This window comes from Flavobacterium sp. EDS (assembly GCF_020991525.1).
GTDB lineage: Bacteria > Bacteroidota > Bacteroidia > Flavobacteriales > Flavobacteriaceae > Flavobacterium.
The window spans coordinates 1-57,671 of sequence record NZ_JAJMOZ010000019.1 but is presented as its reverse complement, the minus strand read 5'-3'; the positions used below and the strand labels follow the sequence as shown (position 1 = coordinate 57,671).

Annotated in this window: 48 protein-coding genes (1 of these 48 running past the window's edge); 16 read left to right on the top strand and 32 right to left on the bottom strand. The window is 33.1% G+C overall.

Going from position 1 to position 57,671, the window contains the following annotated elements; all coding sequences use genetic code 11:
- A protein-coding gene (locus LPB87_RS18920; RefSeq protein WP_230728922.1) for a T9SS sorting signal type C domain-containing protein crosses the window boundary here: on the bottom strand, positions 1-4,982 show its 5' portion. It extends 22 nt beyond the left edge of the window; only the first 4,982 of its 5,004 coding nucleotides appear in the window; it begins with the start codon at positions 4,980-4,982; its stop codon lies beyond the left edge, outside the window.
- A 445-nt stretch (positions 4,983-5,427) separates the two neighbouring features.
- Here LPB87_RS18920 and LPB87_RS18915 point away from each other — a divergent pair, with 445 nt between their 5' ends.
- Positions 5,428-5,904, top strand: a complete 477-nt coding sequence (locus LPB87_RS18915; RefSeq protein ID WP_230728921.1) for a RecX family transcriptional regulator — start codon at positions 5,428-5,430, stop codon at positions 5,902-5,904.
- Positions 5,905-6,005: 101 nt separating this feature from the next.
- On the opposite strand, the gene LPB87_RS18910 is transcribed toward LPB87_RS18915, so the two are convergent.
- From LPB87_RS18910 to LPB87_RS18845, 14 genes are all read right to left on the bottom strand, one after another.
- A complete protein-coding gene (locus LPB87_RS18910) occupies positions 6,006-7,175 on the bottom strand; it encodes a beta-ketoacyl synthase N-terminal-like domain-containing protein (RefSeq protein ID WP_230728920.1) in 1,170 nt (389 codons plus the stop codon).
- 60 nt (positions 7,176-7,235) lie between these two features.
- Positions 7,236-8,507 carry an adenosylmethionine--8-amino-7-oxononanoate transaminase gene (gene bioA, locus LPB87_RS18905; protein WP_230728919.1) on the bottom strand — a complete coding sequence of 424 codons (1,272 nt, stop codon included), beginning with the start codon at positions 8,505-8,507 and terminating at the stop codon, positions 7,236-7,238.
- A gap of 94 nt (positions 8,508-8,601) precedes the next feature.
- Complete coding sequence (gene bioD, locus LPB87_RS18900; RefSeq protein ID WP_230728918.1) at positions 8,602-9,219, bottom strand: dethiobiotin synthase; 618 nt, start codon at positions 9,217-9,219, stop codon at positions 8,602-8,604.
- 69 nt (positions 9,220-9,288) lie between these two features.
- Positions 9,289-9,903, bottom strand: coding sequence for a hypothetical protein (locus tag LPB87_RS18895; protein ID WP_129540491.1), 615 nt, complete (start codon positions 9,901-9,903; stop codon positions 9,289-9,291).
- Positions 9,893-10,396: an RNA polymerase sigma factor gene (locus LPB87_RS18890; RefSeq protein WP_230728917.1), complete on the bottom strand. Its 504-nt coding sequence runs from the start codon at positions 10,394-10,396 to the stop codon at positions 9,893-9,895. The genes LPB87_RS18895 and LPB87_RS18890 overlap by 11 nt, the downstream gene beginning before the upstream one ends.
- A 96-nt stretch (positions 10,397-10,492) precedes the next feature.
- Entirely contained in the window at positions 10,493-10,690 is a 198-nt protein-coding gene (locus LPB87_RS18885; protein ID WP_230728916.1) for a hypothetical protein, read from the bottom strand.
- A gap of 311 nt (positions 10,691-11,001) precedes the next feature.
- Positions 11,002-12,138, bottom strand: a complete 1,137-nt coding sequence (locus LPB87_RS18880; protein WP_230728915.1) for a pyridoxal phosphate-dependent aminotransferase family protein — start codon at positions 12,136-12,138, stop codon at positions 11,002-11,004.
- Between the two features lie 216 nt (positions 12,139-12,354).
- A complete protein-coding gene (locus LPB87_RS18875) occupies positions 12,355-12,636 on the bottom strand; it encodes a F0F1 ATP synthase subunit epsilon (protein WP_230728914.1) in 282 nt (93 codons plus the stop codon).
- A 70-nt stretch (positions 12,637-12,706) separates the two neighbouring features.
- Positions 12,707-14,218 (bottom strand): F0F1 ATP synthase subunit beta, encoded by a 1,512-nt coding sequence (atpD, locus tag LPB87_RS18870; RefSeq protein ID WP_129540487.1) that lies wholly within the window; start codon positions 14,216-14,218, stop codon positions 12,707-12,709.
- Between the two features lie 234 nt (positions 14,219-14,452).
- Complete coding sequence (locus LPB87_RS18865; protein ID WP_129540486.1) at positions 14,453-15,922, bottom strand: G-D-S-L family lipolytic protein; 1,470 nt, start codon at positions 15,920-15,922, stop codon at positions 14,453-14,455.
- 85 nt (positions 15,923-16,007) lie between these two features.
- Positions 16,008-18,815, bottom strand: coding sequence for a TonB-dependent receptor (locus tag LPB87_RS18860; RefSeq protein WP_230728913.1), 2,808 nt, complete (start codon positions 18,813-18,815; stop codon positions 16,008-16,010).
- 295 nt (positions 18,816-19,110) lie between these two features.
- Entirely contained in the window at positions 19,111-20,958 is a 1,848-nt protein-coding gene (gene glmS / locus LPB87_RS18855) for a glutamine--fructose-6-phosphate transaminase (isomerizing) (protein WP_230728912.1), read from the bottom strand.
- Positions 20,959-20,968: 10 nt separating this feature from the next.
- Positions 20,969-22,621 (bottom strand): DUF4270 domain-containing protein, encoded by a 1,653-nt coding sequence (locus LPB87_RS18850; RefSeq protein ID WP_230728911.1) that lies wholly within the window; start codon positions 22,619-22,621, stop codon positions 20,969-20,971.
- 21 nt (positions 22,622-22,642) lie between these two features.
- The gene (locus LPB87_RS18845; protein WP_230728910.1) at positions 22,643-23,449 is read right to left on the bottom strand and encodes a glycogen/starch synthase; all 807 of its coding nucleotides are present in this window, start codon (positions 23,447-23,449) and stop codon (positions 22,643-22,645) included.
- 78 nt (positions 23,450-23,527) lie between these two features.
- Between LPB87_RS18845 and panC the strand changes: the two genes are divergently transcribed.
- The 5 genes from panC to LPB87_RS18820 all read left to right on the top strand — a co-directional run bounded on the left by panC (position 23,528) and on the right by LPB87_RS18820 (position 29,456).
- Entirely contained in the window at positions 23,528-24,406 is an 879-nt protein-coding gene (gene panC, locus LPB87_RS18840; protein WP_230728909.1) for a pantoate--beta-alanine ligase, read from the top strand.
- A 14-nt stretch (positions 24,407-24,420) separates the two neighbouring features.
- Positions 24,421-24,771 (top strand): aspartate 1-decarboxylase, encoded by a 351-nt coding sequence (gene panD, locus LPB87_RS18835; RefSeq protein ID WP_129540483.1) that lies wholly within the window; start codon positions 24,421-24,423, stop codon positions 24,769-24,771.
- Positions 24,772-24,954: 183 nt separating this feature from the next.
- The gene (locus LPB87_RS18830) at positions 24,955-26,106 is read left to right on the top strand and encodes an alpha/beta hydrolase-fold protein (RefSeq protein WP_129540482.1); all 1,152 of its coding nucleotides are present in this window, start codon (positions 24,955-24,957) and stop codon (positions 26,104-26,106) included.
- Positions 26,106-27,467 (top strand): DNA repair protein RadA, encoded by a 1,362-nt coding sequence (gene radA, locus LPB87_RS18825; protein ID WP_195738188.1) that lies wholly within the window; start codon positions 26,106-26,108, stop codon positions 27,465-27,467. The genes LPB87_RS18830 and radA overlap by 1 nt, the downstream gene beginning before the upstream one ends.
- A 24-nt stretch (positions 27,468-27,491) precedes the next feature.
- Entirely contained in the window at positions 27,492-29,456 is a 1,965-nt protein-coding gene (locus LPB87_RS18820) for a biosynthetic peptidoglycan transglycosylase (RefSeq protein WP_129540481.1), read from the top strand.
- Between the two features lie 181 nt (positions 29,457-29,637).
- Here the strand turns inward: LPB87_RS18820 and LPB87_RS18815 are convergent, their stop codons facing one another.
- Together LPB87_RS18815 and LPB87_RS18810 are read right to left on the bottom strand one after the other, a co-directional pair.
- A complete protein-coding gene (locus tag LPB87_RS18815; RefSeq protein WP_129540480.1) occupies positions 29,638-30,387 on the bottom strand; it encodes a LytTR family DNA-binding domain-containing protein in 750 nt (249 codons plus the stop codon).
- Positions 30,384-32,198 carry a histidine kinase gene (locus tag LPB87_RS18810; RefSeq protein ID WP_230728908.1) on the bottom strand — a complete coding sequence of 605 codons (1,815 nt, stop codon included), beginning with the start codon at positions 32,196-32,198 and terminating at the stop codon, positions 30,384-30,386. The genes LPB87_RS18815 and LPB87_RS18810 overlap by 4 nt, the downstream gene beginning before the upstream one ends.
- A 203-nt stretch (positions 32,199-32,401) precedes the next feature.
- Here LPB87_RS18810 and LPB87_RS18805 point away from each other — a divergent pair, with 203 nt between their 5' ends.
- The 3 genes from LPB87_RS18805 (at position 32,402) to LPB87_RS18795 (ending at position 35,919) form a co-directional block, all read left to right on the top strand.
- Complete coding sequence (locus LPB87_RS18805) at positions 32,402-33,562, top strand: vWA domain-containing protein (protein ID WP_230728907.1); 1,161 nt, start codon at positions 32,402-32,404, stop codon at positions 33,560-33,562.
- A 32-nt stretch (positions 33,563-33,594) separates the two neighbouring features.
- On the top strand, positions 33,595-34,209 hold the full coding sequence (locus LPB87_RS18800) for a murein L,D-transpeptidase catalytic domain-containing protein (protein WP_230728906.1): 615 nt from the start codon (positions 33,595-33,597) through the stop codon (positions 34,207-34,209).
- Positions 34,210-34,278: 69 nt separating this feature from the next.
- Positions 34,279-35,919, top strand: a complete 1,641-nt coding sequence (locus LPB87_RS18795; protein ID WP_230728905.1) for a DUF4139 domain-containing protein — start codon at positions 34,279-34,281, stop codon at positions 35,917-35,919.
- Between the two features lie 143 nt (positions 35,920-36,062).
- Here the strand turns inward: LPB87_RS18795 and LPB87_RS18790 are convergent, their stop codons facing one another.
- The 3 genes from LPB87_RS18790 to LPB87_RS18780 form a co-directional block, all read right to left on the bottom strand.
- A complete protein-coding gene (locus LPB87_RS18790) occupies positions 36,063-37,100 on the bottom strand; it encodes an NADP(H)-dependent aldo-keto reductase (RefSeq protein WP_230728904.1) in 1,038 nt (345 codons plus the stop codon).
- Positions 37,101-37,602: 502 nt separating this feature from the next.
- Positions 37,603-38,544 (bottom strand): OmpA family protein, encoded by a 942-nt coding sequence (locus LPB87_RS18785; protein WP_230728903.1) that lies wholly within the window; start codon positions 38,542-38,544, stop codon positions 37,603-37,605.
- 204 nt (positions 38,545-38,748) lie between these two features.
- Positions 38,749-39,513 (bottom strand): exodeoxyribonuclease III, encoded by a 765-nt coding sequence (locus LPB87_RS18780; protein ID WP_230728902.1) that lies wholly within the window; start codon positions 39,511-39,513, stop codon positions 38,749-38,751.
- 117 nt (positions 39,514-39,630) lie between these two features.
- Here LPB87_RS18780 and LPB87_RS18775 point away from each other — a divergent pair, with 117 nt between their 5' ends.
- The gene (locus tag LPB87_RS18775; RefSeq protein ID WP_129540473.1) at positions 39,631-41,433 is read left to right on the top strand and encodes a lysophospholipid acyltransferase family protein; all 1,803 of its coding nucleotides are present in this window, start codon (positions 39,631-39,633) and stop codon (positions 41,431-41,433) included.
- 64 nt (positions 41,434-41,497) lie between these two features.
- Here the strand turns inward: LPB87_RS18775 and LPB87_RS18770 are convergent, their stop codons facing one another.
- The 3 genes from LPB87_RS18770 to LPB87_RS18760 form a co-directional block, all read right to left on the bottom strand.
- Positions 41,498-41,809, bottom strand: a complete 312-nt coding sequence (locus LPB87_RS18770) for a DUF2752 domain-containing protein (RefSeq protein WP_230728929.1) — start codon at positions 41,807-41,809, stop codon at positions 41,498-41,500.
- Between the two features lie 127 nt (positions 41,810-41,936).
- Positions 41,937-42,314, bottom strand: coding sequence for a DUF4234 domain-containing protein (locus LPB87_RS18765; RefSeq protein ID WP_129540471.1), 378 nt, complete (start codon positions 42,312-42,314; stop codon positions 41,937-41,939).
- Positions 42,315-42,530: 216 nt separating this feature from the next.
- A complete protein-coding gene (locus tag LPB87_RS18760) occupies positions 42,531-43,475 on the bottom strand; it encodes a 2-hydroxyacid dehydrogenase (RefSeq protein ID WP_230728901.1) in 945 nt (314 codons plus the stop codon).
- A gap of 170 nt (positions 43,476-43,645) precedes the next feature.
- On the opposite strand from LPB87_RS18760, the gene nhaA reads away from it, so the two are divergent.
- Entirely contained in the window at positions 43,646-44,797 is a 1,152-nt protein-coding gene (nhaA, locus tag LPB87_RS18755; RefSeq protein ID WP_129540469.1) for a Na+/H+ antiporter NhaA, read from the top strand.
- A 61-nt stretch (positions 44,798-44,858) separates the two neighbouring features.
- On the opposite strand, the gene proC is transcribed toward nhaA, so the two are convergent.
- From proC to LPB87_RS18710, 9 genes are all read right to left on the bottom strand, one after another.
- Positions 44,859-45,635, bottom strand: a complete 777-nt coding sequence (proC, locus tag LPB87_RS18750) for a pyrroline-5-carboxylate reductase (RefSeq protein ID WP_129540468.1) — start codon at positions 45,633-45,635, stop codon at positions 44,859-44,861.
- 104 nt (positions 45,636-45,739) lie between these two features.
- On the bottom strand, positions 45,740-47,146 hold the full coding sequence (gene mgtE, locus LPB87_RS18745) for a magnesium transporter (protein WP_129540467.1): 1,407 nt from the start codon (positions 47,144-47,146) through the stop codon (positions 45,740-45,742).
- The gene (gene rsmA / locus LPB87_RS18740; RefSeq protein WP_129540466.1) at positions 47,136-47,915 is read right to left on the bottom strand and encodes a 16S rRNA (adenine(1518)-N(6)/adenine(1519)-N(6))-dimethyltransferase RsmA; all 780 of its coding nucleotides are present in this window, start codon (positions 47,913-47,915) and stop codon (positions 47,136-47,138) included. Before rsmA ends, mgtE begins: the two co-directional genes overlap by 11 nt.
- Before the next feature lie 449 nt (positions 47,916-48,364).
- The gene (locus LPB87_RS18735; RefSeq protein WP_230728900.1) at positions 48,365-48,676 is read right to left on the bottom strand and encodes a DUF4286 family protein; all 312 of its coding nucleotides are present in this window, start codon (positions 48,674-48,676) and stop codon (positions 48,365-48,367) included.
- Positions 48,677-48,757: 81 nt separating this feature from the next.
- On the bottom strand, positions 48,758-50,536 hold the full coding sequence (locus LPB87_RS18730; RefSeq protein ID WP_230728899.1) for a tetratricopeptide repeat protein: 1,779 nt from the start codon (positions 50,534-50,536) through the stop codon (positions 48,758-48,760).
- Positions 50,537-50,608: 72 nt separating this feature from the next.
- Positions 50,609-51,880: a serine--tRNA ligase gene (serS, locus tag LPB87_RS18725; RefSeq protein ID WP_129540464.1), complete on the bottom strand. Its 1,272-nt coding sequence runs from the start codon at positions 51,878-51,880 to the stop codon at positions 50,609-50,611.
- Positions 51,881-52,235: 355 nt separating this feature from the next.
- Positions 52,236-52,775: a DMP19 family protein gene (locus tag LPB87_RS18720; protein ID WP_230728898.1), complete on the bottom strand. Its 540-nt coding sequence runs from the start codon at positions 52,773-52,775 to the stop codon at positions 52,236-52,238.
- 166 nt (positions 52,776-52,941) lie between these two features.
- The gene (locus LPB87_RS18715) at positions 52,942-53,424 is read right to left on the bottom strand and encodes a DUF6252 family protein (RefSeq protein WP_230728897.1); all 483 of its coding nucleotides are present in this window, start codon (positions 53,422-53,424) and stop codon (positions 52,942-52,944) included.
- Between the two features lie 165 nt (positions 53,425-53,589).
- A complete protein-coding gene (locus LPB87_RS18710; RefSeq protein WP_164998734.1) occupies positions 53,590-53,760 on the bottom strand; it encodes a hypothetical protein in 171 nt (56 codons plus the stop codon).
- A 302-nt stretch (positions 53,761-54,062) separates the two neighbouring features.
- Here LPB87_RS18710 and LPB87_RS18705 point away from each other — a divergent pair, with 302 nt between their 5' ends.
- Genes LPB87_RS18705 through LPB87_RS18685 form a run of 5 tightly spaced genes read left to right on the top strand, consistent with a single transcriptional unit; the run spans position 54,063 to position 57,594 of the window.
- Entirely contained in the window at positions 54,063-54,824 is a 762-nt protein-coding gene (locus LPB87_RS18705) for an MBL fold metallo-hydrolase (RefSeq protein ID WP_230728896.1), read from the top strand.
- A 28-nt stretch (positions 54,825-54,852) separates the two neighbouring features.
- Entirely contained in the window at positions 54,853-55,383 is a 531-nt protein-coding gene (locus LPB87_RS18700) for a hypothetical protein (RefSeq protein WP_230728895.1), read from the top strand.
- Positions 55,376-55,873 carry a hypothetical protein gene (locus tag LPB87_RS18695; RefSeq protein ID WP_230728894.1) on the top strand — a complete coding sequence of 166 codons (498 nt, stop codon included), beginning with the start codon at positions 55,376-55,378 and terminating at the stop codon, positions 55,871-55,873. Before LPB87_RS18700 ends, LPB87_RS18695 begins: the two co-directional genes overlap by 8 nt.
- Positions 55,874-55,906: 33 nt before the next feature.
- Positions 55,907-56,809, top strand: a complete 903-nt coding sequence (locus tag LPB87_RS18690) for a PhzF family phenazine biosynthesis protein (protein WP_230728893.1) — start codon at positions 55,907-55,909, stop codon at positions 56,807-56,809.
- A gap of 41 nt (positions 56,810-56,850) precedes the next feature.
- Positions 56,851-57,594, top strand: coding sequence for a hypothetical protein (locus LPB87_RS18685; protein ID WP_230728892.1), 744 nt, complete (start codon positions 56,851-56,853; stop codon positions 57,592-57,594).
- Positions 57,595-57,671 lie beyond the last annotated feature (77 nt).

The window sequence follows — 57,671 nt, the reverse complement described above, 5'->3', positions numbered from 1 at the left end:
TCTGTACGATTGTCATCAAGAACAACTTTTACTAACAAAATCTGATTACTCGATTTTAAATTTTCTATAATCAATTTAGAGTTTTCTACTTTTTCTTTCTTATAAATTAATTTACCTGATATATCATAAACAAAAATCTTATCTATAATTTGATCAAATCCATTTACTCTAATTTCTTGATTATCTACAACCACCGAAATTGATTTTTTTGAACTATCAAATCCATCTGTACCCAATGTTTTATTTGAATAAAATAATGTAAATCTCTCATCAAAAGTCCCTATTTCCGTTGCAAAAGTATAACCTGTCTCTGTCAAATTATGTATTATACCTAATGTCTTGTCCTCTAAGTAAACGTCTTGATTTGCTAACAATCCATCAGAATGATCAATTGCAATAGTATAATTGCCTATTATTTCCGAACTATATCCCAACACGACTTTATCAGTTACGTCAAAAGGCAACGCACGTCCTTGAATTGTTAATTTTCTATCTGAAATTATACTATACAAGTCTGCCATTTGTTCTACATCAAATTTAGTTCCGTCAAATTTATTCTCAAATTCATTGGTTGCTCCATCAATATACCCAATAAGAACTTGTTTAAAAAAACCATTCGCGTTTTTTAAATTCAACCACAAGCGAACTTCTTTAACAGCTGTTTCTTTGGTTTCTTTAGAAGATCTAAAAAACTGAGCATTATTTCCCACGACCCTCATATCATTATTAAAAACAATAGCACCACTTGAAGCTACACTATAAGCAAAAAAAGACTGCCCAGAAGCTATTAAACCTAACGGAACAGCGTTATTAACTCCCGGATTCAATGCCGCTGATGTTGCTGTTCCTCCTGTAAAATTGTAAACAGCATAATCATTTGCAGTATAAATTTTTTCAAAAGCTCCATCATAAGCAATAGGAGTATTATGTGTCCAAAAATATAGCGTTCCTTCTAAAACAAGTTCGTTTGCTGTTAGAAAAGCTTTCGCATCAATTGCCGAAGGGTATGGATTTCCAATTAAATAAGAGTCGTCTAATACTGTAATTGCTTCTCCTGTAATATTTCCATTATTTGGAGTACCTACAAACGAAACTGATTGTGAATAGGGATAACTAACCACCTCACCATTTGGCCATGTACCAACTCTTGGTACTCGAATAATGTACCCTTTACCTATTTTCATCGTATTGGTAGGCGCCTCAGATATCCAACCACTATTATATGAATACAACTTCTGAGGATCTGAATTTGGCGATAGTAAATTAAATTTTTGTCCAGATACTGGAGAGGACCAATAGCTATAATCAAGCGCATTCATTGCAGTCGATGTACGGTTATAAATAATATCACCAGAATTAGAAACATTGTCCGTTTGAAGCAAACTTGCATTATTCATAAAAGTTAAACGAGTACCTACTGCTGTACTAACATCAACTGCTTTTACGATAGACAATGTCGCTCCTGAATTGAAGGTAACCTTAACACCCGAATTTACCTGGCATGAACATCCATTTAAATCACCTGCACTTCCTGCTTGAGAATCATAATTTCCTCCAAAAACAATATTCTGATTTATATTAGGGGTACTATTTGTCCAATCCGAACCATCCCAATAATTAGTCACTAAATCTCCAACTGTAGCAGTAACTGAAGCCATAGATGTACAACCTGTAACTGAATTACTTACTGTAAAAGTATATGTATTGGGCGCAAGATTTGTAATAACAGTACTTGATCCAGAGCCAGTTGTGGTAACTGTGACTGGATTAGTTACTATTGACCAGCTACCTGAAGGCAGACTACTTAAAGCAACACTTCCAAAAGGAACTGTACAGGTTAAAGATGTAACCAATCCGATTACAGGAGGTGTTGTTGAATTAATCGTTATAGACACGGCTTGCACGCTATTACAATTACCATTCGTAATTGTCATTATCCCCGAGTAAGTCCCTCCAATAGTATTCGCAGGGATTACTATTGTATTTATATTTCCTCCCGTTGGTGAAAAAGCAAAAGATGTATTAAGTTGATCTGCTAATAAATTTGCATTCGCAGTAGCATCCCAATCAATGCTATACCCTGTAGGAGTTCCTGCTGTTGCAGTGTATGCTAATGTTGTATTTTGCGAACTTAAAGTTGAACAAATTCCTTCTAAAACTCCTGTTGTAGTAATCGTAGGTGAAGAATTTACTGTAATAGTAAAAGATGTACCGGAACTAATACATCCATTTGCATTGGTAACTGTTAATGTTCCTGTATAAGTACCAACTGCGGTATTAGCAGGAACTGCAATTGTTATGGGAGAAGCTGGTAATGATACGTTTGTAACTGCTACAAAGCTATTTGAAGGAGATGCATTCCAAACAATACTATATGTAGTTGGTACACCTGTAGTAGCACTATAGCTTAAACTTGTATTTTGAGCACTGGTATTAAAACAAACATTTGTAGCTGATGCTGATGCCGTTATTGTTGGTAAAGGATTTACCGTTACCGTAAAAGGTATACCGGAACTAATACATCCATTTGCATTGGTAACTGTTAATGTTCCTGTATAAGTACCAACTGCGGTATTAGCAGGAACTGCAATTGTTATGGGAGAAGCTGGTAATGATGCGCTTGTAACTGCTACAAAGCTATTTGAAGGAGATGCATTCCAAACAATACTATATGTAGTTGGTACACCTGTAGTAGCACTATAGCTTAAACTCGTATTTTGGGCACTCGTATTAAAACAAACATTTGTAGCCGATGCTGATACCGTTATTGTTGGCAAAGGATTTACCGTAATAGTAAAAGGTGTACCTGAACTAATACAACCATTTGCATTGGTAACTATTAATGTTCCTGTATAAGTACCAACTGCGGTGTTGGCGGGAACTGCAATTGTTATGGGAGAAGCTGGTAATAATGCGTTTGTAACTGCTACAAAACTATTTGAAGGAGATGTATTCCAAACAATACTATATGTAGTTGGTACACCTGTAGTAACACTATAGCTTAAACTCGTATTTTGAGCACTCGTATTAAAACAAACATTTGTAGCTGAGGCTGATGCTGTTATTGTTGGTAAAGGATTTACCGTAATAGTAAAAGGTGTACCTGAACTAATACATCCATTTGCATTGGTAACTATTAATGTTCCTGTATAAGTACCAACTGCGGTGTTGGCGGGAACTGCAATTGTTATGGGAGAAGCTGGTAATGATGCGTTTGTAACTGCTACAAAACTATTTGAAGGAGATGTATTCCAAACAATACTATATGTAGTTGGTACACCTGTAGTAGCACTATAGCTTAAACTCGTATTTTGAGCACTGGTATTAAAACAAACATTTGTAGCCGATGCTGATGCTGTTATTGTTGGTAAAGGATTTACCGTAATAGTAAAAGGTGTACCTGAACTAATACAACCATTTGCATTGGTTACAGTCAATGTACCTGTATACGTGCCCGCTGCTGTACCTGCAGGAACTGCAATTGTGATAGGACTTGCTATTAATGAAGCGTTGGTAACTGCCGTAAAACTATTACTCGGAGAAGCATTCCAAACGATACTATACGTAGTTGGAGTTCCTGTTGTAGCACTATATGTTAATGTTGTATTTTGAGCACTTGCATTCAAACAAACACTCGCAGCAGCTACCGATAAGGTTATCGTTGGTAAAGGATTTACAGTGACGGTAAAACTAGATCCAGAACTAACACAACCCCCGACATTTTTAACTGTCAATGTGCCAGTATATGTTCCTGCTGCCGTACCAGCAGGAATCGCTATTGTTATGGGACTTGCTGGTAATGACGCATTAGTAACTGCTACAAAACTATTGCTCGGGGAAGCATTCCAAACTATACTATACGTAGTGGGTGTGCCTGTTGTAGCACTATAAGTTAATGTTGTATTTTGGGCACTTGTGTTCAAACAAACACTTGCTGCAGTTGCTGATAAGCTTATCGTTGGTAAAGTACTTACTGTTATAGACGCAGTATTATTAGTACTTATAGTAGAAGAACAAGCACCTGAAGAAAGATTAGTAATTGTTATAGTACTAGAACCTAAAGCAGTCAATCCTATTGCTGTAAAAGTTCCTGTACCTGCGGTTCCAACTGTCATATTTGCAGTTAATCCTGTAGCACTCGGATTACTTCTATTATAAGTCACTACATAATTACCTATAGGCAATTGTGTAATAATACTTGAACTCAATGTTACTGTAGAGGTAGAGCCAACTGAGGTACATACATCTGTTGCTCCCGTAGCAGTAATATTATATGTTGGACATGTATATGTAATCAATACTTCTCCTGCGCCTCCTGTACCTCCAATTTGAGGCTCCCCTAATGCTGAATTTATCGCTCCACTTCCAGCTCCTCCTGGTGCAGTTCCTATTTTCCCTGGTGCAGTTGCCAAAATTACACTTGAATTAGCACCTCCTCCGGCACCTCCCGAATTTCCGCCAGCTCCTCCAGCTCCTGAGGAAAGACCTAATGACAATAATGCTGAATTACCTGCACCTCCTGCAACACCAGCTATCTTCGTTGTTCCTGCTGATGCTGCAACTGTACCACCTGCTGTCGCACCTGGTGCAGTTCCTGTATTATTAGCACCTCCTCCTGATCCTCCGACTGCCAAAAATGAAGCTTCAAAACCTGTAATTGTAGAATTCCCTCCAGCAGTACCATTAGCTCCTAAGGCTCCAGCAGTTGAAGTCGCAACAACTACACTCAAAGTCGCCCCAGGAACAACAGTAAGTAAAGTACTTACATATGCACCTCCACCTCCACCAGCCGCTCCTCTTCCTGCAAGTAAGCCTGCCCCACTAGCTCCTCCTCCAGACCCACCCCCTCCCCAAGCTTGGGCAGTTATACTGGTAATACCTGCTGGAACTGTAAATGGACCACTTGTTGTAAAAGTGTTAGTAGTTTGGGACCATGAATAAATACAAATAAAAATGAAAAAAAAAGATAATTTTAGTCTCATAATAGTAGGTTTTAATAATAAAAAGACAACTAATTCTTTGCAATATTTATGAGTGGTATTGAAAAAGCAACAGTACTAATTGAGAATTAATTAGTATTATAACCTTTTCCCTTAAGAAGATCAAAATCACATTAAGTTAAAGATAATTACAAAATGCCTTACTAAATTTAATAAAAAAAAAACGAAAACGGCTCTAATTTTATTCATATTAATATGCTCTACAACGACTAAAAACACATTCTCAATAAATATTTAACAAACTAATTACTAATACCTTACAATTAAACTCATTTACCATTACAGTATATATCTTACAAGATTGTATTTCAGCACCATTATTAAGAAGATTAATTCCAAAATAGGCTTAATAACCACAACGAGCTTCAGAAAAAAATTAAAGCTTTACATTTGTTCTTTATTCAACACTAAAATTACAAAAGGCTATATGAAATCGGACTGTACCCCTAAAGAAGCACTACAAAAATTAGAACATTTTTGTGCTTATCAAGAGCGCTGTCATGATGAAGTAATTTCAAAATTGTATAGTCTAAAAATGACCTCCGACGAAATAGACGCTATTCTTGTACAGCTTATAACAGACAACTTCCTTAATGAAACTCGCTTTGCTTGTAGTTTTGCTCAGGGAAAACATCGTATAAAACAATGGGGAAAAATCCGAATTGTAAATGAACTCAAAGCCCGTCATATAACCTCTACCAATATCAATCTTGCTCTTGCAGGAATTAGTAATGAAGAATATCTAGAAACATTTGAGAATCTAACCCAAAAATATTGGAATAGTATACAAGAGAATAATCAGCTTAAAAAACGTAAAAAATTTTGTGATTACATACTACGTCGTGGCTATGAAAGTAATATGGTATATGAAAAAGTAAAAAATCTAGAAACTGAAACAAAATAATTCTCTAGTCTATAAAAACAAAATTACTTGTAATGTATCACTATTTCGAGACAGGACACATTATAAAAACAAAGGGACTATCTAACGATAACCCCTTTTTATTATGCTTTTTCTATTAGAATACTAACGGCATTTCCTCCAAAACCTACCGCATTAATCAAAACCTTATTTATGGGTTTTGTTTGTTGTTGGTCTTCGGTAAAAGGAACTCCAATAAATGTATTATGTTGCATCATTAAAATTGCCATTTCTACACTCAAGATTCCTGAAGCGCCAAAAGTATGCCCAATCTTCCATTTATTAGTAGTCAGCAAAGGAAGTTTAGAATCGAAGATTTTTTGGATTGCTTTATATTCTGTTAAATCGCCTTTTATAGTTCCTGGCGCATGCATTACAATTACATCTACATCTTCAGGGTTTATTCCTTTTAAAGCCATTTTCATTGATTTTTGAAAACAAGTCGCTTCTGCCGAAATAGATATATTATGCTCCAAAACTTCTGTAGCGTATCCTACTCCTGTAATATAGGCAATCGCATTTTCTTTTTCTCCAGCTTCAAGGCAACAAACTGCTGCTCCCTCACCCAAAACCATCGTATTTTGAGTTTTATCCAAATCGAATGCTAGGTTTGGCCACTTATCAGTATTTAAATCCGCTCGAGAGTAAATTTTTAAAGCGCGCATTTGTGCAATCGTAAAATCAGTCAACGGAGCTTCACTACCGCCTACCAAAAACTTATCGACCATTCCTGCTCGTAACCATGCAACGCCATTTAACAAAGCATGCAATGCTGTAGAGCAAGTAATAGAATGTGATATTTCTGGTCCTGAACTCTGTAAATCATGTGCTATCCAAGACGATATATTCCCTAATGTAGTGGTTGGCGAAGCCAATGTCTGAGCTTTCCCTGTTTCTAAATATTCCTGAAAATGCTTTTCGAATAAATCGGTTGCTCCACGCGAAGAACCAATATTAATTCCGAAAACATCCTCCGAATTCCATCCAGAATTTTTTATTGCCTGTCGTGATGCTGCTAAAGCAAACAAAACACTGTTGTCTAAAAATTTATATTTAATATCCGAATTACGAACCTGATCTACAATTTGTTTAGAATCAGCATCAAGTACAGCAACTGGAGTTTCTTGTTTGTCCAATTCCTGCAAAGTAAAACAATGTTTATTACTCAAATAATTCTCCCAAACGTCTTTTGGATTGTTCCCTAAAGGCGAGATAGAAGAAAAGGCAGTAATCGCAATTTTGTTTATGTTCAAAATAATTAATTTAACTGTAATGAATAAAATGAGTGAAGAAATAGATTTAAAAATCTACACTTATACCATCTCTATAGCTTCTTCTATAATTGAATATACTTTTTCAAGTTGCTCATCACTAATAATATATGGTGGCAAAATGTAAACTATATTCCCAACAGGTCTTAGAATAACTCCTTTATCAATAAAGAAATTATAAAGTTTGGTTCTCATCGATCCATAATAACTTTCTTCTGAATCGGATTTTATTTCTAATGCAAAAATAACTCCTAACACTCTGGTAGTAATAACTTTTGAATGATTTTTTATTTTATTCTGAAAATTAAGATGGCTTTTATTTACACGCTCGATATTGTTTTGCATTTCCTGAGTTTGCAACAAATCGATACTTGCCAAAGCTGCTGCGCATCCTGTAGGATTAGCTGTAAAAGTATGTCCATGAAACAATGCTTTATTAATATCATCATCATAAAAAGCATCAAAAACTTCTTGAGTAAAAGTAGTAATTGCCATCGGAATTGTTCCTCCAGTTAGTGCTTTGGAAAGACACATCATATCTGGTTTTTCATTCAGATAATCCATCGCAAATGTTTTACCAGTTTTACCAAAACCTGTCATAACTTCATCGGCAATTGTAAGAACATTATTTGCTGCACAAATCTGAATTAAAGTTTCTAGTGCTTCTGGATCATACATAACCATTCCAGCTGCTCCCTGCACCAATGGTTCAAAAATAAACCCTGCACAATTCTTCTCCTCTATTACTCTTTTTAATGCAGCAAAACTCTCTTGCTCTTGCCCTTTTACAGGAACTGGAATTCGAACTACATCTATGAACATTCCTTGAAAAGCCTGTGTATAAAATGAAATTCCACTTGCAGCCATTGCTGCAAATGTATCTCCATGAAAAGCATTTTCAAAAGCAATAATCGTAGTACGTTTTTCTCCTTTATTAAAGAAGTATTGCAAAGCAACTTTTATTGCTACTTCTACCGCTGTAGAACCATTATCTGAAAAGAAGATTTTCTGTTGGTTTTTGGGTAAGATTTCAATTAATCTTTCCGCAAGAACAATTGCTGGTTCATGCGTAAATCCACCAAACAGAACGTGTTCCAGCGTAGTTAACTGTTTGTAGATTGCATCTGCAATAAAACGATTACTATGCCCAAAAGGATTAACCCACCAAGAAGCAATCGCATCTATATATTCTTTATTATTTTCATCCCAAAGTAATGCTCCTTCTCCACGAGAAATAGCAATTGGAACTGCAGCTGTTTTATGTTGTGTATAAGGATGCCAAAGATATTGGCTGTCTTTTTCTGATAATGTCATTTTGTGAAATGTTTATTTATAAAAAGTAAAATGTGTTTTTTGTAAAATGTATACTGCAAGATGTGGAATGCATTTTACTTTCCACAAAAACATTTTACAATTCTAAAAGGTTCTCTCGAAATAAATCGGCATATTCTCGAATTACATTTTGATCAAAATAAGGTTCTTCATCAATTCGCCCAATACATTTTACTCCTGTACTATTTAAAATAATAGCTTCGGAAGATTTGTTTTCGCTTCCGCTAAAAATAATTCCTGCAATATTTAATTTTCGGCTCTTCAAAGCTTCAATTGTTAGCACTGTATGATTGATGCTTCCTAAATAATGCCTAGAAACCACTATAACTTTATAATTTGATTGAATTAAATCTATTACAAATTCTTTATTATTTAATGGTACAAAAACTCCTCCTGCTCCTTCAATAACCAAATGGTTATCAGTTTGTGGCTCCTTTACCTCATTCAAATCAATAGTAACTCCATCAATCTCTGCGGCCAAATGAGGGCTTGCTGGTGTATTTAATGCGTATGAATTTTCATGAAATTGAGATTTTTTATTCGAAATTTTTGACTGAACTTTTCCTGTATCTGAGTTATCTAAATCTCCCGCCTGAATAGGCTTCCAATAATCAGCCTCTAATGCTTCTACGATTATAGCCGAAGCAATTGTTTTTCCAACATCAGTAGAAATACCTGTAATAAATAGTTTCATTCCCTTATTTTTATTGCGTACAAAAATACCAATAAAAACACAAAGCCCATCATAAGATGGGCTTTGTGTTTATTCTTCTTTCAATTCTTCTAAAATCTTTTTTATCTGTCTAGCATATTTTCCATAAAAGAAATATACCCAGATTTCTGTAAGTATCCCCATGATTAAAATCGTGAACATCAGAATTCCCACGATAAGAATCAATTTACTCTGCTCGATTTCTCCATTAAAATTCTGAACCGCACTTGGTGTTTTATACACGATATAACCTATCAAAAATAATATCATAAATGGAACTAGAGAAAAAGTAAATGTTTTATAAAGCTGCATATTAAGTCTAATATCATAATAGGTTTCATACAAACTATCTTTAGTACTCAACGCTACACCATTTAATCTTTTGTAGAATAAAAACAATTTCGCTAAATAATAAATACTTATTGCAAGCATTATTCCAAACAATAAATAATAAGGCAATTCCATTTTTATCGGAAAACCACTAATTGAAGGTACAAACCCCATAAATAATAAAGCCAAAATCTGAGCGAGAAAATCCAATCGTAAGTTCTTTCTAATTTTGTCTAATGGCATGTGAACCGATTTTAATTTTTCTATCGTATTTGGAAGGACAACATCTTTAGGTTTGTCTTCATTCCACGCGTTTTGTATGTCGTTAAAATCCATATCCTTGATTCTTAATTATTTCTTTTAATTTTTCTTTTGCTCTATTTAATTTCACTCTAGCGTTACCCTCCGAAATACCTAAGTTTTCTCCTATTTCTTTATGCGAAAAACCTTCAAGTTGGTAAAAGATAATAGCTTTATCAATTTTTTCTAATTTTTGAACTGCCTTATAAAAATGCTCTATCTGACTTTCTTTTATATGTGAATCCGTTTCTTCTTCTTTTATATTTTCTGAAGCAATTGCATATTTATCAACCTTCTTTTTATCTTTCTTTAAAAAAACAATTGCCGTATTTACTGCCACACGATACATCCAGGTAGAAAATTGGCTTTCATTTCTAAAACTATCATACGCTTTCCAAAACTGACAAATAATCTCCTGAAACAAATCTTGCTGATCATCATAATTATCCATGTACATTTTAGAAACTTTGTATAGGATTCCTTTATGATTCTCTATCCGGCTTAAAAACTGTTGCTCTTTCTCTTTCAAAATATTTCTATTTCATTACCGATTTAACCTTATACCCTGCCTTTTTCAATAAATTAATCACTCCTTGTTCTCCAGCCAAATGCGCGGCTCCAACTGCTATAAACGTAGATTTATTTTCATTAATTCAGGTATTTGATTTACCCAATTACTATTTCTTTTATCCAACATTGCATTCTTCGTTTTTTCATTCATAAACTTTTCGCCCGTAATTCTGTTGTAAATAGCTTCAATGTTCTCTGCTTTATAATCATCTATTAAAGGAATAGACCCATCCTTTACAGATTCTGTCAACATCGAAATCATTTCATCATTTGTATAAGCATAGTCAAGAATTTCAAACTGAGCTTTAATAGTTTCTAATCCACCAACTTCAAGATTTCGCTTTTTGAAATTGATGTGGTTTTCTTAATTGCATTTTTTTGATTACGACTCGTAAGTAATTTAATTATCAAAACGTTACAAAATTTTAAATCTTTTTTAAGAAAGCGAGCAAACACAATAGTTTAGGAAGCCATGTTTTTTTAAAAAAATTCTTAATTTAAAAAAAACATGAAAAAAAAGTAGAGATTCACAAAATCAACTTTGCTGTTCTTTGTAGAAGGCTATTAAAACACATAGTCCCTTAACAATTCTAAAGCCTGATTTATTTCCTCTTCGGAATTATAGCTATGAATGCAAAAACGCAATCGTTCCTGCCCTTCTGGAACTGTTGGAGACAGAATTGCTTTTACATCGAATCCTTTCTCTTGTAATTTTTGAGCAACTGTCTTTACGTTTTTATTACCTGGAATAATTGCCGATTGAATTGTTGATTTACTTCTAACAAACATAGGTTGTAATCCAAGAAGTTTTTTTTGCTGATTGAAGTAAACAATATTCTGGCGTAGTATTTCGATAGTTTCTTTCTCAATATCCAACTGCTGATAAGCTATAAAAATAGTAGCAACTGAATGTGGAGACAATCCAGTTGTATAAATAAAGCTTCTAGCAAAATTAACGAGGTATTCTTTTAATTCTTTAGTCCCAAGAACCGCGGCCCCATGACACCCTAAACCTTTACCAAAAGTCATTATTCTAGCAAAAACTCTATTGTGTAGTCCTAAAAACTGCAATAAACCTTCGCCTTTCGCTCCAAAAACCCCTAATGCATGAGCTTCGTCAACTACAAGATAGCAATTGTATTTTTCGGATAAGAGCACTAATTCCTCTAGATTTGGACAATCTCCATCCATTGAAAAAACACTTTCTGTAACAATATAAATTATTGAGTTTTGGTATTTTACTATAAGCCGTTCTAAATCTTCAAAATCATTATGATTAAATTTATACGTTTTAGCATTCGACATTAAAATTCCGTCGCGAATAGAAGCATGACTTAACTCATCATACAAAATAACATCATTACGCTGTGGAATAGCGCTAAAAAAGCCAACATTGGCATCGTAACCCGAATTAAAAATTAAAGCCGATTCTGACTCATGAAACTGCGCTACAAAGGTTTCTGCAATTTTATACAGAGAATGGTTCCCTGAGATTAATCTTGAACCCGTTGCTCCATTTTGCACATTATTAGTATCGAGTAAATAATGATGTGTTTTATTAAAAATTACTCCAGATTTTGAAAACCCAATATAATCATTAGAAGTAAAATCAATTGATGCATTAACATCTGGCAATTGTCTAAGTGCATTATTTTGCTTTCTTACGACTAACTTTTGAAGAAGGTTTTCTGGTAATTTCATAAATACAAAGTTATTAAATTAAGCCTGATTTTATAATCTATCATCTTTTTTAGCCCTGATGGAAACGACATCCTTTTTTTGTTGGCCACTGCAAACAAAAAAAGATATAGTGAACAACAGGAGATTGCTCCTAAAATTTCATCTTATAAAAACTAGTGCAATAAAAAAAAGCCATTCACGATTGTGAATGGCTTTTCAACTTTATTTTAAATTGTCTTAGTCAGCTAAAACAATTATCTTATTGTCTTTCATCTCGATAGTACCTGACACAATATCCAAAGTATAAGTTTGGTCATTTACTTTCGTGAATTTATCCGCTACTTCTTTAGAAAAATTAAAGCTTGGCGCTACAATTTTAATAGTTCCTTTTTCTAAAATAGAAACAATAGGAGCGTGATGATTCAATATTTGAAAGCTTCCATCAACCCCTGGTAAAGTAACCGAAGTTACATTTCCTGAGAATAATTTTGCTTCTGGTGATACTATTTCTAAAGTCATTTTCTTTTAGTTTACAGTTTCAGTTAATAGTCTCAATATAAAATACCGCGACCCAATACTGAAAACTAGATTAAGCTTCTGCTAACATTTTCTCTCCAGCCTCGATTGCATCTTGAATAGATCCTTTCAAGTTGAAAGCTGCTTCTGGAAGGTGATCTAACTCACCATCAATAATCATGTTAAATCCTTTGATAGTATCTTTAATATCAACCAATACTCCAGGAATACCTGTAAATTGCTCCGCTACGTGGAATGGTTGAGATAAGAAACGTTGTACACGACGTGCTCTTGATACAGATAATTTATCTTCTTCAGATAATTCTTCCATACCTAGAATCGCGATGATATCTTGTAATTGTTTGTATTTTTGAAGAATTTCTTTTACTCTTTGTGCACAATCATAGTGCTCATCACCTAAGATTTGAGGAGTCAAGATTCTTGAAGTTGAATCCAATGGATCAACTGCAGGATAAATACCTAACTCAGCAATTTTACGAGACAATACTGTTGTTGCATCTAAGTGAGCAAAAGTTGTTGCTGGCGCCGGGTCAGTTAAATCATCCGCAGGTACGTAAACCGCTTGTACAGATGTAATCGAACCTTTGTTTGTAGATGTAATACGTTCCTGCATCGCACCCATTTCTGTTGCTAATGTTGGTTGGTATCCTACCGCAGATGGCATACGACCTAAAAGAGCCGAAACCTCAGAACCTGCTTGTGTAAAACGGAAGATGTTATCTACGAAAAACAATACGTCTTTACCTTGATCAGTTCCTGCTCCATCACGGAAATACTCAGCGATAGATAATCCTGAAAGTGCTACACGTGCACGAGCTCCAGGAGGCTCATTCATTTGTCCGAAAACGAAAGTAGCTTTAGACTCTCTCATTCCTGGCATATCTACTTTAGATAAATCCCATCCTCCATTTTCCATAGAGTGCATGAAATCATCACCGTATTTTATAATTCCTGACTCTAACATCTCACGAAGTAAGTCATTTCCTTCACGTGTTCTTTCTCCTACTCCTGCGAATACAGAAAGTCCACCGTGACCTTTTGCGATATTGTTAATCAACTCCTGAATCAATACTGTTTTTCCAACACCAGCACCACCGAACAATCCAATTTTACCCCCTTTTGAGTAAGGCTCGATCAAATCGATTACTTTAATACCTGTGAACAATACTTCAGATGAAGTTGACAAATCTTCGAATCTTGGAGCTTGTCTGTGAATAGACAATCCATTTTCTCCTGTTTTTGGCAAGTCCCCTAAACCATCAATTGCATCTCCAATTACATTAAATAATCGACCATATACATCTGGACCGATTGGCATTTGGATTGGGTTTCCAGTTCCAACTACTTCATATCCACGGCTCAAACCATCTGTCGAGTCCATTGATATTGTACGAACTGTATTTTCTCCGATGTGAGATTGTACTTCAAGAACTAATAACGTTCCGTCTTTTTTAGTGATTTCTAATGAATCATAAATTTTTGGAAGTTCAACATCTTTACCGTTGAAAACGACATCAACTACTGGTCCAATGATTTGGGCAACTTTTCCTATTACTTTTGACATTACTGTATGTGTTTATTAAATAGCTATTTAGGTTTAACGAAAATACCTCTTTTTTCAGTGCGCAAAGATAATTTTTAAAATATAAAATCAATAACTTTTTTTTATAAAAATACTATATTTTTTACAGTTAATAAAAATAAGCCCATTGATTGTATAAAAGACCATCCTTTCAGCCTAATAAAAAAAACCACCACATTAAAAAAACGGGTGGCTTTCTTACTAAAAAAATTGGCTTTATTTTATTATTGCTGGATATTGAATTGGATAATTTCCCAAATCAACATGTCGCAATGTAGAATTATATTTTGCATTAATAGCATCTACAAAAATATTTGCTATTAAACCATATCCTCTAGCACTTGGATGAATACCATCAAGAGAGAAAGCTCCTCCTGTTACAAAAGCAGAAGTCATATTAAAATTTCCAAAATTAATACCTCCATTAGACAATTGCGCCATAACTGCCCTTGTATCTACTAATGCTAATCCTTTTGAATCTGCAACCGCCTTGATAGCATCATTATAAGCATTAGTTGCTAAAACAACCTCTGCAACTTCATCTTTTGATAAAACCCAACTATCTGCCAAAGGAACCGAAAGACCATTTACTTTTGTCGGATCCCCACCAACAGCGGTACCTATAAAATTTCGAGCAATAAGCACCATAAAATCTCCTTTTGTCGCTTGTCTATATGACGGAATTCCATACCCTGTAAGATTAGTAAGATAACTATCATCAATAACCACAGCATTATTTCCTTCCACAAATTTTATTGTTCTGCGAACAGCCTCTTCTTCCGTTAATAATTTATTAGCAACCATAGCTTTCAATCCTCCATTATAAGTTGCATATCCTGCATTTAATTGCGCTGCTAAATCTTTCGTTAATGGTACCGGATTGTAAGGCACCGTTGTAAAATACGGCAACGCACTTACATTTGGTAAGTTTGCCACAACCCCTTTAGCTCCACTTAACATTAAACCATCTATCAAAGAAGCATAAACACTTGCAAACACAGTCGGATCTGTAATATCATTACTACCATATGTTGCTGGATTCATATTTCCTTTTTGATTTTTCCCCACTCCTCCAGATATTGCATAGCTCAAAACATCGTTTCCTCCAATAAACAAAGAGAAAAAAGTTGGTTTTTGCGCTACAGCGTCTCCTAAAATAGTAGCTGTAGACGAGCTTGCAAAGCGAGCAAAATACGGATTTGCTGCTCCCGAAGGCACACCTGCTACATTGCCATACCCAGCAGCTAGCAAATGAAAACTTTTTGCCCCTGGTACTCCCATATTATTAAACGCGCCTGTTAAATGAGTAGTTACCTCAGTTGTTGGCTTACCACTTACAGGAACTGGCCCAACCCCATTAAAATATAGTCGAGGTCCTAAAATCACATTACCTCCAAACAATAAACCTCCAATATTATCCTGCATTAATGGCGTAGTAAAAGCCCCACCCCCAGCTGGCGCAAACTGTTGCGACAATACATTAGCATACGAGCCTTGCTGTCCTTTTGCAAACAAAGCGCCATCACTATATCCTGCCGCAAATGAATCTCCCAAAGCAATATATTTCGTAAACACTGCCGAACCAGGTGTGATTGGAACTTCAGCAGGTGTTGTATCTTCATCATCATTATTACATGCTACAAAGGCCAATGAAACCAATAATAGCCATTTAAAATTTTTTATCATGATTTGTTATTTTTACATTAATATTCATTTTCCCAACTTCTTAAATTCATCAAGAAGCACATAAATTACATATTCAATAATTTATTTATGGGTTAATTGTCCACGAAGCAAACCATTGTTGCCCTATTAAACCTGCTCCTATAACCTGAAGATAATCTTTTCCAAAAAGATTTGTAGCACCAACCTTTATAACCGATTTCAACTTAGGAAATGCGTAATTTATTTGTGCATCGAAAACCGTGTTCTCAGGAATCATTCCATCAGCAAAAGAGGCCTCCCATAAATACTCAGTATTCCACCTTACATTCATATTAAATCCAAAATTTTTAAACAATTTAGCATTTCCTAATGAACCTTTAATTCTATGTTTTGGAGTATTAAAGCCTGCCACAAAACCTGGGTCTTTTGACTGATCAAAATCTAATTGCGAGTAATTATAGTTTACTCCTACTTCAAAATCTTTGTATACTTTTTTAGACAAACCAACTCCTACTCCAAAAGAAGTAACTTGAGCAGTTGTATTAGTATAAACCTGATAAACTCTTCTATCTCCAAACGCTAACGCTTGAACACTTTTTGCTACTTCTGCATCTGCAAAATTTGTACCTACAGTTCCGTAATACGGACTAATTACTCGAGCCGTATTCATGAAATTATCATAAATATTGTAATACGCATTAACATCAATCGAGAAATCTCTTACCACAGAACGATATCCTATCTCAAAAGCCTGTACTTCTTCTGGTTTTACCAATCCAATATTAGCTACTTGAAGATCTGCAGGATTTCCAGATGCCCCAAATGCTTGCACAGAAGCCACTGTATATGCATTTTCGTAAGCTTTGTGGCCATTCATTATTACCGTAGCTGGATTATTTGCCGCTTGACCTGCTAAACTCACTTCTCTAACCTCTGTAAAACGATCTAAATTTTCTGCTGCAGAACCAATTAATGCAAATGGACCTAAATCCAAACCAATGTATTGATCTTGAGTTGTAGGATTTCTAAATCCTGTTTGATATGAAAGTCTAAAATTATGCACTTTGCTTGCTCCAGCAGAATAAACAAAAGCAACTCTTGGCGATACATTTCCCTTAAAGTTTTGACTTTTATCATAACGAATAGACCCTGTAAATTTTAATCTATCATCCATCCATTTTTTAGCAACCTGTGTATAAGCTCCGTATTCTTTATAATTTAACGGGCCATCATAATCTGTAAAGATTGTTCCTTCAGAATTCATTACATATTGTCTCCAAGACCCTCCTACTTGAATTTCAGCAAACTTAACAAGGTCTTTAAAATTGTAATTCACATCAGAATGATATAATTTAGAATGATCTATAAACTTAGCTCCTTCTTTTAGATTTGGATTATTAATAACATCTGTAAAAGCACTTACAAATTGTGGCGAACCAGGTTCAAATCTGGCAGATCTAGGGGCAGTAGGATTGGCTGGATCGATATTTGGTGCTAATCCCAAACCTGGCGAAACATTGTAGTCAGCAAAAGTTCTGGCATAGTTTGCTGCATCATTTGCATTTAGCCCCAATACTGCCGAAGACAATTGAAATGACTTAGCATAATCTGTAAACCAGTTGGTATCTGATTTAGCTGCTCTATTTACATTCCAACCAGCAAAACGCATATCATATGAATCTCCAGCATTCTCATTAGTCATATAAACTCTAGCAAAAAAATTCTTTCCTTTTACTTCAAATTTAGTTTGTCCCATAAAAAAGTTCTTCAAAGAATATCTGTTTGCTCCTTGATAAATAGTACTACCTATACCTAATTTGTATTGAAAGATAAACTCAGTTTCGTTATCCCAAGGCTTAAGATGCATTGCAAAATCTGCCTTTACGCTTTCTGATTTATTATTATTCAAATCTTTTTCATGATACCCTGTTCTACTTACCTGTCCTACGTTTGGAAGGAAAGTTGTAACCTCGTCACCATAAATATTTAGTCCATCATAATTCTGATTATTAGCATGCCCGATAGAACCTCCAGTTAAACTTCTTAAATCGTCGGCAATCCACTCGGTTGCTCTTACAAAGTTAAAATTTGCTTTAATTGCAAAATGCTTAGTAAATGCGGTAGCTGCTCTAAAACCAAGATCTACATAATCATTTGTTCCCGCTACATCTTGTGTAGTTTGACCATATTTAAAATAAGTACTAACCCCTTGATACGTAAATGGACTTTTACTATTCATAAAAAGAATACCATTAAAAGCATTGGCTCCATAAAGCGCAGATGACGCTCCAGGCAAAAGTTCAACACTAGCAACATCTAAATCATTCAGACCAATTAAATTCCCTAATACAAAATTTAGTGCCGGAGATGAATTATCCATACCATCTACCAATTGCATAAAACGAGTATTCGCAACTGTAGCAAAGCCTCTTGTATTTACTGATTTAAAAGAAATACTACTCGTATTAAAGACAACCTCTTTTAGATTCTCTAAACCCTCATAAAAAGACGGAGCGGTAGTACTTTTTACATCTTGAATACCCATTCTCTCAATTGTAACAGGTGACTCAATTACTCTTTCTGGAGTTCTCGAAGCCGATACCACAATTTCATTCAACATTGTTTGCTCCTCAACTAATAACACAGTAATTTTTTGTGTAGCAGAAGTAATATTGACAGTCTTAGTTTCATGCCCAACTGCCGTAATTCTGATAGTTAATGGTAAATTTTTAGATGATTTTAAAACAAATGAACCGTCGAAATCAGTAGACGTACTACTAGCCTCTCCAACAACATTAATATTAGCTCCAGGAATTGCTTCTTTTTTATTATCAATAACGGAACCTGAAATTGTGCTCTGCGCAAAGGATACCCCGCAGAATAACAATGATAAAATAAGTAAATACATTCTCATTTGGTTAGTTTTAGATGGTTTATGTTACCAAAGTACAAATATTTTTGATATTACTAAAAAATTGTTAAGAAATATTAATATTCCTTAACTTTTTAGTAACAAAAATACATAATTCGTATTTATGTTTTTTGAACTTTTGACAACATTTAACCCATAACTCACTGAAATATACTATGCATACATATTATTTTGGAGGTAAAATTGAATATTCTATAAAAATGAATTCTTAATTTTTTGTTATAAAAAAAGCGAGATGTAAATCTCGCTTTTTCAAATACTTATAATATTATATGTTTTATTCTACAGTAACCGACTTAGCCAAGTTTCTTGGTTGATCAACATTACAACCTCTCATAACTGCTATATGATAAGATAACAATTGCAATGGAATTGTAGTTATTAATGGCGATAAAGCATCAGATGTTTCAGGAATTTCAATCACATAGTCTGCTAATTCACGTACTTGCGTATCACCCTTAGTTACTACTGCAATAATTTTTCCACTTCTGGATTTTATTTCCTGAATATTACTTACAATTTTATCGTAATGTCCTTGCTTAGGTGCAATTACTATTACCGGCATATGCTCATCAATTAAAGCAATTGGTCCGTGCTTCATTTCTGCAGCAGGATATCCTTCTGCATGAATGTATGAGATTTCTTTAAGCTTTAAAGCTCCTTCAAGTGCTACAGGAAAATTATAACCTCTTCCTAAATACAAACAGTTTGGAGAATCCTTAAAGACTCCTGCAATTTCTTTGGCAACATCATTTGTTTCCAAAACCTCTTTTACTTTATCCGGGATAAGTTCAAGCTCTTGCAAGTATCTATGAAAATCTGAACTAGACAATGTTCCTTTTGCTTTTGCCAAACGCAAAGCAATCATCGTTAACACAGTAATCTGAGTCGTAAACGCTTTTGTAGAAGCCACACCAATCTCAGGACCTGCATGCGTATAAGCACCTGCATGAGTCTCTCTAGAAATAGAAGAACCTACAACATTACAAACACCAAATACAAATGCTCCATGCTCTTTTGCTAATTTAATAGCTGCCATAGTATCTGCAGTTTCTCCAGATTGAGAAATTGCTATAACCACATCTGTTTTGTTAATGATAGGATTACGGTATCTAAATTCTGAAGCATATTCAACCTCTACAGGAATTCGGGCAAATTCCTCAAAGATATATTCTGCAACTAAACCTGCATGCCAAGAAGTACCGCAAGCAACAATAATTATTCTGTCGGCATTAAGAAATTTCTCTAAATTATCTTCAACACCAGCTAACTGAACAATTCCTTCATTTGCATGAAGTCTTCCTCTGTAAGTATCTTTTATAACACTAGGTTGCTCATATATTTCTTTAAGCATGAAATGGTCATAACCACCTTTTTCAATTTGCTCTAAATTCATTTGAAGCTCCTGAATATAAGGATCTACTAATGAATCATCTTTAATCTTTCTGATCTTAATAGGCTTATGCAATCTAATGTTAGCCATTTCTCCATCTTCTAAATAAACTGCATTTGAGGTATATTCAATAAATGGCGAAGCATCTGATGCAACAAAATATTCACCCTCACCAACTCCAATTGCCAATGGACTACCCAATCTAGCTGCAACAATTTCGTTAGGATTCTTTTTATCAAATACCGCAATAGCATAAGCACCTACAACTTGATTTAATGCAACTTGTACTGCCTTCCCTAATTTAAGATTTTCTTGTTTCTGAACTTCTTCAATCAAATTTACCAATACCTCAGTATCTGTATCTGAATGAAAAACATACCCTCTTTTTTTTAATTCTTCTTTAAGTGGAGCATAATTTTCGATAATACCATTATGTATTATTGCCAAATCTCCAGAATTAGACAAATGAGGATGTGAATTCACATCATTAGGAACACCATGTGTTGCCCAACGTGTATGTCCTATTCCTATAGTTCCGTTTGTTGTAAAACCTTCATTGGCTTTAGCTTCAAGATCCGAAACTTTACCTTTTGTTTTACAAAGTTTAATTGCTTCTCCATCATATAACATAACTCCAGCACTATCATAACCTCTATATTCAAGTCGTTTTAGCCCTTTAATTACAATAGGATACGCCTCTCTATATCCAATATATCCAACAATTCCACACATATATATTTAATTAATTTGGTTTCGTGTAGTAAATCTGAAGTTTTAATCTCTTACTTCCATCAGGTGAATTCCCTCCATGAAGAATTGTTCCTAAAGGACTCATTACCGATGCTCTTGGAGCCTTAGTAAATGCATCTCCTTTTACTGTCTTTATATTTGTAGCTTTTAACTTACTAGAAGCAACAACATTAATATCCTCTGTTACGACAATTCCCATTTTCACATTAGTTGAATCTTTGTTGTTAATCAAATTCTTAATATGATTTGTAAGTCGAATTTTATAAGTTGTACCTTTTTTACTAACTGGATCAACATTTAAAATACCACTAAAAACTTGCTTAATTTTTTTTGCATCATTCGTAGCACTTGGAGTTCCATCATTATAATAATCTACAATAGGTCTATTATTATTAAAATCATACAAATAAATTCTATTTGGCTCTGAACTATTTTTCATAGCATCTGAATCAATATGAAAAACCAAATTAGCCTCATTAATTAACAATTTCTTCCCATCTGCTGGATTTCTTAATCTATCCAACTCATCTGGAACATTATTTGGCCCTTGCGTTAATTTTCCATTTTTATCATACCCAATAACATCCGTTCTACCAAAAAGTTCTAATATAGCCATTGAGCCCTGACCTCCTTTTAAGTACAACTTTTCATCACCATTTACTTTTGGAGTACTTATTGCTGTATTATAACTTGAATTAAGATTAGTCTCTTGTAGTAAATTAACAGTATTATCACTTAAATTAAGGACTAAAGTTTTATCCTCCATTGTTTCATCATCATCTGTCGTTATTTCCGTTTTAGCTTTATACTTAATAGTAATCTTTCCTTTTTTAAAGTCCATAGTAGCCATTCTGCTTGCACCACCATTACTTTCTACCTTAAAGTACAAGCCTCTAAAATATTCTTTAAAAACATCATTTGAAACCAATTTTCCCGCTGGAGCCTTAAGAATTTTTTCTTGAAAAACTGTAGTATTCAAATTAAGTTTCATTGCTGGCGCTCTTTTGGTCACCGTTTCTTTACCTGCATTATCTTTAGTCGTTTCGGTAATTTCTTCTGGACTGAATCTAAAATTAATATTTTCTTCATCAGGGCCGTTGTTTAAGCGCGCACCTACTTTTACATTATCAAAAAGATGATTATCATCAGTAAAAAAAAGCTTTGAACTTACAAAGTTATCATCTGGATCCAAATTAGGCATATAATACCCTGACTCATAAACACTAAGATTCATTCTACCATCTAAAGGACCATATATTGAATCTAGTATGTATATATTTTTTCCATTTTCAACCTTATCTATGTGACTATAATATGGAATTTCAAGCTCAATACTTTGAACAACAGGACTTTCTCCAATTGTTGGGTTAGGTTCCGCCAATGTTACCTGTGTAGCAAAATTAGCAACCGTTGTACTAAATGCAGAATTAACATAAATCCCTAATTGATTTGATGTCAAATTATTAGATTGTATTGCTTTTATCTGTTGATTATAACCTATCACTTCTAGATCCATTGTGGCCAAATCAAAATGATTACCACCAATTAAATCATCGCCTATAGCATTAAAATCCTTGTCGCAAGAATAAAAAAATGCAACGCTTGCTACTAAAAATATTTTCCTAAAAAAAGAAGTATTCTGCATGTGTAATAAAAAAATTAAATTTTAAAGAACCTCGTTTTTATAAAAATTTGTATACGCCTCTGCGAATGCATCTTTTGGGACGAAAGGTAAAAAAGGTTTTCCCGAAGATTCTATAAATTTTGTTAAACTTGAAGACAGATTGTTTGAGGCAATTATTACCGCATCTGAATGAAGAATACTCGCTTTTAAGATATTTTCGTAATTTGGAATCTCTAAATCTGAAACGGCTTCATGTGGAACCCCGTCAAACTTAACCTTCTTAATCATTTCAGGATCTAGTGTCTCATCAAACGATTGCGTATAAACAGAAGTAACAATTTTTGTTTCAGAAAATAAAGCTTCATGTTTATAGTAATGTTTCATATATATAGGCAACATTGCTGCCATCCATCCATGAACATGTATTATATCTGGAACCCAATTTAATTTTTTCACGGTTTCAACAACCCCTTTAGCAAAGAAGATCGCTCTTTCGTCATTATCTGGATACATTACGCCTTCTTCATCTGTAAAAGTAGCTTTTCTCTTAAAGTACTCATCGTTATCTATAAAATAAACCTGAATTCTTTCCTTAGGAATAGATGCTACCTTAATAATCAATGGCATATCTAAGTCGTTCACTACCAAATTCATTCCAGAAAGTCTAATAACTTCGTGTAACTGGTGTCTTCTTTCATTGATATTCCCATACCTTGGCATAAAAATTCTTATTTGCCCGCCTTGATCGTTAATCATCTTTGGCACATCATAAGACATTAAAGAAACCTCATTTTCAGCTAAATAAGGCACAACTTCAGATGATACATACAATATCCTCTTATCTTTCATAATAGTAATTTGCTTAATTTTTGGTAATAAAAACGATGCAAAATTACAAAATTTTATGCAGTTATTAACTAATATATTATGTTTGCATTAAATTTTAATAATACCACCATGCATATTTTCTACGGTAAAGTTGCTTTAATAGCTTATCTAAAAACTATTAAAACAGAAAATTCAAGTGTTGGTTTCGTACCAACCATGGGCGCTTTACACCAAGGTCACCTGGCATTAATGCAACGATCATTAAACGAAAATGACAACACAGTTGTAAGTATTTTTGTAAATCCAACACAGTTTAACAACCAAGAAGATTTAGCAAAATACCCCCGAACTCTAGACGAAGATGTAAGAAAAATGTGTGATTTAAGCGATGAAATAATTTTATACGCTCCAACTGTCGAAGATATTTACGAAGGACATACCGTTTCTCAATCATTTGATTTTGATGGACTAGAAAATCAGATGGAAGGAAAATTCAGACCAGGTCATTTTAATGGCGTTGGTACTATCGTAAAACGTCTATTTGAAATCATTACTCCAACAAACGCTTATTTTGGAGAAAAAGATTTTCAACAATTGCAGATTGTAAAGAAAATGGTCGAAAAAAACCATCTTCCAGTAAATGTTGTTGGTTGTCCAATTTTTAGAGAACCAAACCAACTGGCAATGAGCTCTAGAAACGAACGTTTGAATAATGATGAACGTCAGGAGGCTGCTATAATTTATAAAATTCTAACTGAAGCAAAAGAAATATTTCAAACAAAAAGTCCTGAAGAGACAATTGAATTCGTGGAAAATTCTTTCAAAAATAACGATAAATTTGAACTAGAATATTTCGTAATTGCTGATGAATCTACATTATTACCTATCGATCATAAAAGTAAAGACAAAAATTACCGCGCATTTATAGCAGTATTTGTTAATTCTATTAGGTTGATCGATACTATTTCATTAAATTAATTTACTTTTGTAACATGCAAATTCAAGTAGTAAAATCAAAAATACACCGCGTTAAAGTAACTGGAGCCGATCTTAATTATATTGGCAGCATTACTATTGACGAAGCCTTACTAGACGCCTCAAACATGATTGAAGGCGAAAAAGTGGCAATTGTTAATATTAATAATGGAGAACGTTTTGAAACGTACGCCATTAAAGGAGAACGAAATTCGGGCGAAATAACCCTTAATGGGCCTGCAGCAAGAAAAGTACAAAAAGATGATATCATCATTATCATTTCTTATGCAACATTAGAGTTTGAAGAAGCCAAAACCTTCAAGCCATGGATTGTTTTCCCTAATGAAAATGACAATTCGTTAACATAAATCCATTTCTAAACCTATAAAAACTGCCCTTTTTCAAAGTTAAATTTTGTAAAAAGGGCAATTTTGCATCTATAAGTTAACCAAATTGCCATGCCATTATCAATTTGTAATTAAATAAAAAAAAATAAAGTACTATATTGCTACTCTATTTTGATAATCTTAAAATTTCAGAAATCCCAAATTATGAAAAAAGTTTACCTACTGCTATTATTCATTTCTATTACCGCTTTTTCTCAAAGAAAAACAGAAACAATTAACTCAATACCATTAGGAGAAGCAAGAACAATAACAGTTGAATTGCCTGCTTCTTACGAAACCAATAAAACTCGAAAATACCCTGTACTTTATTTATTTGACGGAGAATATCTTCTAGATCCTTTTAGCGGTGCTTTAAAATATGGTGCTTATTGGGATGACTTACCAGAAACTATTATTGTAGCCATTCACCAAAACAAAAATGATGAGCGTGAAGATGATTCAACTTTTGACGGAATTAATGGTTTACCATTTGAAAAAGGAGCCAAGTTTTTTGAATTTGTTGCAGGTGAAGTAATTTCAAAAGTTGAAAAAAATTATCGTACTGCACCATTCCGAATTATTGCTGGTCATGGAGTAACTGCTGGCTATTTAAATTTCTTCTTATATAAAGAAGTACCATTATTTAATGCATACATTTCTATGAGTCCAGAGCTGGCAACTCAAATGGAAGTTCGCGTTCCTGAAAAATTTGCTAAATTAAAAACACCTCTATTTTATTATCTATCTGCTGCTGACGGAGATATTAAAAAAACCAAAGAGCCAATCCAAAAATTAGATCAAAACATTAAAATAGCTAATAATCCTTTAATAAATTACAAATACGATTTATTTAAAAACACTACTTATTATTCAGCCGTTTTATATGCAATACCTAATGCTTTAAATCAAATTTTTGAAGCCTATAAGCCTATAAATTTAACCGATTATAATGACAAGATTGTTATTCTTAAATCTGGTTATGTTGACTATCTAAGAGAAAAATATGACATAATCACAAAAACATTAGGTGTTGAAATGCCTGTTCGAATGAATGATTATATAGCTGTAGAAACTGCTATTTTAAAAAATAATGCATACGACGAATTAGGCATATTAGCGGAAATTGCCAATACTAGTTATCCTAAAGCAATGTTAGGTGAATACGAACTAGGATTGATGTACGAAAAAATGGGAGATGCAAAAAGAGCTTCTAAAAAATACCAAAACGCTTCACAAATGGAGCCTATTGGCAGATTGAACAAAGATTTGATGTACGACAAAATAGATGAAATGAATGATCTTATCAAAAAGAAATAATGTCAAAAGTTAAAACAACCTTTTTTTGCCAAAATTGTGGCGCTCAATATTCTAAATGGCAAGGACAATGTAATTCTTGCAAAGAATGGAACACCATAGCTGAGGAAATTATCCAAAAACAAGAAAAAGTTGCTTGGAAAAGTGAACCTACTCCAACTGGTAAAGCACCTCGTCCTTTAAGAATAAACGAAATCGATTCTACGCAAGAAGTGCGTATGGATACCACTGATGGCGAATTAAATAGAGTTCTTGGGGGCGGTATTGTTCCTGGATCACTAACCCTTTTAGGTGGCGAACCCGGAATTGGGAAGAGTACACTTTTGCTTCAGGTTTCATTACAATTACCCTATAAAACCCTATATGTTTCGGGTGAAGAAAGCCAGAAACAAATAAAAATGCGTGCTGAAAGAATTACGCCAAATGGGGATAATTGCTATATCCTTACTGAAACCAAAACCCAAAATATCTTTAAACAAATTGAGGCCATTCAGCCAGAGATTGTTATCATTGATTCTATACAAACGCTTCATACCGATTATATAGAATCAACTGCTGGGAGTATTTCTCAAATTCGAGAAACTACAGCCGAATTAATCAAATTTGCCAAAGAAACCAATATCCCTGTAATCCTAATTGGTCACATTACTAAAGATGGAAACATTGCAGGTCCAAAGATACTGGAGCACATGGTCGATACTGTTTTACAATTTGAAGGAGACAGAAATCACGTCTATCGTATTTTACGATCTCTAAAAAACCGTTTTGGATCCACTGCTGAACTAGGAATATACGAAATGCTAGGAAGTGGTTTAAGAGAAGTATCAAACCCTTCCGAAATATTGATTTCACATAAAGACGAAGAATTATCGGGAACAGCAATTGCTTCAACACTTGAAGGAATGCGTCCGTTAATGATCGAAATACAATCCTTAGTGAGTACAGCCGTTTATGGAACACCTCAACGAAGTACAACAGGATATAACGCCAAAAGACTAAATATGATCTTGGCTGTTTTAGAAAAAAGAGCTGGATTTCGTTTGGGAGCAAAAGATGTTTTCCTAAACGTTACGGGAGGAATTTCTGTAGATGATCCTGCAATAGACCTTGCCGTTGTAGCTGCTATTTTATCTTCAAATGAAGATATTCCTGTAACAAAAGGGTTCTGTTTTGCTGGAGAAGTAGGCTTATCTGGTGAAATTCGTCCTGTTAATCGAGTAGATCAACGCATACAAGAAGCAGAAAAATTAGGATTTTCGACTATTTTTGTATCTAAATACAATAAAATTGCGTTAAAGAATACAGGAATCAAAATTGAACTTGTTGCCAAAATAGAAGACGTAGCCAGTATTCTTTTTGGATAAACTTAAATACATCAAAGAATTTATATGAAAACAAAAAAACAAAAAATAGTATTGGCTCTCAAAATTGCAGTCATACTATTTATTGTCGTACTAATTGGTGCTTATTTCTTTCGAGATGCTCTTTTGCATAAAGCAATTGCAAAAGTATCAGATAAAATGAACAATGAATACAATAGTACGTTTTCAGTAAAAACAGCTTCATTTGATGGAATTTCAGGTATAAAACTATCCAATGTAATATTAGTTCCTAAAAATGCCGATACCCTTTGTAACATCCACAATATAGAGACAAGCATTAGCTTATCACATTTATTAGTAGGTGATATCCAAATTGGAACATTAAAAATCGACAAAGGTTATATCCAATTGGTAAAAAAAGGAAACATCAAGAATTTTGATGCTTTCTTAAAGAAGGACAGTGCCAATACATCTAAAAATGAAAAAAGAGAATATGCAACGTATGCTTACCGAATTATATCAAAACTATTAAATCTTGTTCCAACCGATATGAAGTTGGAAAATTTGATTTTCAAGATTGATGACAATGGTAAAAAAGCACAAATTGCAATAAACAAACTAGTCTTGGCCGATAAAGAACTTGAAACCAATTTACATGTTCAAACCAAAACATTCGACCAACGCTGGAACATAAAAGGCTTTGCTGATCCAAGAAACAAAAAAGCTGATATTCGATTTTTTAATCTTGATACAGGAGCAATTCGAGTGCCTTACATTGATGATCGTTTTAATATGCTGGCAAGCTTCGACTCTATCCGATTGAATATTGAGAATATTAAAAAAAGTGGAAGCGAACTCCACATCGATGGATATTCTTCTATAACCAATTTAAAAATCAACCATGCAAAGATTGCCAGCAAAGATGTAATCATAAAAAATGCTCGTTTTGATTATCGTTTCTTATTGGGTTCTGATTTTATCTCAATAGATAGCACCTCAACAGTTCAATTAAACAAAATAAAACTTCATCCTTACGTATCTTATAATACCAAATCGGATACTATTTATACCTTAAAAGTTGCTATTCCTAAAATGAAAGCGCAAGATTTTATTGTCTCGCTACCAGATGGTTTATTCACCAATTTTCAAGGAATGGAAGCTACAGGTAATTTTGATTACAAACTCGATTTCAAATTCAATAAAAACAAACCAAACAGTTTAGTTTTTGATAGTAAACTAAACAAAGAAAACCTTACAATCACTAAATACGGTCAAGCAAACCTCAACAAATTAAATAGTGAATTTGTGTATCGTGCCATTATAAAAAATGTATTACAGAGACCCATTTTAGTAGGTGCTGGAAACCCAAATTACACTCCTATTGAGCAAATTTCCCCGTATCTTCAAAAAAGTGTATTAACTACAGAAGACCCATCGTTCTTCTCACATCGCGGTTTTATTAATGAAGCTTTCAAACAATCGATTTTAAAAAATATTCGAACCAAGAAATTTTCTCGTGGTGCGAGTACGATTAGTATGCAACTGGTAAAAAATGTTTTCCTTACCAGAGAAAAAACATTATCTCGTAAACTCGAAGAAATTCTATTAGTTTACATCCTCGAAAATAATCGTGTTGTAAGTAAGCAACGTATGCTCGAGGTATATTTTAATATTATCGAATGGGGACCAAATGTATATGGAATTGGTGAAGCAAGCCGTTTTTATTTCCAAAAAAGTCCTGCCGACTTAAGCTTAGACGAATGTTTATTTTTAGCTACAATTATTCCGAGCCCAAGAAAATTCACATACCAATTTAACGATCAGGGTAATTTAAAAGACTACGCTATTCGAAATCAAAAATTTCTTAGTAATCTTATGTTGCGTCGCGGTGTTATAACACCCGAAGATACTATTAACAGACTACCTGTTTATGTTTCGGGTCATGCTCGTTCATTATTACGAATAAAAGCACCAGATTCTACAGCGGTTCCTATAGATTCTATGTCTATAGATGATGAGTTTGACCTTTAAATCTTTTTAGTATTCATAATATTGCTATCCTAACAGGTTTTAAAAACCTGTTAGGTATTAGTTCACTTAAATTATCATACCTACAAAGTCAAAAAAACCTCCAAACATTTGCACTTAATTTTGATTGTGTTCACTAGCAAGACGCTCGCGTTAGCAAAAATCAAAAACTATTATAGAATTCTTACTTAAAATTCTTCAGGAAATCCTCTTTATACGTTGGAGAAACCTCGATCTCAGCCCCATCGTTTAGCATTATAATTCCTCCTTTGTTATAGGATGTTACACAATTCATATTAATGATATGCGATTTATGAACTCGTATAAATGGCAAAGGCAAAATTTCTGAAAAGTGTTTTAAGAACCTACAAACCATTTTTTTACTTCCGTCATTCAAATATAAATCAGTAAAATTTCCATTCCCTTTTAAGCGAACAATTTTTTCCATCTTCACCACTTCAAATCCTTCTAATGTTGGTAAGATAACTTGTTGTTTCTCTGGTTTTGTTTCACGAAAATTTTCAACAATAATTTTATTTCTGTTAAAAATCTCATGGTTCATAATCTGATGCTGTACTTTATTTACTGCAACAATCAACTCTTCGATACTTATAGGTTTTAGCAAATAATAAGCGGCACTTTGGTTTAATGCTTTTAATGAATATTCAGAAAAAGCGGTAACAAAAATAGTCTCAAAATGTAAATCCTTGCAGGCCTCCAAGACATCAAAAGCATTTCCGAAAGGCATTTCAACATCTAAAAAAACTAATTGTGGCTGTACCTCATGCAATAACGGAACAGCTTCTTTTATGTTCTGTGCTTCCCCAATAACTTCTACCTGTGGACAATATTTACTCAAATAATTTTTGAGTACTTCTCGAGCCGCAAGCTCATCTTCGACAATTACACTTCTTATCTTTTGAAAAGTCATCATATTTTATCTATTAATGGAAAAACAATTCGAACAATAGTACCTGTCTTGGGCATTCCTTTTTCGATAATTTCAAAAGAAATATTCTTTTTATACAATTCGTTCAGTAAACTTATTCGTTCCTTAGTATTACTTAATCCTCGGGATTCATGTGCTTTTTGGTTATTAGTTTTAAGTTCACGGCTTTTGGTTAAACCAATCCCATCGTCTTCTATAATCACTACAACTTTCCCTGCTTCAAACTCAAAATTAAGAGATAGAAATCCTTTCTTATCCAAATAACGCAATCCATGCCAAATGGCATTTTCAAGATGTGGCTGAATAATCATATTAGGAATTAGAACTGTTTCAGTATCTAAAGCATCATCAACACTAATTTTAAAATCGAATTTATCCTGAAACCTCAGATGTTCTAAATCTAAATATTTTTTGAGTTGTTCAATTTCTTTATCTAATGTGACAAAATCCTTATTCGAATTCTCCATCATATTGCGCATCAGGTTAGAATAAGAAGTCAGGTATTTATTGGCCTCTAATTCTTTGTTTTCCGAAATAAATTGATTCACGCTATTCAAGCTGTTAAAAATAAAATGTGGATTCATTTCTCTTCGCAAAGACTGTAAAGCAATTTCTTTGTTTTTGGTTTTTATCGAATATAATGCTTTCACAATAAACAAGAACAATAATAACAGTAGTACTATTGACCCTAGAAGAAAGTAATTAAATGTATTTTTCTTTGTAATCAATTCGTCCTTCAATGTCTTTTCTTTTTCTAACTGACGGATTTTATCTTCGGTTACCTGAAATGTTTTGGCATCGATAAGCGTTGTGTCGGATTCAATTAACTTATCAAAATTGGCAAAGAACTGCTCATATAAAGCAATACTTTCTTTGTCATCTCCTTTGGTTTTGTAATACTGAATTAAAGCAGACAAGCTCTTTTTAGCTTCCGTAGAATTTCCATTTTTAGATGCTAGGCCATACGCTTCCTTAAGTGATACAACTGCTTTCTTGGGGTCTTCTTTTTTAAAATAAAGTTTTGCTAAGGATTGTAATTGCTTTATTTGGGTAGTATAATCTTGCTTCTTTTTGGCTTCTGCCAAAAGTCTTTCGTTTATACCAATTGCTTTCTCAAATTGATTATCAGAAGCATATACTTTGGCAATTTCATTTTTGATTTTAATAACCTCTTCTGGTTTATCTTTTGCGTAAGCGAGTGCCTTAGTATAACTCTCGATTGCAACTATTTTGTTTTTTTGCTGCAAAGAGTTTTCTGCTTTTTGAACGTATGCGGCTGCAACCTCATTAATTTTATTATCTCTTTTAAGTAACTCAATATTCGATTCTACATATCCTGCTTGTGCCATCGGACTTGCTTGCGTGCGTAATCGATTGGCATCATTTAAATTTATCTTTTCTTCATTTTTACTCTCAGCAATAGCTCCAGCGCTCTCATAGTTTTTTATCGCCGAATCAAACTTTTTTTGATTCTCTTGTACCTTTGCAATACTTCTTGTTACTCGTATTTTATCTTCGGCAAGATTTTGTTTGGTATAACTAGTTAATGCTTTTTTATAATACTCTTCAGCTTTTGCATTATCTCCTTTATTAAGGAATTCATTGGCCAATCGTTCGTAATTCTGACCTATTTGTGTCTCATCATTTACATCCAACGATTTTTGTAATTCTTTGGATACTTTGCTCATTTTAGAAATCGGCACAGCTTTTTTCTTAGCAAGAGAATCCTGTGCTATTACTCCAACAGGAAGTAACAACATTAGGAATAAAGAAAAAATAACTAATAAACGTCTCATATATTTTATCCTTTTTAATTCTCAGTACCTTAATTTATAGACAGCTCAGAACCTTTAAATTCAATACTGTAAAGTAAAGTATTTTATATTCTGTTTACAACTCGTTTCACCAAGTCAAAATACCGTTTCACCATTTCTGCAAAAAACGAACTCTTTAAGTTTATAAGTTTGGTCTATAATCACAATCTAAAACATAGGAAATCATGAAAACATCAATCCTTATCTCAGCGCTTTTAGCAACTGCATTTTCTTTTGCAAATAGCAATCATAGTAATGCAAATCTTAAAAAGAATACTAATATTGAAAAACCGATAACTGCGGAAAAGACCAAAATACAAGTTGCATTATTACTAGACACCTCTAGTAGTATGGATGGATTAATTGATCAGGCAAAATCTAGGCTATGGAATATTGTAAATACTTTAACGACTTTAAAATATGATGGAAAAACACCCGATATCGAAATTGCTTTGTACGAATATGGCAATGATGGCTTATCTAAACAATCTAATTATATCCGACAAATAGCACCACTTTCTACAGATTTGGATTTGATTTCGGAAAAACTATTCTCTCTAAGTACCAATGGTGGTAACGAATATTGTGGAGCTGTGATTCAGGACGCAACCAAACAATTAAAATGGGCAAAGGACAACCACAATATGAAGCTTATTTATATTGCAGGAAACGAAGAATTTAATCAGGGCGAAATTAATTATAAAGAAGCTATTAGCAATGCCTTAAAGAATGACATTTATGTAAATACTATTTATTGTGGAGATAAAACTCAAGGCATAAATGAACTATGGAAAGATGGTGCCGATTATGGAAAAGGTAAATATTTTAATATCGATTCTAATCAAACAGTACGTTATATAGTAACCCCATATGATGTTGAAATTACAAAATGTAACGAAAAAATCAACAAAACGTACATAAGCTATGGTTCAAAGGGTTCTGAGAAAAAAATGAATCAGGAAATGCAAGATAAAAACGCTCAGAAAGTTTCTGCATCAAATTATGCCGAACGTGCTGTGAGTAAATCAAAAGCCGTTTATAAAAACGACAGTTGGGACTTAGTCGATAAAGTAAAAGATGATGCTACGGCTATTTCGAAAATAAAAAAAGAAGAATTACCAACAGAACTCCGTAATAAATCTACTGCCGAATTAAAGGTAATTGTTGCACAAAAAACGAAAGAAAGAGAAAATATTCAAAAGGAAATTGGCGAACTTGCCAAAAAACGCCAGCAATATATCGATACTGAAGCAAAAAAGACAAAAAAACAAGACGACTTGGGGAATACGATAAACACATCGATAATTGCTTTTGCAAAAGTTAAAGGATATACGGTTGAAAAATAAATCCCATAGTGAAAAATCAATTATTTAAAAACATGAAAAAGAGCATCTTCTTTTTGATTTTTATAGGAGTCTTTTGTGTTGGCTTTAAATGCATACATAAAGAAGAAAGCCCTCAATTGTCTAGTTCAAGATCTTCTTCAGAAGAGAAACTGGCAGGCCAGATAAACGAGATTAAAAAGTTTGTAAATACATCTTCAAAATACAATACCGAAGTTGGCTTTTTTATCGATATGGGAATTGCATCTGGCAAGAAACGGTTTTTTATATATGATTTAAAAAATAACAAACTACTTAACAAAGGCTTGGTTGGTCATGGTTCTGGCTCAGAAACTGGAATTCCAGGAAAGCTAAAATTTAGCAACGTAAAGAATTCGCTTTCTACCTCGTTAGGAAAATACTCAATTGGGTATTCGTATGAAGGCACTTTTGGCAAAGCCTACAAATTATATGGCTTGGACAAATCTAATAGTAATGCCTTTGATCGAAATATTGTCTTACATAAATATTGGGAAGTCCCATTTGAAGAACAAAAAAACCCTATTTGCAACAGTCAAGGATGCCCAATGGTTAATGAAAAATTTTATGGGGTAATTGAAAAAATAATTGACAGCTCTAAAAAGAAAATCATTCTTGTTATCTATCACTAAAAACCCATTCAAATTTTCGTTATTTGTAATACATATTAGACTAAATAAATATTTTAAAATTATAATCTCATGATAAAAAACATAGTAACATCCGCTTTATTATTGATTGGCACAATTGCATTTGCACAAAAGCCAATCTTTACAACAGCAAAAGTAAAAGCCGCAACGGTATATTTTAATGCTGCCGAAATTTCCCAAACTGCAAGCGCTACTCTTCCGTTAGGAACAAGCGAAATTGTAATAAAAAATGTAGCTGTAGACTTGAACGAAAGTTCGATTCAAATAGGAACTCCATCGACAGTAACAGTTCTTTCGGTTCAGTTTACTAATAATTATATTTCAGAATATGAAGTTGACACTAAATCTCCTGCGCTAAAAAGAGTAAGAGACAGCATTGTTTTGGTTCAGAAAGAACTTCAGAAAGTTAATAACACTATAAATTCTGAAACAAAAACGATTCAGCTTTTAGACAAAAACCAACAAATTTCGGGTGTGAATTCAGGTTTGAATGTAACTGAATTAATGAAGATGGTGGAGTATTATAAAACAAAGCAACTAGAAATTGCCAATACTATTAATGCCCTTTCTGAGAAACAACAAAAGCTTAATGAAACACTTCAAAAACTAAACAACAAACTTGAAGTTGATACTAGCAAAGAAGAAAAAACATCATCTGGAAAACTAATTGTTCAGGTTATGAATGAAGTTGCTGGAGCTGTGCCTTTGGATATATCGTACTTAACAAATAATGCTACCTGGACTCCGTTTTATGACTTACGTGCCGAAAGTGTTACTTCGCCTATTAATATGATGTATAAAGCACAAGTGATTCAAAATACGGGTATCGATTGGAAAAAAGTAAAACTTACTTTATCTAGTGGCTATCCTAACCAAAACAATCAAGCGCCAATATTGAGTTCTTGGTTTTTGAGAAATAATAATGATGTTGTTCAAGCGGGTTATGCTTCTCAAAGAAATAAAATGAATCAGTTACAGGGAAGAATTGCTGAAGATAATACATTACAAGAAGTAGTTGTCACAGCTCCAGTAACAAAAAGAATGGTAAAATCATCTGTTTCTAATTACACGACAGTAGAAGAAAACCAGCTTAACGTATCTTTTGATATTGATATCCCTTATGACATTTTATCTAACGGAAAAATTCATAGCGTATCTCTAAAAGAAATAAAGCTTCCTGCATCGTATAAATATTATGCGGCTCCAAGAGTAGAGAACGAGGCTTTCCTTCTTGCTGAAATTGCAGATTATAGCAAATACAATTTATTGAGAGGTGAAGCCAATATTATCTTTGAAGGTATGTATGTAGGGAAAACTTTTATCGAGCCAAACCAAACTAGTGATACATTAAACTTGAGCATGGGGCGTGACAAAAAAGTATCTATAAAACGTGAAAAAGTAGCCGACAAATCGGGAACTAAGTTTTTATCGACTAAAAAAGAACAAACTTTTACTTATGATATCACTGTAAGAAACAACAAAAAAGAAGCTGTTGAACTTTTGCTAAAAGACCAATATCCTTTGAGTACCAATAAAGAAATTGAAGTTGAATTATTACAAAGTGATAGCGCTAAAGTAAACGCAGAAACTGGAATCTTGACTTGGCAGTTACAAATGAAGCCTAATGAAATCAAGAAATTTAGAATTAGTTATAAAGTAAGATATCCAAAAGATCAGATATTAAATTTATAAAAACCTTTTAAAAACAAATCCCGATACGTGTTTAAATGTATCGGGATTTGTTTTTTATAATCTGTGATAGAAAATTAACCGTAAAGTTCACAATACTTACAACTACTAAAACTGTAAACTGAGATTGCAAAACTGAAACTAAATTACGGTGCCGGATCTGGAATTACAGCGTGAACCGCATTGATATCGGCAATAACTTCGTCTGATAACGTAATATTAATAGAATCTATATTTTCTTTTAATTGTTCCATTGTAGTTGCTCCGATAATAGTACTAGTCACAAATGGTTGCTGATTAACAAAAGCCAACGACATTTGTGCAAAATTTAAACCATGTTTATTAGCAATTTCCTGATACATACGCGCAGCTTTAGTGCTTTGCTCGCTGCTATATCTTGTATATTGTGGGAACAAATTAAGTCTAGAGTTTGGATGTTTTTCTCCAGATAAAAATTTACCTGATAGTACCCCAAAAGCCATTGGTGAATATGCCAATAAACCAACATTTTCACGCATACAAACCTCAACTGAAGCATTTTCAAAAAGGCGGTTTAGTAGAGAATACGGATTCTGAATTGTTTTAATACGAGGCAAATTATTGTATTTGTTTTCTTCTAAAAAGCGCATAATTCCCCAAGGGTTTTCATTAGAAAGTCCTACATGTTTAATTTTCCCTTCTTTGATGAAACCCTCCATTGTTTGTAAAACTTCGTGAATATTATCTTCCCAAGCATCATCTTGGATTTTAAGCCCGCGTTGTCCAAAACAATTTGTTTTACGCTCTGGCCAATGCAGCTGATATATATCTACATAATCTGTTTGTAATCTTTGCAAACTATTATCTAAAGCATATTTTAAACTTGCTGGTGAAAAATCTATTTTCTCACGCATATAACCAAAGTTATCATTTGGTCCAGCAATTTTAGTTGCTAAAACAACATCTTCTCTTTTTCCTGATTTTTTAAACCAGGTTCCTATAATTTTCTCTGTGCTTCCGTAAGTTTCCTTGCTTGCAGGAATAGAATACATCTCGGCAGTATCAAAAAAATTAACGCCTTGTTCAAGTGCATAATCCATTTGAGCATGTCCTTCGGCTTCAGTGTTTTGTTGACCAAAAGTCATCGTACCAAGGTTTATTTTACTTACTTTAATATCTGTATTGGGAATTGTAGTGTATTTCATTTTTCTTTAGTTTCTATGGTGTTGTATTGCTAAGATTGTAGCTTTTACGAATAAGGCTCAAAGGTACAAAGCAAAATTTCAAAAGAAAAAGGTTCAAAGTTAAAAAACTCTAAACCTTTTTATGTTATAGATTTGCTCGGAAGAAAGCTTATTTTACTTCTTGCCACTCCCGATAGCTATCGGAATAAAAAGATTAAATGGATTTTCAAAGCTGTTTAAACTATATTCTAATTACTGTAAACTTGTCATTTCGACGCAGGAGAAATCTTAGCTAGTAGCTCGACAAAGATTATGGAATTTCTTGCGGAGATTTCTCCTGCGTCGAAATGACAATATTGGGCAAAACTTTGTGAACCTTGCGTAACTCTTTGCGCTCTTTGCGGTTAATTTTATCGCCATTGATTAAAAATATCTTATAGGAAAGGCCATAAACAAAAAGGTCCAGAGTATAAACTCTGAACCTTTGTCTCTTTGTACCTTAGAACCTCAGTTCCTTAGCAACTTAATTAATGCTATTCAACATATCTGCGATTTCATCTAATCTTGGCGTTAAGATGATTTCGATTCTACGGTTTTTAGCTTTTCCTTCAGGAGTTGCATTGCTTGCCAATGGAGAGAATTCTCCACGACCTGCTGCCGTTAATTTTTGTTTGTTGATTTTACTGTTTTCACTCAAAATAGCTACAATTGCAGTCGCTCTTTTTGTTGATAGATCCCAGTTATTTGTAATTACTCCTGAACCTATATATGGATCATCATCAGTATGTCCTTCTATAAGTACCGAAAGATCTGGATTATCTCCTAATACTTTCCCAAGTTCTACAACCGCTTTTTTACCTTCGCTACCTACTGACCAACTTCCTGAATTGAAAAGTAATTTATTTTCCATAGAAACATATACCTTCCCGTTCTTTTGCTCTACAGTCAATCCTTTACCTTCAAAACCATTTAGTGCTTTCGAAAGCGTTTCTTTTAACTTTTTCATAGCAGCTTCTTTAGCAGCTATCATAGCTTCAAGTTCGTCTAATCGTTTTGCTGTTTTATCTAAACGTGCTTGTTCAGCTGCCAATGCTTTTCCTTTGGCTTCAAGTTGCTCTAGCAACTCACGATTCTTGTTCATATTGTTTTTTAAGGCTTCGTCACTATTTTTTTCTAGTGCATTATAGGAGTCTTGTAAAACTTTTAATTTGTTTTGTGCAGCAGCATAATCCGCTTTTTGTTTTTCTAATTCTGCTTTGGTAGCACTAAGGCTTTTATTTAATCCGTCACGATCTAACTCTAATTGATTTTTTGCTTTAAGCAATTCCGCGTTTTCATCAGAGATTGAACGGTTTTCTTTTTTTAAATCGGCAAATTTAGTTTCTAAATCATTGTATATTTTTTTGGATACACACGATGTTGTAAGCGCTAATATCAATAATCCGATGGAGACTTTTTTAATCATTTTTATTGTGGTGTTTATTATTTGAGATATTATTATTCTTGTTATTATTGGCATTAGCCCTGATTGAAGCGGAAATCCTTTATGTTTTTGTCTTTTAAAAACATAAAGATTATAGCGTAAAGCAGGAAATAGCTCCTAAGTAAATTTTACTCAAGACCGCAATATAAGCCTAAAACCTGTGTATAACTAACAATAATGATACCATTAATCTTCAATTTCGACTAAAACTGGGCAATGATCTGAATGTACTGCATCTGGCAATATAACAGCGCGTTTTAGTTTATCCTGCAAAGTGTCGCTAACTAAATTATAATCAATTCTCCATCCTTTGTTGTTTCCTCTTGCTCCAGCTCGGTAACTCCACCAAGAATAATTGTGTGGTTCTTTATTAAAATGGCGGAAACTATCTATAAATCCAGTTTTCATGAATCCGTCTAACCAAGCGCGTTCAGCTGGTAAAAATCCTGAAACAGTTTTATTACGTACTGGATCATGAATATCTATTGCTTCGTGACAAATATTATAGTCTCCACAAATGATAAGATTAGGTATTGTTTTTCGAAGCTCATTGATATAAGTCTGAAAGTCATCCATGAACATAAATTTATGATCCAATCGCTGGATATTTGTTCCCGATGGAAGATATAAACTCATTACCGAACAGCTATCAAAATCTGCTCGAAGGTTTCTTCCCTCAAAATCCATGTGTTGAATTCCAGTTCCGTATACTACGTTATTCGGTTTTATTTTTGAAAGAATCGCTACACCGCTATATCCCTTTTTTGTAGCTGGATAATAATACTGATATGGGTAACCTGCTTTGGTAATATCCTCTACAGGAATTTGATCTTCTGTGGCTTTAATCTCCTGAAGACAAATAACATCCGGGTTTGCTTGTTGCAACCAATCGATAAATCCTTTTGAAATTGCAGCACGAATTCCGTTTACGTTATAAGAAATAATTTTCATTACAATTTTGTTTTATGTATTTCAAATGTAATAAAAAAGCGGAAAGTTTGGATAAGAAATAAGGAAAAGTAGAGTTTTTTGTTATCTTTGTTTCCTGCTCTAAAAAACAAATTGTACATGGGTTTAGTTACCGCGAAAGAAGTTGCCAAGGCAATAAATGTTGACAAGTATGGGGTTCTAGGTACTTTCTCTGGCTGGGTCCTTATGAAGGTACTAAAGATATCTACCTTGAATAAGGTTTACGATAGAAACAAACATCTAGAAGATGTTGCTTTCTTGAATGGGGTTTTGGATGATTTACAAATCAAATTCGAGATTCCTGAAGAAGATTTAAAACGATTACCAAAAGATGGTGCTTATATTACTATTTCGAACCATCCGTTAGGTGGTATCGATGGCATTTTATTGCTAAAATTAATGCTTGAAAGAGAGCCTAATTTTAAAATCATTGCCAATTTCCTATTGCACCGTATCGTTCCTCTTAAAAAGTATATCATGCCTGTAAATCCTTTTGAAAATCATAAGGATGCTAAATCAAGTGTGGTAGGTATTAAGGAAACATTTCGTCATTTAAGTGATGGAAAACCTTTGGGTATTTTTCCTGCAGGTGAAGTTTCTACTTATAAAGATGGAAAACTAGTAGTGGATAAACCTTGGGAAGAAGGTGCGATTAAATTAATCCGAAAAGCCAAAGTTCCTGTTGTTCCTATTTATTTTCATGCCAAAAACAGTAAATTATTCTATTGGCTATCTAAAATAGATGACACTTTACGTACAGCAAAATTACCTTCGGAATTGCTTACTCAAAAAGATCGTGTAATTAAAGTACGTGTTGGGAAGCCTATTTCGGTTAACGAACAAAACGAAATTCAATCTTTTGAAGAATACTCTGAGTTTTTAAGAAAGAAAACTTATATGTTGGCAAATCCTTTTGAAAAGGAACATAAATTACTAGATACTGCTAACTTAAAAATTCCTAGAAGCCCTAAGGAAATTGTTACTCCAGCAAATGAGAACAAGATAAATGCCGAAGTTGAAGCTTTAAGAAGTACTGATTGCAGATTATTACAAAGTAAAAATTACGAAGTGTTTTTTGCTTCTGCCAAAAACATTCCGAATATATTACATGAAATTGGCCGCTTACGCGAAATTACTTTCCGTGAAGTTGGTGAAGGAACAAATGAGCCTATCGATATTGACAAATATGATCAATATTACCACCATATGTTTTTATGGGATGATGATGCCAAAAAAATATCTGGAGCTTACCGCATGGGACTAGGTTCTGAGATTTACCCTAAATACGGAATGGATGGTTTTTATCTAAATGACCTTTTTAGATTTGAACCTGAACTTCATGATATGATGCATAAGTCTATCGAAATGGGGCGTGCATTTATCATTAAAGAATACCAACAAAAACCAATGCCTCTTTTCTTATTATGGAAAGGAATCATTCATACAACATTACGTTATCCAGAGCACAAATATTTACTGGGTGGTGTAAGTATAAGCAATCAATTCTCTGATTTCTCAAAATCGTTGATGATTGAATTTATGAAATCAAATTATTACGATCCTTATATTGCTCAATACATTCATCCTAAAAAAGCATATAAAGTAAAACTAAAAGATGCTGATAAAGACTTTATTTTTGATGAAGCAGAATCAGATCTTAATAAGTTTGATAAAATCATCGACGAATTAGAACCAGGAAACTTACGTTTGCCTGTTCTAATTAAAAAATACATCAAGCAAAATGCACGAGTTGTAGCTTTTAATGTTGATCCATTATTCAACAATGCTATCGACGGTTTAATGTACATTCGTATTGCCGATATTCCTGAAAGCACTATGAAACCAGTAATCGAAGAATTCCAAATAGAACTAGAAAGAAAGCTAGCTGAGAAAGACGATTAAATCTTAGATATATATAAAAACAAGAATCCCGTTTCATAAAATTTGAAACGGGATTTTTTATGTTTTAAAACCAAATTGATTGATGCAAAATATCATCGAAAGAATTGTTTTTTATGAAAAAAATAATTCTTATAAAATGATAAAGTGCTAGAAAAATACCCAATCTATAAGCTAGCTTTTTATTATATAAAAGCGTAGTGAAATATTCTTTTTTTGTAATTAATTCGGTTATCAATACGATAATAGTCACCCAACAAAAGGCAATCACAAAAGGACCCAAAATATGGTAAGTAATTGACTTATATAAATCTCCCTGATAAAAATAAACTAATGATTTAGTAATTCCGCATCCGGGACAAGGAAAACCTGTGAGCATCTTGAAAGGACAAAATGACTGATCCGTTTCTAAATGATCATTATGATTATTTAACATTAAAAAAAACGGAACTATCAGTGTAATTGCTGCACCGATAATTCCGTAAATTTTACGTTTTGTTCTGATATTATTTGTATAGTCTGTTGATATCACCTTGTACAATCATTGCTGCTGCAATAGGGAAAAACAACCCTAAAAGAATTAATAAAGTCGATTGGTCTTTTTGAAGTTCTCCTGTTTTTTCATAAACCTTAGGTAATGCATCTTTTCCAGCTAGATAATAAAAATAAATATTAACTGGCATACAACATCCTGCAAAAATCGCAACAGGTTGTGATATAACCTCTTTCCCTGAAACAGCATTAAAAACTTCTGCTACTTTTATATTCCAGTAAATTAAATACAATCCACAAGTTAAAATTCCAAAAAGTAATACCATAATTGGATCAACTTTAAATACTGGGATTGGATCATTAAAATTATTTGATGTTTTTTCTAATTCCATTTTTATTTTTGAATTTGTTAATTCCTACTCTTTGGATTTTCGGTTACTCCTAGATTTTTAAAAGAAATATTATTTAGATTAATTCTTTCAAAAAAATCAGCAGCAATATTATTAAAAATTAGCAAACAAAACTAATTATTATTTAAATATTTACAAGAAAAAACTCGTTATTAAATTCAAAAAAAAATCTACTCAAAAACTCACCTAGTCTGTTATTTACAAACAAACAGCTTTAATTTTATCGACAATTACTTGCGCTAAACGCTCGTGACTCTCAAATGTCCATCCTGCAATATGTGGCGTTAAGATTACTTTTCTTCCGTCTAATAAATATTGAAAAGCTTCCGGTGTATTCTTATCCTGAAAAAGTGTTTCGAAAGATAATTTTTCATATTCCAAAACATCCAAACCTGCCCCAAGTACCTTCCCAGACTCCATTGCAACTACTAAATCGGCAGTCACAATATTTTTTCCTCTTGAGGTATTAATGATCCATAGTGGTTTTTTGAACCCATTGATAAATGTTGTATCAACCATTTTATCTGTTTCTGGTGTCCACGGAATGTGCAAACTCAGCACATCCGTTTTTTCTTGAAGTTCTTGCAACGAAACTTGTTTAGCATTTTCATCACCTACATTATCCTGAATATCATAGCATAAAACTTCTACATCAAAACCTCTCAATTTTTTTGCAAATGCTTTACCCATATTTCCGTAACCTATAATTCCTACCGTTTTGCCATCAAGCTCGTGACCACGATTACTTTCTCTGTTCCATTGTCCTGAACGAATTTCACTATCAGCAAGATTTAGTTTGTTAAAAAGAGAAAGAATCATCCCCAATGTATGCTCAGCAACTGCATTACGGTTTCCTTCAGGAGCGGCAATAAGTTCAATGCCTTTAGATATGGCATAATCGCAATCTATACTCTCTAGTCCTGCTCCAACTCGTGCTATAAATTTTAAATTTATTGCTTTATCGATAAATTGTTTATCGATTTTAAAACGACTTCTAATTACAATTCCTTGATAATCCTTGATTTTTGCTTCAATTTCTTCTTTAGTAGAAGTAAAATCTGCATAATTTTCAAATCCCGCTTCTTCTAATTGTTCCCAAAGAATTGGATGATTGCTATCGATATGTAAAACTTTAATTGGCATGAAATTAAGACTTAAATTAGATAAACAAAGTAACAAAAAAAATGTGGGTTATATCGGCTCTCGATCAAATTGCCAACACTAAAACTCCTCTAAAAACCAATATTTCCTATTTTATTGGCTATATTTTTTTTAACTTTGAAAATAATGCATTTTCAACCTTATTCCTAAAAATGAAATTAACAAAAACATTTAAGTCCTTTTTTCAAAGTGAAAAATCAGGAGGACTCATCTTACTCTTCGTAACGATTCTTTCTCTTTTTCTAGCCAACTCAATATTTCAAACCGAATATATTGCTTTTTGGGAAACCAACATCGGACATCACTCAATAACACATTGGATCAATGATGGCTTGATGACTATTTTCTTTTTGTTAATAGGATTAGAATTAGAACGCGAAATCTATCAAGGTGAATTAACCAGTATAAAAAATGCATCATTACCCATTTTTGGTGCTTTGGGCGGAATGTTAATTCCTGCTGGAATATTTTTATTGCTAAATTTTGGAACTGCTACCCAAAACGGAGCAGGAATCCCAATGGCTACCGATATTGCTTTTGCAATTGGAATTTTATCTCTTTTAGGAAATAGAGTTCCCTCTTCTCTTAAAGTCTTTCTTACTGCTCTTGCTGTAATCGACGATTTAGGCGCTATTATAGTTATTGCATTATTTTACACTACAAGTATATCCTTTCTATACCTGGCTCTTGCATTTGCTGTTTTAGGAGTGTTATTTATTTTTAACCGAATGAAAATTCACAATCTCTTTATTTATTTGATTGGTGGAGTTATCATGTGGTACTTTATGCTTAACTCTGGAGTTCACGCTACTATAACTGGTGTTTTATTGGCTTTTGTAATTCCGTTTGGAGATGGAGGCAAGAAAACTTCTTCTTATAAACTACAGCACTTTTTACACAAACCAGTTGCCTTTTTTATCTTGCCATTATTTGCATTGGCAAATACTTGTATTGCTATTAGCTCAGACTGGCATGAAGGATTAAGCCACCCCAATGCCTTAGGAATCATTCTAGGTTTGGTAATAGGAAAACCACTAGGAATAGCTCTATTTGCCTTCTTAGGAGTTACATTAGGAATTTGTACACTTCCAAAAGAGCTTAAATGGTCGTATGTTATAGGTGCAGGAATGCTTGGAGGAATTGGATTCACAATGTCTATATTTATAACCTTACTTGCTTTTAATGAACCTGAAGTAATTACTTTTTCTAAAATAGCCATTTTGCTGGCTTCTTTTATGGCTGGATTATTAGGTTTTATATACTTGAAATTTTCTCTCTCAAAAAAGCAAATCAAACATACTTAAAACAAAAAAAGGACTTTCAGTTTAAACCGAAAGTCCTTTTTTTATAAGTATTATTATAAAACTATCCTTTAATTTGTTTTAAAGAAGTTTTAATTCCTTTTATTAGTGATGAACTAAAGCCATTGTGTTCCATTTCGTTCAAGCCAACGATTGTACAGCCTTGTGGCGTAGTAACTCTATCGATTAACTGTTCTGGATGTACTTTTTCTTCTAACAACATTTTGGCAGCTCCTTTTACCGTTTGCGCCGCTATTGCTAATGCTGTTTGAGAATCAAATCCTATTTCGATACCTGCTTGCATCGAAGCACGAATATATCGTAATGCATATGCTGTACCGCAAGCGCCTAAAACAGTTGCCGCATCCATTAATTTTTCGTCAATAATTGGTGCTGTACCTAAATCTTCAAATAAGGATACCACTGCTAATGCTTGTGCTTTATCTTTTTCACTAAATGAAATACATGTAGCTGATTCTCCAAATTGTGCTGCAATATTGGGCATAATCCTAATCACATGATGCTCTTGACCTGTTTTATTTTGAAGCACGTCAATTGCCAACCCACTTACTGCTGAAGCTATTGTTTTATTAGAAATTACAGGTAGAATTTCGGCCAAAACCGTATCAACTTGATATGGCTTTATAGTCAAAATAATAAGATCTGCTTCTTGTATTTTGTGCTTATTATCAGATGAAACCGTAATGTCTAATTCTTGTAAATACAAAATACTAGCTGTATTTCTTCTGGTAATCGTAACTTGATTGTTCTTTGAAAATTTTGCAATTCCTAAGGCTATAGAAACCCCTAGGTTCCCTCCTCCTATTATGTGTACTTTCATTCTGGTTGTAATTTATAGTTTTTTGGTTGTTTTTTGGTTTAATAGTCTGAGTCTTAAAAGCACAAAATATAGTGGTTAATTATATTTATTTTTATGCCTTTTTTCTATAATAATCTACCTTTCAATAATATGGACGCAATCGAAAAATAAATAACTAGTCCTGTTACATCAACTAATGTTGCCACAAATGGCGCCGATGAAGTTGCTGGATCCAGCTTAAGTTTTTTTAACATAAATGGTATCATAGAGCCCGAAAGCGTTCCCCATAATACAATAAATAATAAAGAAAAAGAAACAGTAAGTGCAACAAAAAACCAATGGATTCCGTATTCATACAATCCTGTTTTTTGCCATATCATAATTCTTACAAAGCCTACTATTCCTAATATAGAACCCAATAAAAATCCTGATGCAATTTCTTTTTTCATTACATACCACCAATCTTTTAGTGTTAATTCTTTTAACGCCATGGCACGAATAATAAGTGTTGCAGCTTGTGAACCCGAATTACCTCCACTAGAAATAATCAACGGAACAAATAATGCCAAAACTACAGCTTTCTCTATTTCTCCTTCAAAAAAGCCCATTGCAGATGCAGTAAACATTTCTCCAATAAACAAAACCACTAGCCAGGTAGCTCTTTTCTTGACCATTTCAAAAAGAGTAGTTTCAACATACGGTAATTCAAGCGCCTCTAAACCCCCAAATTTCTGAATGTCTTCAGTATCTCTTTTTTCTATTTCATCTCTTATGACATCAATAACATCATCAATCGTAATGCGACCTACCAAGCGTCCCAATTCATCTACCACAGGAATTGCCTCTAAGTCGTATTTTTCCATGATACGCCCTACTTCAACATCAGGAGTTTCTACATCTACATAATGTAATTTTTTAATATAGACTTCACTAACCGGAGTTCTTGTAGAAGTAGTTAATAGATCTTTAAGCGACAAACGTCCTTTTAATCTATCTTCATCATCAACCACATAAATAGAATGTACTCTTGAAATATTCTCTGCCTGAATTCGCATTTCTTTTACACAAGTAAGTACATTCCAATTTTCATTGACCTTTACCAACTCTTTATGCATGATTCCTCCTGCAGTATTCTCAGCATAACGTAATAAATCGACAATACCCTTGGCATGCTCTACGTCCTGAAGCTCAGATATTACTTCGGCTTTTCTATCTTTCGATAATTCACCAATAATATCGGCAGCATCATTTGTTTCTAATTCGTCTAGCTCCTCGGCAATCTCTTTTGGCGATAGTCTGCTTAATATATTCTCACGCAAATCATCCTCTAACTCTAGAAGAATCTCGGCGGTTTTTTCGCTATCTAATACTTTAAATATGTACGTTGCTTTATCAAAATCCAATTCATCCAGGATTTCGGCAATATCAGCATGGTGAATATCATTCAATAAAACTTCCAATTGCTTGTCGTTTTTACTTTGAATGAGATTTTCTAATTCTTGTATTAGACCTTTGCTGATTTTAAACTCCATCGGCTTCTATTTTCTGAGTTAATGCTATAAATTCTGCCACGTCTAGTTGTTCCGGACGCAAATCAAAGATAGTGTCTTCTCTTAACTTGTCTGATAAATTTAATGTTTTCAAACTGTTACGTAACGTTTTTCTACGTTGTTGAAAAGCTGTTTTCACAACTGTAAAGAATAATTTTTCGCCACAAGGCAAACTGTAATCTTCTTTTCGGGTCATTTTCATAACACCCGATTTTACTTTGGGAGGCGGAATAAATACATTTTCATCTACTGTAAACAAGTACTCAGTATCATAAAAAGCCTGTGCTAAAACCGAAAGTATACCATAAGCTTTTGATCCTTTCTTTTCACAAATACGTTGTGCTACCTCTTTTTGGAACATACCCGAAAACTCAGGAATCTGATCACGATATTCTAATGTTTTAAAGACAATCTGAGTAGAAATATTGTATGGAAAATTACCAATTATAGCAAATTGTTTCTTTTCGAAAACTTCATTTATATCATACTTCAAAAAATCTTTTGAAATAATTTTATCTTTTAATTTTGGATAATTCTCATCTAGATAAGTTACCGATTCAGTATCGATTTCGATAACATAGGTATTGATTGGTTTTTCTAACAAATATTTTGTTAGCACACCCATTCCTGGTCCAATTTCCAGAACCTCGTCATACCCTTTTAAACTCAACGTATCTGCGATTGCCTTAGCAATGCTTTCATCCTTTAGGAAATGTTGTCCGAGATGTTTTTTGGCTTTTACTTTTTCCATTTTATTTAAATCATCAGATTGTTAGATTATTAGACTTTTCGAAATATCGAACCATCTGATATCAAATAATCAATTTCTTATTTATTAATTTATCGAAGTTGCTGAATGTCTTTGATAACCAAGAAAGTTAACTGCCGCTTCACCAACCATAAGTATTGGTACATAATCTTTATTAACTAAAGAAAGACCCCAAAGGCATTTTAATTCCTCAATTTTTGACGTCTCCCTTTGGTTTTATAACAATCAAAAAATTATCTTTATTTTTATCCTGTTTATTCTTAACGGGAAACTTGCTCACACGTTCCATCAAACAAAAAAACTATATAGTCTTCCAGTTTTAGACAACTTAAAGAAATCTTCTTGTTGCTGTTTGTTGCTCTGTTCTTTTGTTTGAAATCTAATTTCCATTTTTTTTAGATTGTTAGACTTTTCAAAATCAAATAAATCTATTAATGATCTGAGATAAACTCTAATTCTGTTCTAAAAGAAAGCATCTTATCAGCAAATAATCGAAATGCTTCCTGACTAAAAGCTGGCTCGTCTTCTAGGTAATACTTCTCTAACGTTTCCTTGCTATCGGTTACATATTGAACAGAGTAAGTAATTCCTCCCATCTCTTCATCTACTAAAACTTTTACAATTCTTGCTGATGAAAATTTTCCTGTTGCTAAAATTTCAGGAATATGTTTTTGTTGCATCCAATTTAACCATTGATCATGCACACTTTCATGTATGTTTGTGGTAATGTTGTAAATAATCATTCTTTTTGATTTTTAGATTATTAGATTCCTTAGATTATCAGACTTTTAAAATCCAACAATCTCACAATCCAATAATCTGCTTTATAAATTAGTATCGCCTCTTAATTCCCTATATCTCTTTCTGGCATCTACAAAATAAATACTGTCCTGATGATTAAAAATTATTTTCTCGTATAAGGCTTTTGCCTTTTCGGAATCCTGCAATTTCTTATTGTAAATCTCTGCCGAAAAGAACAAAGCTTCATCAATATAGATTCCGTCACTGTGCTGATCGATAATCAATTGATATTGACTTATAGCCGAATTATAATCGCCTAAATCCTCGTAAATTTGTCCTAATCGCAGCAAAGTTACGGCTTCTATTTCTTGTCCTTTAAAAGTTTTTAATATATTTTGAAATTGTACTATTGCGTCTTGGTTTCTATTTTGAAATATAAGGTAGTCTGCCTTAGCAAATTGCTTCAAAGCAGTTTGTGTAGAATCGGCAACAGTATTATCATTTATCAATAAAAAATACTCCAAAGCATCATTTGCAATTAACTGTGTACTAGCCGATTTAAGTTCTTTAAACTGTTTTAAAGCCCAAACAAAATCGGTTTTAAAATAGCTTGTTTTGGCAGCTTTTAGACTCGCTTCGTGTGCCATAACATCATTTTTCAAGTCCAATTCTATTTGTGAGTAATACAATAACGCTTGATTAAATTTTTCTTCATAAAGCAAAATATCAGCTAATTCCATTTTAGCTTGTGCTCGTTGATAGTCATTAAGCTGCAATTCGAGTGCTTTTTTAACAATCGACTTAGCCTCTTCAGATTTTTTTAAATCAAAAGCTAAAAAATGAGCTTGAATTAATTGCAAAGATAAAGTAAAAGGACTTATACCATAAGTTGTTAACAGTCCTTGAAGCTCTGTTTGAATTACTGGATATTCTTTTTCAGTAGCCTTATCGATTTTTATTTTATACAAATAGGTATTTGCCTGTAATAGCAAATCTAAGTCTTTTGTGTTCTCTAAAACGAAAGCTAAAATCTCTTGAGCGGCTTCTGGATCATCATCATCAATAGCAAATTGTGCCAAATTTACAATACTCGAAAGCGATTCAGGATCACGCTTATAAATGGCTTTTTCCTGAATAAAAGCTTTTCCAAATTCTTTTTGTTGCACATAAAACCAACTCAAATAGCGATTCCAAAAAACATCTTGTTCTTTTTGAGTCCTTAAAATAAGGGATTTTCGCAATGCATCATTAAATGTTGTATCGGCTTCATCAGCCATAAATCTTGATAACTGACTCTGAATAAGTGGTGTGTTCTGCTGATTGGTATAAGACTCTGTCAACAATGTTTCGATCATCATATCCGTCTTACCCATTTGTCCGTACAACAAACCGATCTGAAAATTAAAATTAAAACTAGGTTGAATTTTAGTTGCCTGCTGATATGCTTTTAGAGCATATTCCAGCAATACTTTTTTCTCAAAAGAATTGGCTATTCCAAACACTTCGTTAGGATTGGTCAAAATCTTATCTAAAGCCTGATCGTAGTATGTTTTGGCTTTAGTATCATTTTTTTGCAACTGAAAATTATATCCCAATTCTATTAAAATAGTACCTTGTTTATACTTATTAAAACGGTTTTGGATAATTTTATCAGCTACATCAAACTGCTGTAATTGCTGATAACAGTCAATTGCTCTATAAAAATATTGTGTATTCGAAGGATTATTATCCAACAACTCCTGATAACTGATTTTTGCTTTTTCAAAATCACCTTTATCATAATAATACTGCGCTAATTGCTCATTTTGAGCTAACGCAAAAGTAGACCACAACAAAACGATATAGATAAAAATATTTTTCATATTCAGTTTTTAAGTTGTAGTCTTGGTAAGCAGTCGCAGCTCTGAAAACTGCGACTGAAAACCAAATACTAATTAATCTATAATATCAAACCCACAGTATGGACGTAATACTTCTGGAATTACGATTCCTTCTGGTGTTTGGTAGTTTTCAAGAATTCCAGCAAGAACTCTTGGTAATGCCAATGAACTTCCGTTTAATGTATGAGCCAATTGATTCTTACCGTCTTTATCTTTAAAACGTAATTTTAAACGATTTGCCTGAAAAGTTTCAAAATTAGATACTGAACTAATTTCTAACCAACGATCTTGCGCTGTAGAAAAAACCTCAAAATCATATGTTAATGCCGCGGTAAAACCCATATCACCACCACACAAACGTAAGATTCTGTATGGTAATTTTAATTCCTGTAGAATGTTTTTCACATGCTCAACCATTCCGTCAAGCGCTGCATATGAATTATCTGGATGCTCAACACGTACAATTTCGACTTTGTCAAATTGGTGCAAACGGTTCAATCCACGTACATGTGCTCCATAAGAACCTGCTTCACGACGGAAACAAGGTGTATAGGCAGTATGTAAGACTGGCAATTCACTTTCGCTTAAAATAACATCACGAAACAAATTCGTTACAGGAACTTCGGCTGTTGGGATTAAATATAAATCATCAATAGTCGAATGATACATTTGCCCTTCTTTGTCTGGCAACTGACCTGTTCCATAACCTGAAGCTTCATTTACCAAATGTGGTACTTGCACTTCATTATATCCTGCAGCAGTGTTTTTATCTAAAAAATAATTGATCAAAGCACGTTGTAATCTGGCTCCTTTTCCTTTGTAAACAGGAAATCCAGCTCCAGCAATTTTTACACCTAACTCAAAATCGATAATATCATATTTCTTTACCAAATCCCAATGTGGTTGTGCACCTTCATGCAACACTGGAATTTCACCTTCTTCGAAAACATTTAAATTCTCTTCTGGAGTTTTTCCTGCTGGAACAATATCAGCTGGAAGATTTGGTAAAGCATATAGCTTATTCGTCAAATCTTGCGTCAAAACATCTGCTTTATCAGCTAACTCTTTACTTTTCTCTTTTAATACAACAGTTTTCTCTTTTAAGATAGCGGCTTTAGATTTTTCACCTGCTTTCATCAATTCTCCAATATCTTTGGATAATTTATTAGATTCAGACAAAATGTTATCCAACTCAACTTGAGTTGCACGACGTTTTTCGTCTAGTTGCACCACTTCTTCAACAGCACTTTTGGCATCGATATTTCGTTTTGCCAAAGCTGTGATTACTTTTTCCTGATTCTCTCTAATAAATGCGATTTGTAACATAGCTTAAATTTTGTAACTATTGTATTTTTATATATTAAGGAAGCAAATTTAAGGAAATGTTTGCTAAGAATTGGACAAAGTTTGTCACTAAACATAATTTCTTACTCCTAAAAGGAAATTATTATATAAAGTTATCACACTAAGTTGCACAAAGACTCACAAAAGTTTAATTAAATAGAGAGACAATACTTTGTCCTCCTGAGCTGAGTCGAAGGATCACATAGTTCAGCCCAATATAATTCTGATCACATAACAGCATCATTGTCTTCAAATCTTTCTTTCTTCTTTCTCACTTCTCACAAACTTCATTTCTCACAAACCCTAACTTTTGAGCCTTTGCCTCTCTGAACCTTCCTTATGCTCTCTTAATCTCATGTCCCACAAATTCCTCCAAAGTAGCAAACATATCATCTACCGAAAGGACTTCTAAATCTGGGTGAGATTTTAAAAAATTAGCATTCAACGTAACGAGATTTTCCTCTATTTCATAAAAAGTATCATTGTTAAGCAAATCCCTTATTGGGTTTACACCTTCTAGTTTACCTTTCAAGAATTTATTGAGTTTTACACTACTCATTAATTTTACTTTCTTGCTTTGTTGTTGGAATAATTCCAAATGTTTATCCGCACCAAGTAGTGCCAAACCTTCTTCTATTAATTCATTTAATTCTGCATTCCAGCTTGAATTATATACAAATTGAGCAAAATTCCCTTCTGTGTATTGTGAAGTATAATAATCTAAATAATAACTCATTAAAGCATCTTCATGAATCAGGTCATCATCTACTTTTTCTTCGCGCATTAAATTAATTACCGAAATATTTGAGTGAATCACATCTTGAAGATTTTCACTATTCATTGCCGTTTCAGAAATTATTATTCTCCCAAATTCCATGTCCTTTATGTTTAATAAGTTTGGTACAAATTTCGGGTAAAAATTGGAAAAAAGAAATGCTTTTTATTTTAATCACAAATTGCATCAATTTATTAAGGTTCCTTTACAAAAAACCGTAGTAAGCATACACTCACTACGGTTAAGATTTATTTATTTTATTTTTTATTTAAAATCTATAAAAACTAAAACTACCTTCAGTTACAGCAAATGCTGTTCCTTTATTTGTTCCAGAAAAACTAAATGTTCCTTTGATTTTTTTACTATCAATGACAGTAATAGTAATAGTTCCTGATGTCGCTACGGCATTATCGATTTCTGGCAAAAAACTAAAATCTGCTTGATAAGTTGTAGTAAGTTTTTTTAAATCATGAACAATTGGATAGGTTCCTGCAGTAGCATTTAAAGGCATCCACAAAGAAACTCTTCTAAATGTGTTATCTATACCTTGAAAGCCCATTAAAGCCATCGCTTCTGATTCTGATAATTCAGGTTGAAGAGAATAAGAAGCTCCATTATATTTAAATTTAATAAAATTTTCTGTGGTTACAATCTCGTCCTCGTCTGAAGAATCATTATTACTACAGGAGAAAGACATTGTTAAAGCTAAAATAGCAAAAGCAAAAAAGGTAATTTTTTTAAAAATTTTCATTTGATTGGGTTAAGTTAATTTAACCGCTAAAATATATTTTTTTAACTATTAAACAGAAATTTAATTATATATTTTGACAATTATATACATTAGTTCCAGCGATTACTCCTCTTTAATACTTAAAGATTCTAGAGTGTTTATTCTAGCAAAAAAATACCATCGGATTTATTTAGCATCCGATTCGTTACTATTCCCTTTCTGGTTCATCTTTGCAACTAATGCTTTTAAACGTAGTGCTTTTTCTTTTTTCTCTTCTTGAATTTTAGACTTTTTCCGATTTAGCAATTTGGTATGTAAAGCCTTGTTTTTAGTGTTCTTTTCAGGTCCTTTTCCCATGATTCACTTTTCTTTAATTTGCGTTTACAAATATAAGAAACTGAATGCGAATATTTTTGCGGGCGTGTCCTTCCGTAAACTTCAGGTCGGGCTATTCACTCCAAGTCCTCGCACTTCCTTCGTCAGCCTGCGGGCTATTCGCTACTATCCCTCACGCAACCCAACATCCATAAGAAACATAAATTTGTGAGAATATTAAAACAATTAAAAAAACACTATTTTAGCATAACTAGAGTCGTTTCATATAATAAATAATAATATTAAGTGTCTATCCATCACCACTAATACTACAATAAAAAATCATGAAAGAAATATATCATTTAAACTGCGTAAAAATTGTTTCACCAGTAAACGATAATGTTTGCGGACATTGTATTTTAATCAAAGAGAACGATAACCTTATTTTAATAGATACAGGAATTGGGCTTTTAGATATCCAACAACCATTAGAAAGAATAGGACAAGAACTTATTGATATGGTTGGATACCGTTTTAACGAAAATCAAACCGCTATTAGACAAATTGAAGAATTAGGGCTCGATCCTAAAAAAGTCACTGATTGCATTATATCCCATCTGGATAATGATCACATTGGCGGACTAGCTGACTTTCCTAATGCAACAGTTCATGTGGGAATTGAAGAATATGAAAACTATAATTCAGGAAATCCAAGATATTTAAAAGCACCTTTATCCCATAATCCAACGATCAAGACATATAAAAAATCAGATTTCAATTGGTTTGGATTTGAAGCGAGAAAAGTGGCTACAAATACCGAGACAGAAATTTTCCTTATTCCACTTTTTGGACATACCTTAGGACATTGTGGAGTAGCTTTTAAAAAAGACGACACATGGATATTTTATATTGCAGACGCTTATTATATGAGAGTAGAACTCAGCCATAGTAATCATCCCGTAAACCAATTAGCCCGAATGAGAGCCGAAAACAATAATTTAAGATTGAACTCCTTAGATAAAATCAGGACTTTAATAAATGAACACCCAGAAATTGAAGTTTTTGGATATCATGATATTGAAGAGTTTAGACTTTACAAAAACTAATTAAAGATAGCCTCAATTATCATTGCAGATGAAGAACTTATATCATTTTTTAATTCTTTTATCATTTACGTTCGGAAACGCTCAGGTCAAGCTTAATCAATATCAAGAAAGAAAACTTAACCTTCAGATCCGAAACGTAGAACAACTATTTATGGCCCAGGATTATATTTCATTGGCAAATAATATTTCTCCAAAAGTCACAAAACTTCTTTACAACAATAAAGACAGTGTTACTGTTGTATTCAAATTTCTTTTTGATGAGATTAAGAAAAAAGGAGTTACTGCTACCCAAATAACTTTGGGAACACATTCCAAAGTATACAAAACCAAGAATGAGCTTCAATGTAGTGTTCCAATGACTACGATATTAAAAAAAGACAGCATTAAATCTGTATCTGAAGTATTTCTATTAATGGTATCAAATCATGATGGTGAAAAATGGTATTTTTCTATAACCGATGGATATTATAAATCGATTTTAGATATACATCCTAAACTAATCGTTTCCGATAGAAAATTGTCGGTTTATGAAAATGGAAAATTGATTCGCAATGAATAACTTACCTAAAAATCCAACTAATAACTCCGAATTTGAGGAGACATTCTCCTCTTTAAAAAGAATAGGAAATACAATCCCAAGTGCAAAGAAAACATATGAATTACTAAAAGAATTGACTCTAGAAACTAGCAATGTACATTCAGATATTTTAATTTCTGAACTCAATAAAATTCAATATGCTTCTAACACAAATAGTTTTTTTTATTTCTTTTTTCCAATAGTCAGTCATATTTTATATTACAAAGATGAATATGAAAAAGATATTTTAAAATACTTAATAGGTCCAAATTTCGCAAATGGAATATCGGAGGTTAATGAAATGATTCTTTTAATTATAAGTGCAATGAATTTTAAACTTAATGAAAATAAAAATTATTTGACTAAAGAAAGTCAATTTTGGATTACAAATGAATTTCCTAAATTAGAAAAACAGATTCAACGAGAAATAGAAGAATGTCGGAAAGAATTAGACGAATATGAAATTCAATAGATTATTTGATACAATCTCATTAAAAAGGTAAATATGAAAGAGAGAATAGCATTAGAATACTATGTTTTGGATGTGTTTTCTAATACGAGTTATAAAGGAAACCCATTGTCTGTTGTTTTTACTGATGGCGATTTAGAGTTAGAAGTGTACCAAAATATTTCTAAGGAATTTGGATACTCAGAAACCTCCTTTGTTTATTACTCTACAAAACAAAAAGCACTTAATGTTCGTTCATTTACACCTATGGGTTTTGAAATAGATGGAGCCGGACACAACTTATTAGGAGCCGTTAGTGGTGCGTTATTAAAAAAATTACCAATATTCGATGAACAAAATGAGGACAATCGTTTTGTAATTATGAAACATTCACCAATACGATTAACCGCAAGTTTTGATTCTGTCACACAATATCCTATTGTACAAATGCATCAAAAACAAGCTGTAATAAAACATCAAATTCCCACTTACAGAATTGCAATAGCACTTGGCCTGAAAATAGAAGATTTAGAAGTTAATATGCTTGTTCCAACAGTTGTTCAAACAGAAGTTGCTCATGTAATGGTTCCAATCAGAACTACCCAATTACTTAATGACTGCACGCCTGACAGCAAACTATTAATTGAAATATCAAAAGAATACCAATTTGAAGGATTTTATTGTTTTACAATCACCGATAATAATAAAGATAACATCGTCGAGGCACGATTTTTTAATCCCATAATCGGAATACATGAAGATGCTGCCACAGGAACCGCAGCCGGTCCTTTAATAGGTTTTTTAACAAAGATGAAGTATACACAACCTAACAAGGAATATCAAATCTTACAGGGCGTAAAATTAAACCAACCCTCGCTCATTGAAGTAATGAGTAGAGAAAATGATACTTTGGTTGGAGGCTCTTCTGCTATAACAATGCGTGGAGAGCTTTATATATAAAACTCATCTTATTTTTCACATTATTAAAACTACAAATTTTTATGACCCTTTATGAAAGATACTTAAATGGAGAAACAGAAAAAGTCTATGAAGACATTCATAAATTAGGCAAAAATGCATTTCTACCAGATACTATTTTTGATATTGAAAAAGTATTAACCGAAACTTTTGAAAGAGTTGCCTTTAACCTTGATATCATTTACAAAGAACTAGTTGAAATGAATTATCTTTTTAAAACAGATTTTCAATTTAACTTTGAACGCCCATTAATCAAGCCTCTTCCAGAAACAGATCAATTATTATCTGAACTAAATGAAATTGTTAAACCATTTGGCTTTGTCCCTACATCCTTAAAATTGTTTTATAAAATTGTAGGTGCCTGCAATTTTGAATGGGATTATAACACTAATGAAGACTTTATTTGGGAATGTGCAGATCCAATTCAAATTATAAGCCTGGATGATCTCATCTCGTATATTGCTGAAGAAGACAATCAGGAAAATTTTCAGGAATCATACGAAGAAGATGGATTTATTCATCTCGAACTTTCTTCTGATTACTTACATAAAGATAATATTAGTGGTGGAATGCCTTATTCGCTTCAAATTACGCAACAACCAAGCATAGATTCTAATTTTTTATATGAAGAGCACCATACCACATTTATAAATTATTTGAGAATTTGTTTCAATAATTGCGGTTTCTCAAGAATAACAAATCCAGAATACGATAATGATTATAAAGCTTTTTTTAAAAAAGTAAAACCACAATTAAAAAAAATATAACATAAGCTCTATTTTTAGTGCAAAAGAATTAGACAAAGGTTTGCAAAGTTTAATAAATAGCTTTGCGAACCTATGCT

Bases quoted from the DNA above. Each gene is read 5' to 3' on its own strand.
- LPB87_RS18720 (WP_230728898.1), bottom strand. From the start codon at position 52,775: ATGGAATTTGGGAGAATAATAATTTCTGAAACGGCAATGAATAGTGAA.
- LPB87_RS18735 (WP_230728900.1), bottom strand. From the start codon at position 48,676: ATGATTATTTACAACATTACCACAAACATACATGAAAGTGTGCATGAT.
- LPB87_RS18885 (WP_230728916.1), bottom strand. From the start codon at position 10,690: ATGTTGACAGAATCTGTAAAGGATGGGTCTATTCCTTTAATAGATGAT.
- serS (WP_129540464.1), bottom strand. From the start codon at position 51,880: ATGTTACAAATCGCATTTATTAGAGAGAATCAGGAAAAAGTAATCACA.
- LPB87_RS18830 (WP_129540482.1), top strand. From the start codon at position 24,955: ATGAAAAAAGTTTACCTACTGCTATTATTCATTTCTATTACCGCTTTT.
- panC (WP_230728909.1), top strand. From the start codon at position 23,528: ATGTTTGCATTAAATTTTAATAATACCACCATGCATATTTTCTACGGT.
- LPB87_RS18875 (WP_230728914.1), bottom strand. From the start codon at position 12,636: ATGACTTTAGAAATAGTATCACCAGAAGCAAAATTATTCTCAGGAAAT.
- LPB87_RS18765 (WP_129540471.1), bottom strand. From the start codon at position 42,314: ATGGAATTAGAAAAAACATCAAATAATTTTAATGATCCAATCCCAGTA.
- LPB87_RS18805 (WP_230728907.1), top strand. From the start codon at position 32,402: ATGAAAACATCAATCCTTATCTCAGCGCTTTTAGCAACTGCATTTTCT.
- panD (WP_129540483.1), top strand. From the start codon at position 24,421: ATGCAAATTCAAGTAGTAAAATCAAAAATACACCGCGTTAAAGTAACT.
- rsmA (WP_129540466.1), bottom strand. From the start codon at position 47,915: ATGGAAAAAGTAAAAGCCAAAAAACATCTCGGACAACATTTCCTAAAG.
- LPB87_RS18690 (WP_230728893.1), top strand. From the start codon at position 55,907: ATGAAAGAGAGAATAGCATTAGAATACTATGTTTTGGATGTGTTTTCT.
- LPB87_RS18865 (WP_129540486.1), bottom strand. From the start codon at position 15,922: ATGATAAAAAATTTTAAATGGCTATTATTGGTTTCATTGGCCTTTGTA.
- radA (WP_195738188.1), top strand. From the start codon at position 26,106: ATGTCAAAAGTTAAAACAACCTTTTTTTGCCAAAATTGTGGCGCTCAA.
- LPB87_RS18700 (WP_230728895.1), top strand. From the start codon at position 54,853: ATGAAGAACTTATATCATTTTTTAATTCTTTTATCATTTACGTTCGGA.
- LPB87_RS18775 (WP_129540473.1), top strand. From the start codon at position 39,631: ATGGGTTTAGTTACCGCGAAAGAAGTTGCCAAGGCAATAAATGTTGAC.
- LPB87_RS18915 (WP_230728921.1), top strand. From the start codon at position 5,428: ATGAAATCGGACTGTACCCCTAAAGAAGCACTACAAAAATTAGAACAT.
- LPB87_RS18780 (WP_230728902.1), bottom strand. From the start codon at position 39,513: ATGAAAATTATTTCTTATAACGTAAACGGAATTCGTGCTGCAATTTCA.
- LPB87_RS18710 (WP_164998734.1), bottom strand. From the start codon at position 53,760: ATGGGAAAAGGACCTGAAAAGAACACTAAAAACAAGGCTTTACATACC.
- LPB87_RS18715 (WP_230728897.1), bottom strand. From the start codon at position 53,424: ATGAAAATTTTTAAAAAAATTACCTTTTTTGCTTTTGCTATTTTAGCT.
- bioD (WP_230728918.1), bottom strand. From the start codon at position 9,219: ATGAAACTATTTATTACAGGTATTTCTACTGATGTTGGAAAAACAATT.
- atpD (WP_129540487.1), bottom strand. From the start codon at position 14,218: ATGTCAAAAGTAATAGGAAAAGTTGCCCAAATCATTGGACCAGTAGTT.
- LPB87_RS18790 (WP_230728904.1), bottom strand. From the start codon at position 37,100: ATGAAATACACTACAATTCCCAATACAGATATTAAAGTAAGTAAAATA.
- LPB87_RS18705 (WP_230728896.1), top strand. From the start codon at position 54,063: ATGAAAGAAATATATCATTTAAACTGCGTAAAAATTGTTTCACCAGTA.
- LPB87_RS18845 (WP_230728910.1), bottom strand. From the start codon at position 23,449: ATGAAAGATAAGAGGATATTGTATGTATCATCTGAAGTTGTGCCTTAT.
- mgtE (WP_129540467.1), bottom strand. From the start codon at position 47,146: ATGGAGTTTAAAATCAGCAAAGGTCTAATACAAGAATTAGAAAATCTC.
- LPB87_RS18770 (WP_230728929.1), bottom strand. From the start codon at position 41,809: ATGCTCACAGGTTTTCCTTGTCCCGGATGCGGAATTACTAAATCATTA.
- LPB87_RS18795 (WP_230728905.1), top strand. From the start codon at position 34,279: ATGATAAAAAACATAGTAACATCCGCTTTATTATTGATTGGCACAATT.
- LPB87_RS18820 (WP_129540481.1), top strand. From the start codon at position 27,492: ATGAAAACAAAAAAACAAAAAATAGTATTGGCTCTCAAAATTGCAGTC.
- LPB87_RS18760 (WP_230728901.1), bottom strand. From the start codon at position 43,475: ATGCCAATTAAAGTTTTACATATCGATAGCAATCATCCAATTCTTTGG.
- LPB87_RS18800 (WP_230728906.1), top strand. From the start codon at position 33,595: ATGAAAAAGAGCATCTTCTTTTTGATTTTTATAGGAGTCTTTTGTGTT.
- nhaA (WP_129540469.1), top strand. From the start codon at position 43,646: ATGAAATTAACAAAAACATTTAAGTCCTTTTTTCAAAGTGAAAAATCA.
- LPB87_RS18685 (WP_230728892.1), top strand. From the start codon at position 56,851: ATGACCCTTTATGAAAGATACTTAAATGGAGAAACAGAAAAAGTCTAT.
- LPB87_RS18695 (WP_230728894.1), top strand. From the start codon at position 55,376: ATGAATAACTTACCTAAAAATCCAACTAATAACTCCGAATTTGAGGAG.
- proC (WP_129540468.1), bottom strand. From the start codon at position 45,635: ATGAAAGTACACATAATAGGAGGAGGGAACCTAGGGGTTTCTATAGCC.
- bioA (WP_230728919.1), bottom strand. From the start codon at position 8,507: ATGACATTATCAGAAAAAGACAGCCAATATCTTTGGCATCCTTATACA.
- LPB87_RS18860 (WP_230728913.1), bottom strand. From the start codon at position 18,815: ATGAGAATGTATTTACTTATTTTATCATTGTTATTCTGCGGGGTATCC.
- LPB87_RS18895 (WP_129540491.1), bottom strand. From the start codon at position 9,903: ATGGATTTTAACGACATACAAAACGCGTGGAATGAAGACAAACCTAAA.
- LPB87_RS18730 (WP_230728899.1), bottom strand. From the start codon at position 50,536: ATGAAAAATATTTTTATCTATATCGTTTTGTTGTGGTCTACTTTTGCG.
- LPB87_RS18810 (WP_230728908.1), bottom strand. From the start codon at position 32,198: ATGAGACGTTTATTAGTTATTTTTTCTTTATTCCTAATGTTGTTACTT.
- LPB87_RS18785 (WP_230728903.1), bottom strand. From the start codon at position 38,544: ATGATTAAAAAAGTCTCCATCGGATTATTGATATTAGCGCTTACAACA.
- LPB87_RS18880 (WP_230728915.1), bottom strand. From the start codon at position 12,138: ATGAAATTACCAGAAAACCTTCTTCAAAAGTTAGTCGTAAGAAAGCAA.
- glmS (WP_230728912.1), bottom strand. From the start codon at position 20,958: ATGTGTGGAATTGTTGGATATATTGGATATAGAGAGGCGTATCCTATT.
- LPB87_RS18850 (WP_230728911.1), bottom strand. From the start codon at position 22,621: ATGCAGAATACTTCTTTTTTTAGGAAAATATTTTTAGTAGCAAGCGTT.
- LPB87_RS18815 (WP_129540480.1), bottom strand. From the start codon at position 30,387: ATGATGACTTTTCAAAAGATAAGAAGTGTAATTGTCGAAGATGAGCTT.